The sequence below is a fragment of the Ruegeria sp. AB9 genome (genome assembly GCF_056542585.1).
Map to the genome: position 1 here is coordinate 1,021,056 of NZ_JBQGAA010000001.1, position 54,863 is coordinate 1,075,918.

Annotated in this window: 58 protein-coding genes (1 of these 58 only partly in view); 25 read left to right on the plus strand and 33 right to left on the minus strand. The window is 58.0% G+C overall.

The annotated features are described in order from the left end of the window. The 3 genes in view from ACR0K5_RS05160 to ACR0K5_RS05170 are tightly spaced (at most 15 nt apart) and all read left to right on the plus strand, a layout consistent with a single transcriptional unit that may run on beyond the window. A protein-coding gene (locus tag ACR0K5_RS05160) for a KpsE/RkpR family capsule polysaccharide export protein (RefSeq protein ID WP_480628637.1) crosses the window boundary here: on the plus strand, positions 1-1,498 show its 3' portion. The gene continues 80 nt to the left of window position 1, outside the view; 1,498 of the gene's 1,578 nt are visible here — the last part of the coding sequence; its start codon lies off the left edge, out of view; its stop codon occupies positions 1,496-1,498. 5 nt (positions 1,499-1,503) lie between these two features. Continuing rightward, the gene (gene kdsA / locus ACR0K5_RS05165) at positions 1,504-2,337 is read left to right on the plus strand and encodes a 3-deoxy-8-phosphooctulonate synthase (protein ID WP_480628638.1); all 834 of its coding nucleotides are present in this window, start codon (positions 1,504-1,506) and stop codon (positions 2,335-2,337) included. A 15-nt stretch (positions 2,338-2,352) separates the two neighbouring features. Next, the gene (locus tag ACR0K5_RS05170) at positions 2,353-3,849 is read left to right on the plus strand and encodes a phosphomannomutase/phosphoglucomutase (RefSeq protein ID WP_480628639.1); all 1,497 of its coding nucleotides are present in this window, start codon (positions 2,353-2,355) and stop codon (positions 3,847-3,849) included. A 47-nt stretch (positions 3,850-3,896) separates the two neighbouring features. Here ACR0K5_RS05170 and ACR0K5_RS05175 read toward each other — a convergent pair whose 3' ends face one another. Continuing rightward, positions 3,897-5,852, minus strand: a complete 1,956-nt coding sequence (locus tag ACR0K5_RS05175; protein ID WP_480628640.1) for an AsmA family protein — start codon at positions 5,850-5,852, stop codon at positions 3,897-3,899. A gap of 94 nt (positions 5,853-5,946) precedes the next feature. Here ACR0K5_RS05175 and rimO point away from each other — a divergent pair, with 94 nt between their 5' ends. Continuing rightward, the gene (gene rimO / locus ACR0K5_RS05180; RefSeq protein WP_480628641.1) at positions 5,947-7,335 is read left to right on the plus strand and encodes a 30S ribosomal protein S12 methylthiotransferase RimO; all 1,389 of its coding nucleotides are present in this window, start codon (positions 5,947-5,949) and stop codon (positions 7,333-7,335) included. A gap of 112 nt (positions 7,336-7,447) precedes the next feature. Further along, positions 7,448-7,807, plus strand: coding sequence for a hypothetical protein (locus ACR0K5_RS05185; protein WP_480628642.1), 360 nt, complete (start codon positions 7,448-7,450; stop codon positions 7,805-7,807). Between the two features lie 134 nt (positions 7,808-7,941). Here the strand turns inward: ACR0K5_RS05185 and ACR0K5_RS05190 are convergent, their stop codons facing one another. Continuing rightward, complete coding sequence (locus tag ACR0K5_RS05190) at positions 7,942-8,130, minus strand: hypothetical protein (RefSeq protein WP_170346096.1); 189 nt, start codon at positions 8,128-8,130, stop codon at positions 7,942-7,944. A 5-nt stretch (positions 8,131-8,135) separates the two neighbouring features. Beyond that, positions 8,136-8,291: a hypothetical protein gene (locus ACR0K5_RS05195; RefSeq protein ID WP_480628643.1), complete on the minus strand. Its 156-nt coding sequence runs from the start codon at positions 8,289-8,291 to the stop codon at positions 8,136-8,138. A 68-nt stretch (positions 8,292-8,359) separates the two neighbouring features. Here ACR0K5_RS05195 and ACR0K5_RS05200 point away from each other — a divergent pair, with 68 nt between their 5' ends. Then, complete coding sequence (locus ACR0K5_RS05200) at positions 8,360-8,602, plus strand: CDGSH iron-sulfur domain-containing protein (protein ID WP_480628644.1); 243 nt, start codon at positions 8,360-8,362, stop codon at positions 8,600-8,602. Here the strand turns inward: ACR0K5_RS05200 and ACR0K5_RS05205 are convergent, their stop codons facing one another. The 5 genes from ACR0K5_RS05205 to ACR0K5_RS05225 form a co-directional block, all read right to left on the minus strand. Further along, positions 8,603-8,863, minus strand: coding sequence for a DUF6455 family protein (locus ACR0K5_RS05205; RefSeq protein ID WP_480628645.1), 261 nt, complete (start codon positions 8,861-8,863; stop codon positions 8,603-8,605). Then, entirely contained in the window at positions 8,863-9,132 is a 270-nt protein-coding gene (locus tag ACR0K5_RS05210) for a DUF6455 family protein (protein ID WP_480628646.1), read from the minus strand. The genes ACR0K5_RS05205 and ACR0K5_RS05210 overlap by 1 nt, the downstream gene beginning before the upstream one ends. 14 nt (positions 9,133-9,146) lie before the next feature. Then, positions 9,147-9,398: a DUF6455 family protein gene (locus ACR0K5_RS05215; RefSeq protein WP_480628647.1), complete on the minus strand. Its 252-nt coding sequence runs from the start codon at positions 9,396-9,398 to the stop codon at positions 9,147-9,149. Positions 9,399-9,467: 69 nt separating this feature from the next. Beyond that, positions 9,468-9,836, minus strand: a complete 369-nt coding sequence (locus tag ACR0K5_RS05220; protein ID WP_480628648.1) for a YigZ family protein — start codon at positions 9,834-9,836, stop codon at positions 9,468-9,470. Then, on the minus strand, positions 9,833-10,540 hold the full coding sequence (locus ACR0K5_RS05225; RefSeq protein ID WP_480628649.1) for a M48 family metallopeptidase: 708 nt from the start codon (positions 10,538-10,540) through the stop codon (positions 9,833-9,835). Before ACR0K5_RS05225 ends, ACR0K5_RS05220 begins: the two co-directional genes overlap by 4 nt. A gap of 120 nt (positions 10,541-10,660) precedes the next feature. Here ACR0K5_RS05225 and ACR0K5_RS05230 point away from each other — a divergent pair, with 120 nt between their 5' ends. After that, positions 10,661-10,909, plus strand: a complete 249-nt coding sequence (locus tag ACR0K5_RS05230) for a hypothetical protein (RefSeq protein WP_299642146.1) — start codon at positions 10,661-10,663, stop codon at positions 10,907-10,909. On the opposite strand, the gene ACR0K5_RS05235 is transcribed toward ACR0K5_RS05230, so the two are convergent. Further along, entirely contained in the window at positions 10,897-11,172 is a 276-nt protein-coding gene (locus ACR0K5_RS05235; RefSeq protein WP_480628650.1) for a DUF167 domain-containing protein, read from the minus strand. The two genes, ACR0K5_RS05230 and ACR0K5_RS05235, sit on opposite strands and share 13 nt — an antisense overlap. A gap of 135 nt (positions 11,173-11,307) precedes the next feature. On the opposite strand from ACR0K5_RS05235, the gene ACR0K5_RS05240 reads away from it, so the two are divergent. After that, the gene (locus ACR0K5_RS05240) at positions 11,308-11,886 is read left to right on the plus strand and encodes a nitroreductase family protein (RefSeq protein WP_480628651.1); all 579 of its coding nucleotides are present in this window, start codon (positions 11,308-11,310) and stop codon (positions 11,884-11,886) included. Beyond that, positions 11,883-12,581, plus strand: coding sequence for an EI24 domain-containing protein (locus ACR0K5_RS05245; RefSeq protein WP_480628652.1), 699 nt, complete (start codon positions 11,883-11,885; stop codon positions 12,579-12,581). Before ACR0K5_RS05240 ends, ACR0K5_RS05245 begins: the two co-directional genes overlap by 4 nt. Before the next feature lie 6 nt (positions 12,582-12,587). Here ACR0K5_RS05245 and ACR0K5_RS05250 read toward each other — a convergent pair whose 3' ends face one another. Both ACR0K5_RS05250 and mce read right to left on the minus strand, forming a co-directional pair. Then, on the minus strand, positions 12,588-12,860 hold the full coding sequence (locus ACR0K5_RS05250) for a DUF1467 family protein (protein WP_117867937.1): 273 nt from the start codon (positions 12,858-12,860) through the stop codon (positions 12,588-12,590). Positions 12,861-12,884: 24 nt separating this feature from the next. After that, on the minus strand, positions 12,885-13,289 hold the full coding sequence (gene mce / locus ACR0K5_RS05255; RefSeq protein WP_109313240.1) for a methylmalonyl-CoA epimerase: 405 nt from the start codon (positions 13,287-13,289) through the stop codon (positions 12,885-12,887). Between the two features lie 135 nt (positions 13,290-13,424). On the opposite strand from mce, the gene ACR0K5_RS05260 reads away from it, so the two are divergent. Beyond that, positions 13,425-14,144: a response regulator gene (locus tag ACR0K5_RS05260; protein ID WP_480628653.1), complete on the plus strand. Its 720-nt coding sequence runs from the start codon at positions 13,425-13,427 to the stop codon at positions 14,142-14,144. Between the two features lie 178 nt (positions 14,145-14,322). Here ACR0K5_RS05260 and aspS read toward each other — a convergent pair whose 3' ends face one another. From aspS to ACR0K5_RS05280, 4 genes are all read right to left on the minus strand, one after another. Continuing rightward, positions 14,323-16,098, minus strand: coding sequence for an aspartate--tRNA ligase (gene aspS / locus ACR0K5_RS05265; protein WP_480628654.1), 1,776 nt, complete (start codon positions 16,096-16,098; stop codon positions 14,323-14,325). Between the two features lie 79 nt (positions 16,099-16,177). Further along, entirely contained in the window at positions 16,178-16,849 is a 672-nt protein-coding gene (locus ACR0K5_RS05270) for a CPBP family intramembrane glutamic endopeptidase (protein WP_480628655.1), read from the minus strand. Continuing rightward, complete coding sequence (locus ACR0K5_RS05275; RefSeq protein ID WP_480628656.1) at positions 16,846-17,493, minus strand: aminotransferase class IV family protein; 648 nt, start codon at positions 17,491-17,493, stop codon at positions 16,846-16,848. Before ACR0K5_RS05275 ends, ACR0K5_RS05270 begins: the two co-directional genes overlap by 4 nt. After that, positions 17,448-18,575, minus strand: coding sequence for an aminodeoxychorismate synthase component I (locus tag ACR0K5_RS05280; RefSeq protein WP_480628657.1), 1,128 nt, complete (start codon positions 18,573-18,575; stop codon positions 17,448-17,450). Before ACR0K5_RS05280 ends, ACR0K5_RS05275 begins: the two co-directional genes overlap by 46 nt. A gap of 177 nt (positions 18,576-18,752) precedes the next feature. On the opposite strand from ACR0K5_RS05280, the gene carB reads away from it, so the two are divergent. Then, positions 18,753-22,097: a carbamoyl-phosphate synthase large subunit gene (carB, locus tag ACR0K5_RS05285; RefSeq protein WP_480628658.1), complete on the plus strand. Its 3,345-nt coding sequence runs from the start codon at positions 18,753-18,755 to the stop codon at positions 22,095-22,097. 231 nt (positions 22,098-22,328) lie between these two features. Here the strand turns inward: carB and ACR0K5_RS05290 are convergent, their stop codons facing one another. Genes ACR0K5_RS05290 through ACR0K5_RS05300 form a run of 3 tightly spaced genes read right to left on the minus strand, consistent with a single transcriptional unit; the run spans position 22,329 to position 26,883 of the window. Next, the gene (locus tag ACR0K5_RS05290; protein WP_480628659.1) at positions 22,329-25,370 is read right to left on the minus strand and encodes an efflux RND transporter permease subunit; all 3,042 of its coding nucleotides are present in this window, start codon (positions 25,368-25,370) and stop codon (positions 22,329-22,331) included. Between the two features lie 11 nt (positions 25,371-25,381). After that, a complete protein-coding gene (locus ACR0K5_RS05295; RefSeq protein ID WP_480628660.1) occupies positions 25,382-26,419 on the minus strand; it encodes an efflux RND transporter periplasmic adaptor subunit in 1,038 nt (345 codons plus the stop codon). Next, on the minus strand, positions 26,416-26,883 hold the full coding sequence (locus ACR0K5_RS05300) for a MarR family winged helix-turn-helix transcriptional regulator (RefSeq protein WP_480628661.1): 468 nt from the start codon (positions 26,881-26,883) through the stop codon (positions 26,416-26,418). The genes ACR0K5_RS05295 and ACR0K5_RS05300 overlap by 4 nt, the downstream gene beginning before the upstream one ends. 160 nt (positions 26,884-27,043) lie before the next feature. Here ACR0K5_RS05300 and ACR0K5_RS05305 point away from each other — a divergent pair, with 160 nt between their 5' ends. Continuing rightward, positions 27,044-28,168: a beta-ketoacyl-ACP synthase III gene (locus ACR0K5_RS05305; RefSeq protein WP_480628662.1), complete on the plus strand. Its 1,125-nt coding sequence runs from the start codon at positions 27,044-27,046 to the stop codon at positions 28,166-28,168. Positions 28,169-28,205: 37 nt separating this feature from the next. Here ACR0K5_RS05305 and ACR0K5_RS05310 read toward each other — a convergent pair whose 3' ends face one another. Further along, positions 28,206-29,981 carry a hypothetical protein gene (locus tag ACR0K5_RS05310; RefSeq protein WP_480628663.1) on the minus strand — a complete coding sequence of 592 codons (1,776 nt, stop codon included), beginning with the start codon at positions 29,979-29,981 and terminating at the stop codon, positions 28,206-28,208. A gap of 193 nt (positions 29,982-30,174) precedes the next feature. Continuing rightward, positions 30,175-30,636 carry a hypothetical protein gene (locus tag ACR0K5_RS05315; RefSeq protein ID WP_480628664.1) on the minus strand — a complete coding sequence of 154 codons (462 nt, stop codon included), beginning with the start codon at positions 30,634-30,636 and terminating at the stop codon, positions 30,175-30,177. Between the two features lie 354 nt (positions 30,637-30,990). On the opposite strand from ACR0K5_RS05315, the gene ACR0K5_RS05320 reads away from it, so the two are divergent. Further along, on the plus strand, positions 30,991-31,569 hold the full coding sequence (locus ACR0K5_RS05320; RefSeq protein WP_480628665.1) for a thymidine kinase: 579 nt from the start codon (positions 30,991-30,993) through the stop codon (positions 31,567-31,569). Here ACR0K5_RS05320 and ACR0K5_RS05325 read toward each other — a convergent pair. The 5 genes from ACR0K5_RS05325 to ACR0K5_RS05345 all read right to left on the minus strand — a co-directional run bounded on the left by ACR0K5_RS05325 (position 31,566) and on the right by ACR0K5_RS05345 (position 34,773). Beyond that, positions 31,566-32,516, minus strand: a complete 951-nt coding sequence (locus tag ACR0K5_RS05325) for a 2-hydroxyacid dehydrogenase (protein WP_480628666.1) — start codon at positions 32,514-32,516, stop codon at positions 31,566-31,568. The genes ACR0K5_RS05320 and ACR0K5_RS05325 overlap by 4 nt on opposite strands. After that, positions 32,516-32,854 carry a tRNA-binding protein gene (locus tag ACR0K5_RS05330; RefSeq protein ID WP_480628667.1) on the minus strand — a complete coding sequence of 113 codons (339 nt, stop codon included), beginning with the start codon at positions 32,852-32,854 and terminating at the stop codon, positions 32,516-32,518. Before ACR0K5_RS05330 ends, ACR0K5_RS05325 begins: the two co-directional genes overlap by 1 nt. Beyond that, complete coding sequence (gene proC / locus ACR0K5_RS05335) at positions 32,847-33,662, minus strand: pyrroline-5-carboxylate reductase (protein WP_480628668.1); 816 nt, start codon at positions 33,660-33,662, stop codon at positions 32,847-32,849. Before proC ends, ACR0K5_RS05330 begins: the two co-directional genes overlap by 8 nt. 39 nt (positions 33,663-33,701) lie before the next feature. After that, positions 33,702-34,202, minus strand: coding sequence for a type III secretion system chaperone family protein (locus ACR0K5_RS05340; RefSeq protein ID WP_480628669.1), 501 nt, complete (start codon positions 34,200-34,202; stop codon positions 33,702-33,704). A gap of 322 nt (positions 34,203-34,524) precedes the next feature. After that, positions 34,525-34,773 carry an accessory factor UbiK family protein gene (locus ACR0K5_RS05345; protein ID WP_050604795.1) on the minus strand — a complete coding sequence of 83 codons (249 nt, stop codon included), beginning with the start codon at positions 34,771-34,773 and terminating at the stop codon, positions 34,525-34,527. Positions 34,774-34,870: 97 nt separating this feature from the next. On the opposite strand from ACR0K5_RS05345, the gene lgt reads away from it, so the two are divergent. From lgt to ACR0K5_RS05365, 4 genes are all read left to right on the plus strand, one after another. Further along, positions 34,871-35,758: a prolipoprotein diacylglyceryl transferase gene (lgt, locus tag ACR0K5_RS05350; protein WP_480628670.1), complete on the plus strand. Its 888-nt coding sequence runs from the start codon at positions 34,871-34,873 to the stop codon at positions 35,756-35,758. Next, entirely contained in the window at positions 35,755-36,822 is a 1,068-nt protein-coding gene (locus tag ACR0K5_RS05355; RefSeq protein ID WP_480628671.1) for a class I SAM-dependent methyltransferase, read from the plus strand. Before lgt ends, ACR0K5_RS05355 begins: the two co-directional genes overlap by 4 nt. After that, the gene (gene pgeF / locus ACR0K5_RS05360) at positions 36,819-37,577 is read left to right on the plus strand and encodes a peptidoglycan editing factor PgeF (RefSeq protein WP_480628672.1); all 759 of its coding nucleotides are present in this window, start codon (positions 36,819-36,821) and stop codon (positions 37,575-37,577) included. Before ACR0K5_RS05355 ends, pgeF begins: the two co-directional genes overlap by 4 nt. 732 nt (positions 37,578-38,309) lie before the next feature. Next, entirely contained in the window at positions 38,310-39,092 is a 783-nt protein-coding gene (locus ACR0K5_RS05365; protein ID WP_480628673.1) for a Hint domain-containing protein, read from the plus strand. A 119-nt stretch (positions 39,093-39,211) separates the two neighbouring features. Here the strand turns inward: ACR0K5_RS05365 and ACR0K5_RS05370 are convergent, their stop codons facing one another. After that, positions 39,212-39,712 (minus strand): Lrp/AsnC family transcriptional regulator, encoded by a 501-nt coding sequence (locus tag ACR0K5_RS05370; protein WP_152458979.1) that lies wholly within the window; start codon positions 39,710-39,712, stop codon positions 39,212-39,214. A gap of 227 nt (positions 39,713-39,939) precedes the next feature. Here ACR0K5_RS05370 and trxB point away from each other — a divergent pair, with 227 nt between their 5' ends. The 4 genes from trxB (at position 39,940) to ACR0K5_RS05390 (ending at position 45,664) form a co-directional block, all read left to right on the plus strand. Beyond that, positions 39,940-40,881 (plus strand): thioredoxin-disulfide reductase, encoded by a 942-nt coding sequence (gene trxB / locus ACR0K5_RS05375; protein ID WP_480628674.1) that lies wholly within the window; start codon positions 39,940-39,942, stop codon positions 40,879-40,881. Positions 40,882-41,092: 211 nt separating this feature from the next. Beyond that, positions 41,093-42,784, plus strand: a complete 1,692-nt coding sequence (locus ACR0K5_RS05380; RefSeq protein WP_480628675.1) for an adenylate/guanylate cyclase domain-containing protein — start codon at positions 41,093-41,095, stop codon at positions 42,782-42,784. A 196-nt stretch (positions 42,785-42,980) separates the two neighbouring features. Continuing rightward, the gene (locus ACR0K5_RS05385; protein ID WP_480628676.1) at positions 42,981-44,699 is read left to right on the plus strand and encodes a bifunctional sulfate adenylyltransferase/adenylylsulfate kinase; all 1,719 of its coding nucleotides are present in this window, start codon (positions 42,981-42,983) and stop codon (positions 44,697-44,699) included. Between the two features lie 128 nt (positions 44,700-44,827). After that, the gene (locus ACR0K5_RS05390) at positions 44,828-45,664 is read left to right on the plus strand and encodes a glycosyltransferase family 32 protein (RefSeq protein ID WP_480628677.1); all 837 of its coding nucleotides are present in this window, start codon (positions 44,828-44,830) and stop codon (positions 45,662-45,664) included. Positions 45,665-45,714: 50 nt separating this feature from the next. Here the strand turns inward: ACR0K5_RS05390 and ACR0K5_RS05395 are convergent, their stop codons facing one another. From ACR0K5_RS05395 to ACR0K5_RS05405, 3 genes are all read right to left on the minus strand, one after another. Next, positions 45,715-46,605, minus strand: a complete 891-nt coding sequence (locus ACR0K5_RS05395) for a PhzF family phenazine biosynthesis protein (RefSeq protein WP_480628678.1) — start codon at positions 46,603-46,605, stop codon at positions 45,715-45,717. An 85-nt stretch (positions 46,606-46,690) separates the two neighbouring features. Then, positions 46,691-46,915, minus strand: a complete 225-nt coding sequence (locus tag ACR0K5_RS05400) for a DUF1150 family protein (RefSeq protein WP_480628679.1) — start codon at positions 46,913-46,915, stop codon at positions 46,691-46,693. A 5-nt stretch (positions 46,916-46,920) separates the two neighbouring features. Beyond that, a complete protein-coding gene (locus tag ACR0K5_RS05405; RefSeq protein ID WP_480628680.1) occupies positions 46,921-47,334 on the minus strand; it encodes an Hsp20 family protein in 414 nt (137 codons plus the stop codon). Between the two features lie 163 nt (positions 47,335-47,497). Here ACR0K5_RS05405 and ACR0K5_RS05410 point away from each other — a divergent pair, with 163 nt between their 5' ends. The 4 genes from ACR0K5_RS05410 (at position 47,498) to ACR0K5_RS05425 (ending at position 50,106) form a co-directional block, all read left to right on the plus strand. Further along, complete coding sequence (locus ACR0K5_RS05410) at positions 47,498-47,722, plus strand: YdcH family protein (protein WP_117872544.1); 225 nt, start codon at positions 47,498-47,500, stop codon at positions 47,720-47,722. Between the two features lie 76 nt (positions 47,723-47,798). Beyond that, complete coding sequence (purE, locus tag ACR0K5_RS05415; protein ID WP_480628681.1) at positions 47,799-48,284, plus strand: 5-(carboxyamino)imidazole ribonucleotide mutase; 486 nt, start codon at positions 47,799-47,801, stop codon at positions 48,282-48,284. Continuing rightward, entirely contained in the window at positions 48,281-49,036 is a 756-nt protein-coding gene (locus tag ACR0K5_RS05420; protein ID WP_480628682.1) for an NAD(P)-binding domain-containing protein, read from the plus strand. The genes purE and ACR0K5_RS05420 overlap by 4 nt, the downstream gene beginning before the upstream one ends. Before the next feature lie 2 nt (positions 49,037-49,038). After that, a complete protein-coding gene (locus ACR0K5_RS05425; RefSeq protein ID WP_480628683.1) occupies positions 49,039-50,106 on the plus strand; it encodes a 5-(carboxyamino)imidazole ribonucleotide synthase in 1,068 nt (355 codons plus the stop codon). 66 nt (positions 50,107-50,172) lie between these two features. Here the strand turns inward: ACR0K5_RS05425 and ACR0K5_RS05430 are convergent, their stop codons facing one another. The 4 genes from ACR0K5_RS05430 to groL all read right to left on the minus strand — a co-directional run bounded on the left by ACR0K5_RS05430 (position 50,173) and on the right by groL (position 54,863). Continuing rightward, complete coding sequence (locus tag ACR0K5_RS05430) at positions 50,173-51,324, minus strand: alpha-D-ribose 1-methylphosphonate 5-triphosphate diphosphatase (protein WP_480628684.1); 1,152 nt, start codon at positions 51,322-51,324, stop codon at positions 50,173-50,175. Continuing rightward, positions 51,321-52,094 (minus strand): alpha/beta fold hydrolase, encoded by a 774-nt coding sequence (locus tag ACR0K5_RS05435; protein ID WP_480628685.1) that lies wholly within the window; start codon positions 52,092-52,094, stop codon positions 51,321-51,323. The genes ACR0K5_RS05430 and ACR0K5_RS05435 overlap by 4 nt, the downstream gene beginning before the upstream one ends. Positions 52,095-52,132: 38 nt before the next feature. Beyond that, a complete protein-coding gene (locus ACR0K5_RS05440) occupies positions 52,133-52,975 on the minus strand; it encodes a DMT family transporter (RefSeq protein WP_480628761.1) in 843 nt (280 codons plus the stop codon). A 247-nt stretch (positions 52,976-53,222) separates the two neighbouring features. Continuing rightward, positions 53,223-54,863: a chaperonin GroEL gene (groL, locus tag ACR0K5_RS05445; RefSeq protein ID WP_480530393.1), complete on the minus strand. Its 1,641-nt coding sequence runs from the start codon at positions 54,861-54,863 to the stop codon at positions 53,223-53,225.

Sequence of the window (54,863 nt, forward strand, 5' to 3'; positions counted from 1 at the left end):
CGCGATCTCGCGCATTCGCAACGCGACGCAGGGCCCTTCCGCCGCTGGCGAGGCACAGCCCGGGACGCAACTGGACGACATCAAGCGCGAAGGTCTGACCGGGCGCCAATTGCGTATCGCACGACGTCTGGCGCAGAAACACGGTCTGGCCGCCACATCGGACTATGACGCGGTGCGGTTGCTGCGCAAAAAGGGTGTCGACCCCTTCCAGCGGACCAATCTTCTGGACCTTGCCGCCGCAAAACCATCGGAACACAGTGACAAACCGAAGGACAAGATAAACGTTCAGCTGCCGCAGGCTATGGGTGCAGGGAAAACAAACCTGCCCGGGCCCGAGCTCAGCCCGTCCGAACGGCGCAATCTTGAAATCGGCCAGATCCAAAAAGACATCGCCCGCCGCCGCAGGCGCAAATTGTTTGGCTTGTTTGCCCGATTGGCAGCTTTTGTGTTCCTGCCAACCTTCGTTGTCGGGTTTTATTTCTACCGCATCGCCACCCCGATGTATGCCAGCGACTCCGAATTCTTGATCCTTCAAGCGGACGGCGGACCGGGCAATATCGGCGGTCTGCTCGCCGGTACGCAGTTTGCGACCACTCAGGACTCGATCTCGGTCCAGTCCTTTCTGGAATCGAAAGAGGCTTTGCTGTTGCTGGATCAGGACTCCGGGTTTTCTGATGTCTTCAAGCAGGAATGGATCGACCCGATCCAAAGGCTGGCCCCCGATGCCACGCTGGAAGACGCCTATAAACTATTCAAACGCATGATCACCATCGGTTATGACCCAACCGAAGGGGTCATTCGGATGGAAGTTGCCGCACCAGATGCGCAAACATCCACCGAATTTTCCGAACGTTTAATCTCGTATTCTGAAGACAGGGTGAACGCCTTGTCCGGCAAGAAGCGCGAAGACCAGATGCGCGACGCACTGCAAAGCTTTGAAGCGGCGCAGGAAGCGCGGCGACAGGCTCAGGAAGAGTTGATTGAGCTTCAGCTTCAAGGGGCGGTTCTGGACCCTGAAAACGTCATCGCCAGCTTGCGCGGCCGCATCAACGAAATCGAAATACTGGTGCAGGACAAAGAGCTTGAACTTGCCGCCCTGCAAGACAACCTGCGCCCGAACAAAGCAAAGGTCGATGGCGTCAAGGCGGATATCGCCCGTCTGGAAAAGGTGCTGGAGGAACTGAATGCCGAGATGCAGGATGCCTCTGCCGGCGAAAATTCGCTGGCGCGGCTGAGCGTGCGCATCCAGATCGCACAAGCGGATCTGGCGGCGCGGGATATGATGCTGCAAACAGCAATGCAGCAAATGGAATCGACCCGGTCCGAAGCCAACCGGCAGGTGCGCTATCTGACCGTCTCGGTGAATCCTATTCCCAGTCAGGAGCCCAGTTATCCGCGCAAGTTCGAAAATACGATTTTGGCATTCCTGTTGTTTGCTGGTATCTACCTCATGATCTCGCTTACCGCGTCGGTCCTTCGTGAACAGGTATCCTCATAAGACTCATGAAACATGTAAAAATCTCCGACCTGACAGTCGGCAACGACCTTCCGCTCACCATCATTGCAGGCCCTTGTCAGCTTGAAACCACCGACCACGCGCAAATGATTGCGGGCAAGATGAAAGAAGCCTGTGACGCAGCCGGGGCGCAATATGTCTTCAAGGCGTCTTATGACAAAGCGAACCGAACCTCTTTGTCGGGCAAGCGCGGCATGGGTCTTGATGCGGGGCTGCAGGTTCTGGACAGCATCCGCAAGACGATGGGTATCCCGGTTCTGACCGATGTTCATTCCGAGGCGCAGTGCGCCATCGCCGCCGAGGCGGTCGATGTGTTGCAAATCCCAGCGTTCTTGTGCCGTCAGACGGATATGCTGTTGGCTGCGGGCAAAACCGGTGCCGTCATCAATGTGAAAAAGGGCCAGTTTCTTGCTCCGTGGGAGATGCCCAATATCGTTTCCAAGATCGAAAGTACGGGAAATCAGAATATCCTGCTGACTGAACGAGGCACCTCGTTTGGGTATAATACGCTAGTGGCCGATATGCGGTCCCTGCCGCAAATGGCCCAGACAGGTTACCCGGTGGTGATGGACGCGACCCATTCCGTGCAACAGCCCGGTGGCCAGGGCGGATCTTCCGGTGGCCAGCGGGAATTCGCTCCGGTCATGGCTCGTGCTGCGGTTGCTGTAGGTGCCGCTGCGGTATTCATGGAAACCCATCAGGATCCGGACAACGCGCCCTGCGACGGACCCAATATGATCTACCTCGACCAGATGCCTCAACTTGTTGACACATTGATGCGCTTTGATGCGCTGGCTAAAGCAAACCCTATTCAAATCTAACGATTGAGACTTGTTATGACCAAACCCCTCCCCGAGGTGACGCCCAACACCTGGAGCTTTCTGCGCGACGCAATGATCAAGCCCACCGGGTTCCGCGAATATGACGCCCGCTGGAAATACCCTGAAGAGATCAACCTACCCGGAATGACTGCGCTGGGACTTGGGCTGGGTACTCAAATGCGCAAGCGCGGGATTGAACCCGTGATCGCAGTCGGCAACGACTATCGCGATTATTCTCTGGCGATCAAGAATGCCCTGATCCTTGGCCTGATGCAGGCTGGTATTCAGGTTAGGGATATTGGCCCGGCAGTCAGCCCCATGGCCTATTTCGCACAGTTTCATCTGGACGTGCCTGCCGTGGCAATGGTCACCGCCAGCCACAACCCGAACGGTTGGACCGGGGTCAAAATGGGCTTTGACCGCCCGCTGACCCACGGCCCGGATGAAATGTCCGAATTGCGCGACATCGTGCTGAATGGCGAAGGTCTTGTACACGAGGGTGGATCATACGAGTTCGTTGACGGCGTGAAAGAAGCGTATATCGACGATCTGGTCGGCGACTTCAAAATGTCCCGCCCGCTGAAAGTGGTTTGCGCAACCGGGAATGGCACCGCCTCGGCCTTCGCGCCCGAGATATTCGAACGGATCGGGGTCGAGGTCGTGCCAAGCCATAACCGGCTGGACTATACCTTCCCCAACTACAATCCGAATCCCGAAGCCATGGAAATGCTGCACGACATGGCCGCCGCGGTGAAAGCCAGCGGCGCTGATATGGCGCTGGGGTTTGACGGGGACGGCGACCGCTGCGGCGTTGTCGATGATGAGGGTGAAGAGATTTTTGCTGACAAGGTTGGCGTGATCATGGCCCGTGATCTGGCCAAGCTGTACCCCGGATCGACCTTTGTGGCAGATGTGAAATCCACCGGTCTGTTCGCCAGCGATCCCGAATTGCAGGCCTTGGGCGTTAAGGCGGATTACTGGAAAACCGGCCACAGCCACATGAAGCGGCGGGTCAAAGAAATTGGGGCACTGGCTGGTTTCGAAAAGTCAGGTCACTACTTTTTGGCCGAACCGGTCGGGCGCGGGTATGACTGCGGCATGCGTGTCGCGGTGGAGATCTGCAAGCTGATGGACCGCAATCCGGATCAGAGCATGTCGGACCTACGCAAGGCTCTGCCCAGGACATGGTCCACGCCCACGATGTCGCCCTATGCAGCCGACACCGAGAAATACGACATCCTGCAGCGACTGGTCGAAAAGCTGGTTGAAAAGGGCAATGCCGGCGAGAGCATTGCGGGCCGCGCAATCAAAGAGGTGGTCACTGTGAACGGCGCACGCGTCATACTGGACAACGGCAGCTGGGGTCTGGTTCGGGCATCGTCCAATACCCCCAATCTTGTGGTCGTCTGTGAAAGCAGCGAAAGCGAGGCTGAAATGCGCGCCATCTTCGCCGATATCGATGCCGTCATCCGAACTGAACCCGGTGTTGGCGATTACGACCAAACGATCTGAGGATAACCGCTTGGGGCATACCCTGATGCCCCAAGCACGCTAGTTGCTCAATCGCCGCCAAACAGTTTGAGCAGACCTTTCTTCGCCTCATCTTCAAGCTTGTTCTTGATCGCATCTTCGATCTGATCACTGTCGGTGATCGTCGTATCCAATTCGTCCCCGACCTTTTCAAAGACTTTCTGTTTGGCATCGTCTTCCAATTCCTTGACCTTCACATCCGCAGCCGCCTCAATGACTTTGGTCAGGTCCGGCTTGATTGACGGGCCACTCCAAGGACCAACGATGCGAACAGGCACCGAGATCCCCTGTCCGGAGTTGGCCCGCAACGCGACAGGCGTGAAAAGGTAATCGATATTGCGAGCGCCCAGATTCACAGTTCCGGCACCGTCTGCACGGAAGTTCTTCAGCGACATGAGCAGATCGTTGTTCGTCAAAACGCCCTGTTCGATGGTGAAACTGGCCGTAAGGCTGTTGAACACGGTTGTCCCACCTGACCCGGTGCCCTGACCCATCAGCCGATCCAGGTCGAAACCGGAAATCACGCCGGCCCCGACATCCAGACTTCCATTGCCGCTGAGGGACCGCATGATCTGATCTTCGGACTGACCAACGCCGAGAAATTCAAACGCTCCGGCAGCAGTTCCCGACAGGCGCTCGACCCCGGCCATTGTTGTCAGTGCCTGCTTCAGGTCGATCCCACTGGCCTTCACATTGCCGCCCACGGACAGGCCGTTACGGTTGTTAGCGACCACTTGCCCGTTCAACTGGCCGGAAAACAAGGTGGCTGGATGCATTTCCAGAACAGCCCGTGACCGGTCCAGCGACAGGGTCAGGTCGCTTTTGCCGAATGTCATTCCGGGCACGGCGATTGAGCTTGCTGTCAGGCGGATCTTGCCGTCTGCCAGCGCCAGAGCGGACGCGTCGATAGGGTCTTGCGACCATCCTTCCGGTGCAGGCGCGTTGGTCTGAGACGTTCCGACTGGAGCCGTACCTGTATCGGAAATCCTCGACAAATCCAGATCACCGGCATCCAAACGGGCCACAACCCTCGGCGGATCAGAGATTGTGATATCCACCTCACCTTCAAACCGGTTGTCATCCAGCCGCGCTGTCATATCTCGCAACGAAATTCGTCCGTCCTGAGTATAAGTCATATGCGCGGCAATATCGGCAGTTTTGCCCAGTCCGGGCGGGACAGCCGTGCCGGCCTGACCAAAGGCGGCAAGCATCGCTTCTGTGTCCCGCGTCACAACCTTGGTTGTTCCATCCATTTCACCATTAAGATTGACGCGCCCGTCAAAGCCGATCTCTCCACCCGGTGCCGTTAACGCCAGCTCCAGACCAGTTACGGACCCGGAGGCGAAGGCAGGCAGATCCGGGATTTTCAGGTCAACGCGAACCGAACCGCCGGGTACCGGCATGGCGGCTTCCATCACCATAGGTGCTGTGACGCGAGGCCAGCTTGCTGACAAGGTTACATCAGAAAAATCCATCTGAGAAACACCGTCTTCCAAATAGATCAGCCGCGCGTTTGTCAATTGCAACTCTTCCAAAGTAACGGTCGCCGACGCATCCGCAGGCACTGCCCCTTCGGATGACACTGTGGCCGCGGGGGCCGCCGATGCGCTCAACTCCCAATTTCCTCGATCTTGGGAACGTTCCAAACGCAGCACCGGGTTTTCCGCAAAAACCCGTTTTATCTGCAGATCACCCTTCAACAGCGCCGCCGCATCCACCCCCACGGCAAGACTATCAGCACTCAACATAGGCTCTGGTCCGGCCCAGCTGGCGTTCCCGAAACGCACCGGCCCGGATTCCATCCCCAGCACCGGCCAGAACGATATGCGCACATCGCCGGTAAGTGTCAGATCACGCCCAGTCTGCGCCTTCACCTGCTCGGCCAGGATCGCGGCCAGCTTATCCCCCGGCATCAGCAGCAGCGCGCCAATAATCAGCCCGACCACCGCCACAACAATAAACAGGATGCGCATCAGCCATTTCATATTCCGCTCTCCGCCTTTTGGCTTATCTTTGCCGTGATCATTCAAATCACACGTCACATTTGCAAGGGGAAGCTTTCCCCACTATATGCCGCGCATGACGACAAACCCGCCAAACCTCCGCCCCGACCTGGCGCCTGCCGCCCGGATCACCGAGACGCCCCTATCGAACCAGCCGACCATCGGTATGGTGTCGCTGGGCTGCCCGAAGGCGTTGGTCGACAGTGAGCGTATTCTGACCCGATTGCGGGCAGAAGGATACGGCATTTCACCCGATTATTCCGGGGCCGATGCCGTCATTGTGAACACCTGCGGGTTCCTTGACAGCGCCAAGGCGGAATCGCTGGACGCGATCGGAGAGGCGCTGGTGGAAAACGGCAAGGTCATCGTGACCGGCTGTCTGGGGGCCGAGCCGGAATACATCCGCGAGCACCATCCCCGCATTATGGCTGTCACCGGCCCGCACCAATACGAACAGGTTCTGGATGCGGTACACGCCGCTGTTCCGCCTGATCCTGATCCGTTTGTCGATCTGTTGCCCGCCAGCAGCGTCCAGCTAACACCCCGCCACTACAGCTATCTGAAAATCTCCGAGGGCTGTAACCACAAATGCAAGTTCTGCATTATCCCCGACATGCGCGGAAAGCTGGCCAGCCGCCCAGCCCATGCGGTTCTGCGCGAGGCGGAAAAGCTGGTCGACAATGGCGTGCGCGAGCTGCTTGTGATTTCGCAGGACACCTCGGCCTATGGGCTGGACCGGAAATACGATGTGAACCCCTGGAAAGACCGCGAAGTGCGCAGCCATATCACCGATCTGGCGCGTGAACTGGGGCAGCTCGATGCCTGGGTGCGGTTGCACTACGTGTATCCCTATCCACATGTAAGGGAACTGATTCCACTGATGGCAGATGCCGGATGCAACGTCCTGCCTTATCTGGATATTCCGTTCCAACACGCCCATTCAGACGTTCTGAAACGAATGGCCCGTCCGGCCGCGGCCGCCAAAACGCTGGACGAAATCCGGGCTTGGCGCGACATCTGCCCGGATATCACCCTGCGATCGACCTTTATCGTTGGCTACCCGGGCGAGACCGAAGCCGAATTCCAGACCTTGCTGGATTGGATGGACGAGGCGCAACTGGATCGCGTCGGTTGTTTCCAATACGAAAACGTGGATGGCGCACGCTCGAACGACCTGCCGGACCACGTTCCGGTCGAAGTCAAGCAAGAGCGCTGGGATCGCTTCATGGAAAAGGCACAGGCCATCTCAGAAGCCAAGTTGCAGGCGAAGGTCGGACAGACGCTTCAGGTGATCGTGGATGACGTGGACGACGAGGCCGCCACTTGCCGCACCAAAGCAGACGCGCCCGAGATTGACGGCAACCTGTTCATTGATGAAGGGTTCGAAAACCTCAAGCCCGGTGACATCGTCACAGTCGAAGTGGACGAGGCCGGAGAATATGATCTGTGGGGCAAGCCCGTCTAAGGTCTGACAAAGCCTCCGACACACGTCACATGGGCAAAGCGTGAAGCGAGTTTATTGGCAGAACACGCGGCCAGACCCGATCTTAGACTGAAAGCCAAACACGGAGGTTTTCATGTCTCGTATCTTAAAGCTTGGCCTGAACGGCGTGGTTTTCCTGATGGCTGCGCATTTCGTTGCCACCCCCGTTTACGCCCAGCCCACGCAGGTCGGTTCGGCTGGGTTCGTTGCGGTTGGCGGCAAACACTTCAGCTTTCATAAAAACGGCAACCATAAGATCAAAAGGTATTATGTGGCGCCGAAAGCCAAGTCACATGGTAAGCACCCCAGGGTGTATATTAAAAAGCCGGCTCCGGTTTATCGATACTACACCCCCAAACAGCGTGTGATCGGGCATATCCCCTACCGATCGGTCAAACGACACAATCTCAAGTCGTTCAAATTCAAGCATTCCTACGGCTTCAAGAGGCACTAAGGCGTGGGGTAACAGAAAAACCGATCATCAACCCGATGGTTCGAATGCAGCAGGCATAAAATAACCGCCATGGATGGCGGCTTTTATCCCTCAAATGGTGCAGGCGGTCCGCATCCGGACCGCCTGCGAAAAGCTTATTGAGTAACCGGGTTGCAGACAGTCTGGCCTGCTTCGGTTGTGGCCAGCTCATAGCCACCCGGGCAGCTTGGTGTGCCGGCTTTGTCATAGCTGGGCTGAACGTAAACAGGTGTCGGTTCTTCCTGCTGCGCACAGGCAGTCAGGATCAGAGCAAATGCGCCAACGGCAGCGAGTTTCAGTTTCATGTCCGTCAATCCTTTATTACTTTTCTGATATTGCCCAGCTTTTCGGGGCCGGGTTCAGAATACGGGCTGAACAACAATCTGGCAACTGAATCAATCACGTCTTTGTGAGACACAGCGAATCCATGCCAATTCAGGCTCGTTGCGATGATCTGTGCGGCCATATTGCTATCCTTTTGGTTATAGCGCCCTAAAGTGTTGCAGCGATATCAGCCAAAGACGGAGAAGCCACATGTCAGACGCACCCATCATTGCTCAGAAATCACCCTTTCCGGTCGAGGTAGTCGAAGGGAAAACCTATTTCTGGTGCGCCTGTGGAAAATCCAGCCGCCAGCCGTTTTGCGACGGGTCGCATAAAGGAACCGAATTTGAACCTGTGAAATACACCGCAGATACAACGAAAAAGGTTTTCTTTTGCGGATGTAAACACAGCTCGAAATCGCCATTGTGCGACGGAACGCACAGCGGGCTTTGATCAGGCTTTCAATCCGTTCAAAGTATCTGCATTCGCGCAAAAATCCGGAGCAGTGGTCACCGGGCCTTGCTGCCGGGCCAGCCAGTGTTCGCATTGCACGTCACAACCCGCAGCGCGACACCGCGTGACAAGCTCAGCGTATTGTTCCGGCGACAGACGCCCTTCGGCCATCGCCTCGGTCATTGAAACGCCCATACAGCGCGAAACAGAGCGTGTCAGCCAGAAGTGCCTTTCGATTTCCCCCAACGCGATCTGAGGCATCAAGCGTGCTCCACCTGCTGGGATTTGAGAGCTGCGAAGTACTTTCGATTCGGGCACGTACACGGGGCCATTTCAACCTGCTCGCGCCGTTCGAGCCATTCAGGACAGTCTTTGGCCCAAGCACAGCCACGACATTGCTGAACGATTTCCGCCCATTCTTCTTGATTCAGATGACCATCCCGATAGGCCGCGGCCAAATCGGTTCCGGTAGCCTGACCCATACGTAGTACAAGACGCAGATGGGTCATGATTTCGCCCAGATGTGGCATGGCAAACCTGTATGTTAAGGCATGAGATTGTGAAGCAAATCCTGGTTTCGGCAGTATTCGGGCGTACGCCGTGCAGATACCGCATTGTTCAGGAGATTCATGCAATGATCCGGGTTCGGACAGCCAGTACAGCGCAAAACAGCGTCAGAAATCTGATCCACGGAAACGGAACCATCAATGGCGGCTTCCTCAAGGTCAATGTCCAGCATTCTGGCCATATCGTCCACCAGTCCGGCATGCAGCCGCAGGGTCTCTTGGGTGGGCATGCTGTTTCCTTTCCCTTTCGCGCTTTGTCAAAAGGGTAGCGAATCCGCGGGATCAAACATTGACTCAGGTCAAGATTGGACGCCGATGTGGTCCAGATAGGCTCGGGTGGCGTCCTGAACCCTGCGAAAGCGATCCCCGCCCAGTTTCTTGCCGCCGTACCACCGGGTGACAATGATCACATGATTTTCCAACCCGGCACGTTCGATCATCCGCAGGATCACCATGCCCGCGCCGCTTTCCCCGTCATCAGCTTTCAAGGCACCCGTCGGCAAAATCGCGGCCCAGGTGTTATGGGTGGCTTTGGCGTAGCTCTTGTCCGATTTCAGATCGTCCAGCACCGCATCGATTTCAGTCCGCGAGGTGACACACGCCCCGGACACCGCATATTTCGACCCGCGATCCGACAGGATGACGCCCAGACGTGCAAGTTCGGTCATTGGGCCAGACCCAGTTGCCTGGAGGTTTCAAGCACGATCTGAACGCGCTGCGCGTTTGGTGGGTGAGTTCCCAAAAAACGGTCACCAGGGTCCGGGATACGATCAAAGAACTTTGCCCCGACCAGAGGGTTGTAGCCCGCGTTGTACGTGATGATGGTTCCCAACTGGTCCGCCTCCAGTTCAAAGTCTTTCACATAGGCCTGAACGCCCGTTGCTGCACCTACCTTTTGCGCCTCTTCTATGGCGGCTGCGTCGCCTCCACGCAACTGTTCTACCCTGCCAAATTCTGCTGCACTAGCGCTAGCGATTTCACTCTGCCGCGCGATATGCCCCAGCACGTGGTGGGCTGCTTCATGCCCCATGACAAAGGCCAACTCATCGGCGTTTTGTGTTGAACCAATCATCGAGCGGGTAAAAATAATCACCGGTTGCTGTTTATCATCAAGCGTCTGAAATGCATTTGCAGGCGCACGCGGGTTCAGATCGACAAAAATTCGAAAGTCGCAGTTCTGCCCGACCGTCTGTTTCAGGCACTGGTTGCGGGCTTCCGCTCCGATGGCCTGGCTGACTTCACGAAAGGCCTGCGCCATGGCGTCGGCCCCCGGCTCTTCCCCTTGCCAATCCTCGGCGGGCAACACACGCAGAGCTCCCTCTCCGCACGCTACAATCGGCGGGAACAGCAGTAAGATTAACCATCTGCGCATTTTACATCCTTCAGACTGAATGCCCCGAAATTCAAAATAGTGCCACCTTCCCTAAGGGGCCACACCTAGCAACGCAACGAACAGGTTGCATTGCGCGGCGACGGCTTGCACTCTGGTCATATGTTTTCGATTGAGCATGAATTCGACTCGACGGTCATTACGCTTGTGGACGAAGGTGAAAAGCCTTTGCAGGAAGACGTTGTGATCAACAATTTCGCTGAATGCGTTACCCTTGAGCAATTGGACCCGCGTACCGATCAGATTCAACGGATCACATTGTCACCGGAACAGGTGCGCGATCTGGCGGCTGCGCTGGACCTGCCCGAGGGCGTTTATCAGATTCGCGAAACCGGACCTCAGGGATCATAGACAAACACCTTGATCCGCGCGGATTGCCCCTGCTTCAGTGTCAGGGTTGAAGGTGCAACACCGAGGCATTTTGCAAGGATCAACTGAACAGCGCTATTGGCTTTGCCGTTTTCGGGCAGGACCGTAACGAAAACCCTGATCTGATCTTCTTCAACGATCACACGATCACGGGCCGCCTGAGGCGTGACCTTCAGTTTGAACATGGCCCCGACCTGCGCCAACGCGCTGAGATCCGGTAAATCGCGCAGTTTGGGTTTCGCCATAGTCATCCCCTTCTCTCAATAGTCTTGCATGAAGGACGTTGGAATGAAATTGATCCATGCAATCCGCCGGCGCACCCTTGAAACGGGCTGACCGCCGACCAAGATACAGAGTCGTGATGTAAAGGAAGTTAACATATGTCCCTGAAAAACCCAGCCGCCCTGGAGTTTTTACAGTCGCGCCGATCCCGGCCTGCCAAAACACTGGTTGCACCGGCTCCGACACAGGAAGAGTTGCTGCCTTTGTTGATCGCTGCCGCTCGCAGCCCGGATCACGGAAAACTGGAGCCATGGCGATTTATTGTTCTGGAAAAGGGCGCTATGCCGCGTCTCGCGACCTTGACTGAGGCCTGCGGGCAAAAGCTGGGTAAAAGTCCGGAAGACATTGTCAAAGCGCGCAGCCAATTCGATATGGGACATCTGGCGGTTGCGATCATCGAGGTCCAAAAACCGTCCGAGAAGGTTCCGGCGATCGAACAAACCTATTCAGCTGGCGCGGTCTGTCTGGCGCTGCTGAACGCCGCGCTGGCGGCGGGCTGGGGCGCAAATTGGCTGTCAGGCTGGCAAACGCATGATCGTGACTTCTGCGTCGACGCATTTGGACTTGCAGAAAACGAACGTGTGGCCGGGTTGATTCACATCGCCACCGAGGGAACAGCACCGCCGGAACGCCCGCGACCCGATGCGGCCGCTCTGACGGAATGGGTCACGGAATGATTATCCTGAACGCCTTTTTCAGCGCACTTGGCCAAATTGGAGACCCCAAGTTCCGCGCCGTTTTGCTGCGCGGTGTGGGGTTGACCATCCTCCTGCTGGCTTTCGCCTGCGCAGGTGCGATCTGGTTGATTAACTGGCTGTCGGGCAGTGAAATCTCTCTGCCGTTCGTCGGTGCCGTGCCTTGGCTGAATGACGTTCTGAATTATTCCGGTATCGTGCTCGTCCTGATCCTGCCTGTTTTTCTGATGGTGCCGGTCGCTTCGGCCATCACCTCGATCTTTCTGGATGAGGTTGCACAGGCGGTTGAGGACAAGCATTTTCCGGCATTGCCTCCCTCTCGGCGCATCCCTGTCTCAGAGGCGCTTCTGGACAGTCTCAGTTTCCTTGGAGTACTGATTGGAGCAAACCTGCTGGCGCTGATCCTCTATGCAATTTTCACCCCGCTTGCGCCCTTCATATTCTGGGCCATGAACGGATTCTTGCTGGGGCGGGAGTACTTCACTCTTGCTGCGATGCGAAGGATCGGGCGCGACGGCGCACGTAAGCTGCGGGCCAGGCATTCGACAACGATCTGGGTAGCGGGCACGTTGATGGCCATTCCATTGACGGTGCCACTGGTAAACCTGGTGATCCCAATCATTGGGGCCGCCACATTCACCCATATCTATCACGCTTTGTCAGGCCAAAAGGCCTGACAGAGTTTATCTTGGCTCCAACTGGTTCAGCCAGTCGAAATCCCGCACCGAGATCACACCCGAAAGGATGATCCCGGCAATGATCGCCCAAAGAACGACTGATATGCCGGTGGTGATCCACATCTTTCTTTTCATGTGATGCACTTCCGGCGCGCCCGCATGGGTGCCGGGCACGATGTCGCCCAGATCACCCTGAGTTTTTATGCGAATGGGCAACACCACCAGCAGCGTCATGAACCAGATGACGGCGAACAGTACCAATGCGGCAGTAATGGTCATATCAGGCCCTCCGAAGTTGGGGGATTATACCTGCTCCAGCTCGACCAGGCAGCCGTTGAAATCCTTGGGATGCAGGAACAGAACCGGCTTACCATGTGCACCTATCTTGGGCTCACCCGACCCCAGAACGCGAGCACCGGTTTCCTTCAGATGGTCGCGGGCCGCGATAATGTCTTCGACTTCGTAACACACGTGGTGGATACCGCCGGCCGGGTTCTTTTCCAGAAAACCATTGATCGGGCTGTCATCACCCAGCGGGTACAGCAGCTCGATCTTGGTGTTGGGCAGTTCAATGAACACAACTGTGACCCCGTGATCCGGCTCATCCTGTGGTGCGCCAACTTTGGCACCCAGTGCATTGCGGTATTGCTCGGAAGCCGCCTCAAGATCCGGCACGGCGATGGCAACGTGGTTCAAACGTCCAATCATAGTTCACTCCTCTGTCCTGCGTTGCACGGGTTATGGGGGCTGTTCCATGAAAGGACAAGTGCGCCAAAACGCGCGTTAACGTCGTGTTAGCCAGAACTTCCTAGCGTGAAGCATCTGCTGGATAGGAGAGCTGCCATGGACGATTCGGGTCTACTTGCCACCCCCACCGCCGCGCCCACCGCGACGCGCCCTTTGCTGGGTCAGACCATTCTGGTTGTCGAAGACAGCCGATACGCCTGCGACGCCATCCGCCTGATGTGCCTGCACAGCGGCGCGCGTATTCGCCGCGCGGATTGTCTGAAATCGGCCCGACGACACCTGCAGATCTATCGGCCTTCGGTCATTCTGGTCGATATGGGCCTGCCGGACGGATCCGGCGCCGACCTGATCGCTGAACTGGCGGAGACTACGCCCCGTATCAGCGTCATCATGGGCTTGTCCGGCGATGATACCAACGAAGACATGGCTCTTGTGGCCGGAGCGGATGGTTTTTTATCCAAGCCTTTAAAATCAATGTCTTATTTTCAGAAATCCCTTCTGGAACGTCTGCCGGAGGATCGGCGGCCCAGTGGTCTGCACGCGGTGCGGGATGAAATCATCCATCCAGACCCAATGGCCTATCAGGACGACATGGCCCATATCGCCGATGTGCTCGCAGGTCCAAACGATCATCGCACATTGGATTACGCCGCACAGTTCCTGCAAGGCGTCGCGCGCGAAGCAGATGACAGACCCTTGGCAGAAGCCGCGCGAAAGCTGGCATTGTCACGCGCAAACGGGGCACCGATCACGGCGCAGGCGGCGCAGGTTGCCGGGATGGTGCAGAACCGTCTGGAACAGCGAGAGGCAATTTGAAATGGTCACAGCCTACTTCATCACTGCGACCCTCTTATGCATTTGGGTTTACCGCCAGACACGGCATGCTGCGCACTCCATTCGGGTCAATCGGGACAATCTGGAAAACCCGCTGGACTGACGAGCGCAACGTATAGGGCCCAAAAGAAACCGCCCGCTAGCTGCGGGCGGTTAGTGTTTAGTCTTGCGGGATAATGCGAAGCCCCAGCTCCATCAACTGATCCGAGGTCGGATCTGAAGGTGCATCCATCATCAGGTCTTCGGCGCGCTGATTCATCGGGAACATCATGACTTCGCGGATATTAGCCTCATCCGCCAGCAACATCACGATCCGGTCGATACCAGCCGCGCATCCACCGTGTGGCGGCGCGCCGTAGTGGAACGCGTTGAACAGTGCGCCAAAGCGGGATTTCACTTCATCCTCGCCGTAACCTGCCAGTTCAAAGGCTTTCAGCATGATTTCCGGCTTGTGGTTCCGGATCGCGCCTGAAACCAGTTCGTAGCCATTGCAAGCCAGATCATACTGATACCCACGTACGTCCAGAGGGTTGCCCTGCAGCGCCTCCATACCGCCCTGCGGCATCGAGAACGGGTTATGTTCGAAATCGATCGCGCCGGTTTCTTCATCCTGCTCGTAGATCGGGAAATCCACGATCCAGGCAAAGGCAAAGCGATCTTTTTCGGTCAGCTTCAACTCCTCGCCGATCACGTCACGCGCTTTCCCAGCGACCTTTTCAAAAGCTTTTGGCTTACCACCCAGGAAAAACGCCGCATCACCGACACCCAAACCCAGTTGCTGACGGATAGCCTCGGTGCGCTCTGGGCCGATGTTCTTGGCCAACGGACCTGCGGCTTCCATCCCCTGGCCCTGATCGCGCCAGAAGATATAGCCCATGCCAGGCAGACCTTCTTTTTGGGCAAAGACGTTCATCCGGTCACAGAATTTCCGGCTGCCACCAGTTGGCGCTGGGATAGCGCGGATTTCGGTGCCTTCCTGCTCCAACAGCTTTGCGAAAATCGCAAAGCCAGACCCGCGGAAGTGGTCGGAGACCACTTGCATTTTAATAGGGTTCCGCAGGTCGGGCTTGTCGGTGCCGAACCACAAAGCCGAGTCCTTGTAGGAAATCTGCGGCCACTCCTGATCGACCTTGCGGCCACCGCCGAACTCTTCGAACACGCCGGTCAGAACGGGCTGGATGGTGTCGAATACGTCCTGCTGCTCGACAAACGACATCTCGAGGTCAAGCTGGTAGAAATCGGTGGGCGAGCGGTCGGCACGCGGGTCTTCGTCGCGGAAGCATGGCGCGATCTGGAAATATTTGTCAAAGCCCGACACCATGATCAGCTGTTTGAACAGCTGCGGTGCCTGCGGCAGAGCGTAGAACTTGCCCGGATGCAGGCGCGACGGCACGAGGAAGTCGCGTGCGCCTTCCGGCGAGGATGCGGTGATGATCGGTGTCTGATATTCGCGGAAGCCCTGATCCCACATCCGTTTGCGCATGGATGCGACAACGTCCGAGCGCAGGGTCATGTTCTGCTGCATCGCCTCGCGGCGCAGGTCCAGATAGCGATAGCGCAGGCGGGTTTCCTCGGGATATTCCTGATCGCCGAACACCATCAACGGCAGTTCATCGGCGGCACCCAGAACTTCCAGTTCACGCACGTAAACCTCGATCTCGCCGGTGGGTAGCTTTGCGTTCACTAGTTCCGGGTCACGCGCTTTGACCGTACCATCGATGCGGATGCACCATTCGGAACGCACCTTTTCCAGCTCGGCAAAAGCTGCGCTGTCGCCGTCACACAATACCTGTGTCACACCAAAATGGTCGCGCAGGTCGATGAACAGTACGCCACCGTGATCTCGGACCCGATGCACCCAACCGGACAGGCGAACAGTTTCGCCAACATTGGTGGCGGTCAAGGCGGCGCAGGTGTGGCTGCGATAGGCGTGCATGGATCATATCCCTTCGGGCGCAGAATTCGTCGCGCCGATACACCCTGTCAGGCTCGGAAAGTCAAGGCGGGTCGCCCCGTCAAAACGGCCTTTGCACATTGCCTGAGTAGAAATAGACACCAAGCCCCACAGCAAAGATGATATTGCCCGCAATCGCGTGTAACAGCACCGCGTAAAAGAACGAGCCACGCTGCCGGTAGGCCCATGTGAACAACAACCCGCCCGCGAATGTCATCAGGGCGACGATCCAGCTCCAGTACATCAGGTGAGCGAATGAGAATATGGCGGCGTTCAGCAGATAGGCCGTGCGCCCTTCGGGCAAGATCGCGTGATAGCGGCGGAAGAACAGGGGGCGAAATAGCAATTCTTGCGGCAGGGCTGACAGCAGCGGATAGCCGACCCAGATGAAGGCCAGCATCTCGGGGTGGTGTTTGAGCAGGAAGAACGCGGCATCCGGGCGCGTGATCTGTATCAATCCCACGCAAAACACGGCCATGATGGCGGTGAAAAGCGCCACCTCGCGCAAAGACCAGTTGGCCCAGTCGTAACGCAGCTCGGCCCATTGAAATCCGGGCGTCCTGTGCAAAAGGACGACACCCACCCCCGTCAGGGCAAACAACGCCGGAAACATCCAGTTCGCTGGAAAGAGAACAGCGATCACCAACGGCAGGCCGATAAAGAACAAGCCGAATTCCAGCCGTAGCCGCGGCAGTGCAACCGGCGGACCGATCATCGCGCAGTCTTTGGTCACGTGTCTATCAGCTCCACCCGGATCAGTCCGCGTAACGAATTGCCCATGTAAATAGTTTGCGCATTTTTCAGGTCGGTCAAGGTCAGTACAGCTTCTGCAACTGTTCCATTACCCAGCAGCTCTTCACGCAAAATCCCCGGTAACAGCCCACTGGACAGCGCGGGTGTCAGAACCCGGCCATCAGGCATTTCCAAAAACAGGTTTGTGATGGTGCCTTCACAAAGCTCGTCAAGTTCATTCATGAACAACCATTCATCAATTCCCTCCGGCAATGCAGCACGTGCGGAATCATAGAGAGCACGGTGGGTTGTCTTGTAACGCAACCAAAGATCATTTGAAGCCAGATACCGATCGGACAGGGCTACGCGCCAGATAGGTGGATTGTCTGCCAGCAGACCGGTTGTCAATTCGAACACGCCAGACGCGTCCAACGTCAGGCGGCAACGCAATGGGGTATCGCCGACCGCCGGGTTTAGTGCTGCGGTCGCATCGTCTTTAGTGAAGGAAACCCCAAGGGCCGCTGCCGTGCGGGCCATACGCGCAAGATGGCGATCCTGTCGGACAAACCCTTGCTCAGGCCGGAAGGCCAGTGTTTCGATCAGGCGGAAATCAGGCTCAGCTGATGGGCGAAGCGGGCTTTCCATAGCGCCTCCTCATATTCTGACGGGGCGGTGCTGTCCCATACGACTCCACCGCCTACGTTCAGAGTGGCGCGATCGTCTTCAAGCATCAAGGTGCGGATGGCCACGTTGAACTCGGACCGCCCATCAGGCGCGGCCCAGCCAATGGTGCCGCAATAGATGTCGCGCGCCCATGGCTCTAGCTCGGCCAGAATCTCCATTGCACGGATCTTTGGTGCGCCAGTGATCGACCCGCAGGGAAACAGCGCAGTCAGAATCTCGCCCAGACCGGCGCATTTATGCAGCTGCGCGCGGACCAGCGAGACCATCTGATGAACAGTTGCATAGGTTTCAACACGGAACAGCTCGGGCACATGAACCGATCCGGGCAACGCGACGCGGCTGATGTCGTTGCGCAAAAGATCAACGATCATCAGATTCTCGGCCCGGTTCTTTTCGTCGGTGGTCAGAAAGGCGCGACGTCGCGCATCCTCATCCGGGTCTTCACTGCGCGGTTGCGTGCCCTTCATCGGGCGAGTTTCGATCTTCCCATCCTCGTCCGTGCGGAAAAACAACTCCGGCGAGCGGCTAAGGAGATCGGGCAACCCATCCTGCTGCACCAGCGCACCATGGCCCACCGGCTGCCCTGCTACCAGCGCGGCATATAGCGTTTCGCTATCGCCCAAGACGCTCAGATCAATCGGAAAGGTCAGGTTGGCCTGATAAATATCTCCAGCGCCGATGGCATCATGCACGGTTTGAAAGGCTTGGGTGTAACGCGCCTCGTCCCAACGAGGCCGGAACGTGCCTACTTCGCCCGAAGGCGACGGCAAAGCGACCCGATCCGGTGCGCCATATACCCCAAAGCACAGCAAAGGCAGACGACGTTTTTCAGGCAAAAGGCCATTTAGCCGGGGCTCAAGAACATAGCCCAGTTCGTAACTGGCATATCCTGCCAGCCAGGCACCATCCGCGCGCGCCTCATCCAGTGCCGCCAGAGCCTGGGGCACCTCTTCCGCCAGATCCGCGCGGATAATCTGAGACGGACGCTGAAACCGGGTTCCTCGCCCGGCCGGTCCCTGATCGAAACGAATACGCACTTGCATCCTCAATTGCCGTGAGGGGCCATATAGAGAATACTCCGCCAAGTGAAAGAGGGGAAAGCGGCAATTTCGTCCCCGTTTCCGATACCTCTTGAACCTTTTCGCGCGGTCCCTATAACGCAGGACAATTTGGGCGCTTGGGCGGTGCCCTGACTCGCGGACAATCGAAGGAACAAGGCCATGCCGAGAAGAACCGACATCCAGTCGATCATGATCATCGGGGCGGGCCCCATTGTTATCGGTCAGGCCTGTGAATTCGACTATTCCGGTGCTCAGGCCTGCAAAGCGCTTCGCGAGGAAGGCTACCGGGTCATTCTGGTGAACTCGAACCCTGCGACGATCATGACCGACCCCGGATTGGCTGACGCAACTTATATCGAGCCGATCACGCCGGAAGTTGTCGCCAAGATCATCGAGAAAGAACGCCCCGACGCCCTGTTGCCCACGATGGGCGGACAGACCGGCCTGAACACCTCGCTGGCGCTGGAAGAGATGGGCGTGCTCGAGAAGTTCGGTGTCGAGATGATCGGCGCCAAGCGCGACGCCATCGAAATGGCCGAAGACCGCGCCCTGTTCCGCGAGGCGATGGATCGGCTGGGTCTGGAAAACCCAAAAGCAACCATCGTAACCGCGCCCAAGCGCGAAGACGGTTCCACCGATCTGGATGCCGGCGTGCAGATGGCACTGGATGAGCTGGAAGAAATCGGCCTGCCTGCCATCATCCGCCCTGCCTTTACACTGGGCGGCACCGGCGGAGGCGTGGCCTATAACCGTGAGGATTATATCCATTTTTGCCGCTCGGGCATGGATGCCTCGCCGGTGAACCAAATCCTCGTCGATGAAAGCCTGCTGGGCTGGAAAGAATACGAGATGGAGGTGGTGCGCGACACCGCCGACAACGCCATCATCGTCTGTTCGATCGAAAACGTCGATCCGATGGGCGTGCATACCGGTGACTCGATCACTGTGGCCCCTGCCCTGACGCTGACGGACAAAGAATACCAGATCATGCGCAACGGCTCGATTGCCGTTCTGCGCGAGATCGGCGTTGAGACCGGCGGATCGAACGTGCAATGGGCGATCAACCCCGATGATGGCCGTATGGTCGTGATCGAGATGAACCCGCGCGTGTCGCGGTCGTCCGCGCTGGCGTCCAAGGCGACCGGTTTCCCGATAGCCAAGATCGCGGCCAAGCTGGCCGTTGGTTATACGCTGGACGAGTTGGACAACGACATCACCAAGGTCACGCCCGCCTCGTTCGAGCCGACCATCGACTATGTCGTCACAAAGATCCCGAAATTCGCGTTTGAGAAATTCCCCGGCTCTGAACCCTACCTGACCACCGCCATGAAGTCGGTGGGTGAGGCCATGTCCATCGGTCGCACGATCCACGAATCGATGCAGAAAGCTCTGGCGTCAATGGAATCGGGTCTGACCGGCTTTGATGAGGTCGAAATCCCCGGCCTGAACGTGGGCGTCTGGGACGAGGCCGACGACAAGGCCGCCGTGATCAAGGCGATCAGCCAACAGACGCCCGACCGTCTTCGCACAATCGCGCAGGCCATGCGTCACGGCCTGACCGATGACGAGATTTTCGGCGTTACCAAGTTCGACCCGTGGTTCCTGGCCCGCATTCGCGAGATCATCGAGGCCGAGCGTCAGGTGCGCAAAGACGGCCTGCCTGTCACCGAGGACGGTATCCGCAAGCTGAAAATGTTGGGCTTCACTGACGCGCGTCTGGGCAACCTGACCGGCCGTGAGGAAGATAACGTCCGCCGGGCGCGTCGCAATCTGGGCGTCTCAGCGGTGTTCAAACGCATCGACACCTGTGCCGCCGAGTTCGAAGCGCAGACGCCCTACATGTATTCGACCTACGAAGCCCCGATGATGGGCGAAGTCGAATGCGAAGCGCGACCGTCCGATCGCAAGAAGGTCGTCATTCTGGGCGGCGGTCCGAACCGGATCGGTCAGGGGATCGAGTTCGACTACTGCTGCTGTCACGCCTGTTTCGCGCTGACCGAGGCGGGGTATGAGACCATCATGGTCAACTGCAACCCCGAGACCGTTTCGACCGACTATGACACCTCGGACCGTCTGTATTTCGAGCCGCTGACCTTTGAACACGTGATGGAAATCCTGACGAAGGAACAGGAAAACGGCACGCTGCACGGCGTCATCGTTCAGTTCGGCGGCCAGACCCCGCTGAAACTGGCCAACGCGCTGGAGGCGGAAGGTATTCCAATCCTCGGCACCACGCCGGATGCCATCGATCTGGCCGAAGACCGCGAGCGGTTCCAGGCGCTGGTGAATGAACTGGGCCTGAAGCAGCCAAAAAACGGCATCGCCTCGACCGACGAACAGGCGCTGGAGATTGCCGAAGAGATTGGCTTCCCGCTGGTGATCCGCCCCTCTTATGTGCTGGGCGGTCGTGCGATGGAAATCGTCCGCGATATGGATCAGCTGCGGCGCTACATCAACGAGGCGGTTGTGGTCTCGGGCGACAGCCCCGTTCTGCTGGACAGCTATCTGGCGGGCGCGGTGGAACTGGACGTGGACGCGCTGTGCGATGGCACCGACGTTCACGTCGCGGGCATCATGCAGCATATCGAAGAGGCCGGCGTGCATTCGGGTGACTCGGCCTGTTCGCTGCCGCCTTACTCGCTGTCGAAAGACATCATCCAACAGATCAAGGATCAGGCGTTCAAACTGGCCAAAGCGTTGAACGTTGTCGGCCTGATGAACGTCCAGTTTGCAATCAAGGATGATGAGATTTACCTGATCGAAGTAAACCCGCGCGCCTCGCGCACCGTGCCGTTTGTGGCCAAGGCCACCGACAGTGCGATTGCATCCATTGCCGCGCGTGTCATGGCAGGTGAAAAGCTGGTCAGCTTCCCGCAGCGCCCGCCCTACAAGGCCGTGGACGATACCAAGATTGCAGATCAGATGACACTGGCCGACCCTGATATGCCGTGGTTCTCGGTGAAAGAAGCCGTTCTGCCCTTCGCGCGTTTCCCTGGCGTCGATACGATCCTCGGCCCGGAAATGCGCTCGACTGGCGAGGTCATGGGTTGGGACCGCGATTTCCCGCGCGCCTTCCTCAAGGCACAGATGGGCGCGGGTATGGTCCTGCCGACCTCGGGCCGGGCCTTCATTTCGATCAAGGATGCGGATAAAGGCAAAGCGATGCTGGAGGCCGCGCAGGTGCTGGTCGAACAGGGTTTCACACTGGTCGCGACACGAGGCACGCAAGGCTGGCTGGCCGATCAAGGCGTGCCCTGTGACGTGGTCAACAAGGTCTATGAGGGCCGACCGGACGTGGTCGACATGCTGAAAGACGGTCAGGTTCAACTGCTGATGAATACGACCGAAGGCGCCCAGGCGGTTGAGGACAGCAAAGCCATTCGCTCGATCGCGCTGTACGACAAGATCCCATATTTCACCACAGCCGCCGCCAGCCACGCTGCTGCTCTGGCGATCAAGGCGCAGGCCGAAGGCGATGTCGAGGTGAAATCGCTACAGGGGTAACCCGCCCGGCCTGAGCCACAAATGGCTCATCGATGAACAAACAGATGCGCGCCCGTTGACCTTGTATCAACGGGCGCGCATCTGTTTTCAGGTATAAGGAGTACAAATCAATGCGCACATTTCTGGTTCTCACAATCTTCACCATTCTGGCTGCATGTGATGTGCCGTTTGTTCCATTGATCTGACTGAACCGGGTCCAGCCTTTCAACCAGACCCGGGCAAAACCTGTTTTCAGGCGGCCTGTGCCTCGCGTTTCTCGTCCCGCCTAAAGAAAAGCAGGTAGAACACCGGTGCGGCGACCATTGTCAGGACGGTTGCAAATGCCAACCCTCCCATGATCGTCACCGCCATCGAGACGAAGAACGCATCGGTCAGCAACGGCGCCATGCCAAGAATGGTCGTAATCGCAGCCAGCATAACAGGGCGCAAACGGGAAACCGAGGCTTCCACGATGGACTCGCGCAAAGGTTTACCTGTGGCGCGGACAAGGTCGATCTCTTCCACCAGAACAATGCCGTTCTTGATCAGCATGCCTGACAGGCTGAGCAGACCAAGAAGGGCTGTAAAGGTGAAGGGCAGCCCTGTTCCCAGCAGGCCGATCACCACGCCGTTCACCGACATCGGCACCAGCAGCCAGATAATGATCGGCTGGCGGATCGCATTGAACAACAGGACCGAGATCAGCACCATGATCAGCAGGCTCAGCGGCAATTGTTTGCCCAGACTTTCCTGCGCATCGCGCGAGTTCTCGAATTCGCCACCCCACTCCATCTTGTAGCCCTGTGGCAGTTCGATCGCCTCGATGGCGTCCCGCACTTCGGCATGGATCTGTGCCGCTGTCAGGTCGGGTGGGATATCTGCACCAACCGTGATGGTCAGAACACGGTCGCGACGATGAACCAGCGTATTGAGCGATTTGTACTCGAATCCGTCGACCATCTGTTCGATTGGTACAAACTTCTCTGACTGGTCCGAATACACTACCTGATCGACGATTGAGTAGTCCCCGTCCGCCGGTCGGCGCAGTATGATCGGGATCAGTCGGTCGCGCTCACGCAGCACCCCGCCTGTGAGGCCATCGGTCGAGAATTGCAGTGTGGCGGCAATATCCTCGCGCGTAACCCCTGCCGTCTGTGCCCGTTCGGTGGCATAGATCGGCTGAACCGCCAGTTCCTGTTCGCGCCAGTCGTGGTGGACGAGCAGCGCGTTGGGCGAAGCCGAAGCCATGCGCTGCACGGCCTCGTCGGCAAGCTGACGCAGCACAACTGGATCGCTGCCTGAGAACCGGGCCTGGATCGGGTCACCTCCGCCTGGGCCAAAGACCAGACGTTTGGTGCCGAACTCACCTTCGGGGAACTGGACGGACCCGAACGCTTCCAGATCCGCCTGCAGGGCCGGTATGTCATCCAGACTTTCGGTGCGGATGATCATGTGACCATAGCTCGGATTCGGTTTTTCCGCCGAATAGGTCAGCATGAACCGGGTTGCGCCCTGCCCCACGAAGGTTGTGACGGACACCACATCATCGCGATCGGCCAGCCAGTTTTCGAACACCGCCATATCCTGAGCAGTGCGCGCAATCGGTGTGCCCTGCGGCAGCTTGTAGTGGACAAAGAAAAGGGGCGTGTTCGAGTTGGGGAAGAACTGCTGTTTCATCAGCCCGAACCCGGCGTAGCAGACAACCGTCACACCGATGAGCCCGGCAACAACCAGCCAGCGGAAGCGCAGCGCAAAACGCAGGATCGCGCCGTAGATGCGGAACAGGATACCGCCGTAAGCGTCGATCTCACCTTCCTTGCCCTGCTTGAAAAAGTAGTGACCCAGCAACGGTGTGACCGTGATGGCCAGTATCCAGCTGAGCAACAGCGAAATGCCGATCACTGCAAACAGTGAGAACAGAAACTCACCCGTCGCATCCGGGCTGAGACCGATCCCCGCAAAGGCCATGATGCCGATCACGGTTGCGCCCAGCAGAGGGATCTGGGTTTTCGACGCCACATCTTCAGCCGCTTCGCGCGAGGGCCTGCCGCGCAGCATCGCAATCTGCATCCCTTCGGCCACCACGATGGCGTTGTCCACCAGCATCCCCATGGCGATGATCAGGGCACCAAGCGAAATCCGCTCCATCTCGATGGAAAACAGCGACATGAACAGAAGCGTGCCGACCACGGTCAACAACAGGGTCGAGCCCACAACAATAGCCGCACGCCAACCCATGAAGATACCCAGCACGGCGACCACGATGGCCACCGACATGGCAAGGTTCACAAGAAAGTCGTTCGAGGCCTGCTCGACCACCACATGTTGCTGGTAGATAGGCAGGATTTCGACACCAAAGGGAATGTCTGTATTCAGTTCCGCGAACTTCGCATCCGCTCGCTTGCCAACTTCGACGATGTTTTCCGTGGCCAGACCCGCAATGCCGAGGGTGAAGGCTTCGGTCCCGTTATAACGGATCATAATATCCGGATCGTTCTGCCGCGCGCGGTAGACATCGGACATGTCGAACAGGTTGATCACCTGCCCTTGCGAACCGACGGACAGCCCCGCAATGGCCGATACACTGTCGGACCCTTCAGCCGTCAGAATCGTAGTGCGGTCGTTTTCCGAACGCAGAGACCCCGAGGAATTCACTGAATCCGCATTGGCGATGGCTTCGTTGATCGCTTGCAGCGGTACGTTTTGGTTCACCGAAATCGCCAGATCGGGTTCCACAAAGATCGCCTCATCCGGCAGGCCCTGAACTTCGACATCGGCGACGCCGTCAACAGTCAGCAATTCCCGCCGCAGGAACGTTGCCAGTTCATGCTTTTCGGCGTCGGAAAACCCTTCGGCGGTCACGGCATAGAACAGTCCGAACACATCGCCAAACCCGTCATTCACATAAGGTTGGCTGACCCCGGACGGTAAACCTCGCGCGGCGTCGCGCACCTTGGCCCTCAGCCGAGTCCAGATGGCAGGCAGTTCGTTACCGTCATAGGTCGACTTGATCTCAACTTCGATCAGTGATTGTCCGGGTTGGTTGACCGAGGTGATAGCGTCCACCTCGCCCATTTGCTGAATAGCCGATTCAAGCGGCTCGGACACCTCCAGCGCCACCTGTTCCGCCGTGGCACCAGGGTATTGCGTGGCAATAACCGCGTTTTTGATCGTAAAGGCCGGGTCTTCCAACCGACCAAGCGACATGAATCCCCAGATGCCCCCAAACAGGGCAATGAGGATGATCAGCCATGTGTAAAGCGGCCGATCAATTGAGGCGCGAGCGATGTTCATGCGTCAGCACCTCAGTTCGCGAAGCCGGTGAACCGGCGCACAGACTGACCGTCTGTCAGCACAGCGCCGCCGGCAACAACAATCTCGTCTCCGTCGGACAAGCCCGACAGCACCCGAACGTCGCCGGTTTGCGTGGGTTCAATTGTCACCGGAACGCGGCGGATGGTGCCTTCATTCGCACCAGCCGGAGAGAATACCATAACGCTCAGTTCGCCAGTTGCGTCAGAGACAACGGCCGTCGCTGGCACGACGATGCCTGTGTGCCCATCCCGAACCTGAACGTTGACGGTGACGGACGAGCCTGGGAGGATTTGCAGCCCCTCGGGCGGGGTCAGGCCGAACTGAATGCGGAAGGTCTGCCCGACGCTGGAAGTTTCAGCGTCGAATTCACGGATTTCAAGCGGAAAGACCTCATCACTGACGGGAAATTTCGCGGTGATCGTAATGTCGTCATTCTGGCCAGAGCGCTGAAACAAGATCTCGGGCACATCCACTTCGATGCGCAATTCGGACATGTCGTGGATGCGGACGATGGGAGCGCCTGCCGAGACGGTGGTGAAAGCCTCGACCGCGCGGCTGGAGACCAGCGCGTCAAATGGTGCAGTCAGCGTTGCATGTTCCAGCTCGTATTCCGCGTCGCGCAGAGCGATTGCTGCTAGTTGCGCCTCGGTTTCTGCGTCATCCACGGCCACCTGACTGGCCGTTGTACCCCGCAGGCGCGACAGGCGCGCGACGGTGCGGTCAGCCTGTTCCTTTTGCAACTGCGCCCGGTCCAGGCGCAGCTCAAACGGCTCCTGATCCAGCCGCGCGATCAGGCCGTCCTTGGGGATCACGAAGCCCTCGTTGATGGGCATCTCAACGATCTGACCTGCCACTTGAAAAGCCAGGTCGACAGTCTGGCGCGCGGCAACACGGCCGAAAAACTGCCGGGTGAAGCCGGGCGCCGTTTCGCGCACCTGCACTAGTTTCACCGGTTTCGGGGTTTCTTGAGCGGCAATTGGGGTTGCCAGAACGGCCAGCGCAAGGCCGACAGAGGTCAGGAGTTTCATTTATTCAGTCCCTCGGGAATTCCCGTTTTCAAAACGTTGTCACGGATTTTGCGCGCCAGTCGTGCGAATTCGGCAGTTTCTTCTTCGTTCAGACCCGAGGCCCTGTGAAACAGGTCTCCGGCTTCGGCCACCAGCATGTTGCGGGCCTCTTCGCCTTGCTCAGTCAACACCAGCAACCATGCACGGCGGTCTTCGGGGTCACGCTCGCGCGTCAGATAACCTGCTGTTTCGAGGGAATCTGCTGTGGCCGTGATCGTAGAGGGGACACTCAGCATGTCCGCGGCCAGCACCCCCATGCGCTTTGGCTGATCCAGCTTGATCAGCATGTGGCATTCGGGGTGACTCAGGTCGGTTTCGATACAGTCAAATGTCTCTTCCAGTTTCCAGTACAGGGCATACACCCCCATGATCGCCTGAATCTCGGGGCTGAGGCGGCCAAGTCTGGTACTGATATCATCGGGCATTGGGGATCTCCGCGCGCATTGGGGAGGGCATATATTTCAATTTCTGAACTATTCAAGATATGAAACTGCGCTTTCGCTTACATTCCCTTGGGTCAACATACCTTGATCAAATCACACCATGACTGCATTTTGAGCAAATCCGAAACATTCAGGGCCCGCCATGTATACCCCCGCCATCACCGGTACCGGTGTCTTCACGCCTCAGAACGTCATCACCAATGCCGAGCTTGTCGAAGCATTCAACGCTTATGCGGACAAACAGAACGCAGAGAATGCCGAAGCTATCGCCGCGGGGCGCATGGAAGCGATGCAGCATTCATCCGAAGAGTTCATCATCAAGGCATCGGGGATCGAGAACCGTTACGTGATGGACAAGGCTGGTGTGCTGGACCCTGACGTGATGCACCCGTCGCTGCGCCAGCGCAGCGACGAGGAGCCCGGCATCATGACCGAGATGGCAGTCGATGCCTGCAAGAAGGCGCTGGCGCAAGCGGGGCGCACAGCGGCGGATGTTGATCTGGTGGTCTGCGCGGCGTCGAACCACGAACGCGCATACCCGGCGATTGCGATCGAAATTCAGCAGGAATTGGGGATCAACGGGTTCGGCTTTGACATGAACGTCGCCTGTTCCTCGGCCACATTCGGCATTCAGGCCGCCGCGGATATGGTGCGCTCTGGGTCGGTCCGCGCTGCCTTGGTCGTGAATCCTGAAATCTGCTCGGGCCATCTGGAGTGGCGCGACCGGGATTGTCACTTCATCTTTGGCGATGTGGCGACGGCGACCCTGATCGAACGGATCGAAGACGCGCAAGGCCCGCATTTCGAGATCTTGTCAACGCGCTGTGCCACCACTTTTTCCAACAACATCCGCAACAACAACGGGTTCCTGCGCCGCTCCCGCCCGGACGGGTTGATCGACCGGCGTGACATGCAGTTCATGCAGAATGGGCGGAAAGTGTTCAAGGAAGTACTGCCCATGGTCAGCAGGCACATCAGCGACCATATGGATGCCGAAGGGGTCGGCAACACCGACCTGAAACGCCTGTGGCTGCATCAGGCCAACAAGACGATGAACGACTTCATCGGCAAGAAGGTTCTGGGCCGCGAACCTGCGGCGGGCGAGCAACCGAACATCCTGCAGGATTACGCCAACACCTCATCCGCCGGGTCGATCATTGCCTTTTCAAAATACTCCGATGACATGCAGGAAGGCGATCTGGGCCTGATCTGTTCTTTTGGAGCCGGTTATTCGGTTGGGTCGGTGATCGTGAAACGCCACGCCTGATTGCCGCCGCACGCCCTGCCAATCGGCCCAGAGGCCTCTATTGAGTGCCAGTCACCTTGAAGATCTGAAAGGGAGCCTCTGCGGCGCCCTGAATCCGAGTGAGATATGCTGGTTTCTCGCCCTCGGCCAATCGTGCTTGCAAACCGCGACCCTGTGATGCCCAGGACCAGAAGTCGGCCCGCGGCGCCGGTGCGCAAAGCAGGACGTAATCCACGCCCAGCTCGGCCAAACGTGGTCCGACCTGAGACGCATCTGCACGGAACAAGTCGATCTGCGCCAGAATCCCTGCCTGATTCCGATGATAATTCCCCGCCAGAACAGAGTGATCCGTATAGTGCAGTGCATTGGCCGCATAATCGAAATCAACCAATATCAGTCCGGAGGGAAGATCACGCAAATCGGCATAGGCCTCCTGCGTTTGGCAGGAAGCACCGGGGCGTTCCGACGCCTTTCCAGCTGATATGGCCGGCGCTGCCAGAGATGGCCCTGCAATACGTCCCAGCTGTTCCTCGATGCTGGTGCCGATTTTCGGCGAGATGCAGAGGATAAAAGCAACCATCGCAAGCCCAGATAGCGTACGTCTGTTGTTCGCATAAGTGGTGTACAGGACACGCAGGATCTGCGCCTGAACGGCCACCAGCGAAATGCCCAGAAACGTCATCATTCTAGACTGATAGAGGAAAACGACCAGGCTGGTTACGATTAGCGCCAGAAACAGAGTGTAGTCCAGTCTGAAGGGTGACCTGACCGCAAAGATCAGGGCGGCTGCCATCGTGACGATTGCCATCGCGAGCAAGGCCAGAACTTCGCCCCGGTGCAACTCCAAAACAACGTTGATTTTCTGCGCTTCTGCCACCTGGCTCAGCCAGTAATCCCGCATGTCCCGAGGCAAAGCTTCGATTGGGTTGCTAAGGCAGTGCGGGGCAAAGGCATAAGCGCAAGCCAGTGTCACCACACCAACCGCAAGGCACCCGCCGACGCGGACCCGAAGCGACCAACCGGACCCGACCCAGGCCACAGCGCAAAGACCCAGCGCGGCGATACTTGCCGGTAAGGCTACACTGAGTGTCAGGGCGTCACAGCTTGGGAACAGAAAAGCCTCTTGTCCTGTCGTCGCGAGGCTGGTCAGCACAAGCGTCGCGGTCAGTCCGGCACCAAATGCCATGGTCGGGCGCCGGGTCAGTTCGCCATTTATGATCCAGTCAATGGCAAAAAACACTGCGATAAGCGCGATCTGCAATATCGATTCGGTGCCAATAGATACCGAAAGCGCCAGACAGGCACCCAGCAACCACCCGGCATATGGCTTGTCCCTGCGCAGGGCAAAGAACATCAGGGCCGTTGCGAACAGAAGAATCTGAGCGTTGTGGTGATCAAACGAAAAATAGTCGAACTTCCGGGAATGTTGGAGCGCTAGCACACCGACAACCAGCGCCGAAACTGCCCCTTCACGCGCACCCAGTACACTTCCGGTCACTGCAAAGACCCACAAGGTCAGACCCGCCAGTATTGAGGGCCAGGCAAAAGCCGTCACCTGAAGGGCGATATCTGGGGGCAAAACCAACCCGAGTGTTCCGTAAAGTGCAGCAATCGGGGCGTCGATCAGTCGGGACCAATGCATCAGTGTGCCGCCTTCGGGCCCCAGCCGGTGTTGATAGCCGTCGAACCAGCCCTGCCCCTGCAACAGGTCCTGGACGACCACCCAGCGCATCACATCGTCAGACCCTTCCTGATGACCGCTGAAGGCCACCAGAGCAAGAAGTGCGGCGTAGGCGCATACAAAAACTCGCAGAACAAACCGGTCTGCGAACATACTGTATGGTCCCTGCGAATTCTGCATGGCGCTCTGCCCTTGACGATATTGCCCGCAACGACCCCTACAGGGCAGACGTGACTGAATTGAGGCAATAGCCTCAGTCAGCGCTCCTGCCTTTCTGCGCATAAAAACAGGCAATCGCCATAGGCGGAGTTTGGCCGGTCATGGGCGCAAAGGGTCAGGAACGGGCCTAGCTGACGCTTTCTTCTTCCAGGTGCAACTTCATCTCAATCAGAACCTGTTGCAGCAAACTGGTTTCTTTCAGCAGCCGTTTGGCTTCGTTGACTGTGATAATTCCATCTTCGATGGCGGCCTGATATTCGGTCATCAGCATCGCAAACCGCTGACTGAGCGCAATGACGTCCGAATTTACACCACCGGTGCGCGGTGTGGTTGTGTTGCGGTCGCTGTAGGATAACGTGATGTTTTTCAGATCCGCCAAAGCCGACGTCACGTGCGGGTAAGTCGCCGCGTTTTCAAGGCGGGCAACTGCATCCACAGGCATAAACCTGTCCCCATGTTCAGCATTGTCGGAATAGTATCGTCCTAAAGTTGCCTTGGATTTCCCTGTAATTTCACATGCGGCTTCGATTCCAACATCTTTAACCAGCGCTTCTGTGTGTTTTTTCAGATAGGCCCCGATATCTGCCATTGTATTACCTTTGTTACCTGCAAACGCCTGCCCGATGTCCAGACGGGGGAAAGCGTGGGGAAATTTCCCATAACCGAGTCATAATTGAAATGTCATACATTGGCTATCCCTCAGATATGCGGGGGATTTTGTGAGTGAGTGGCGGCAGTTCTTGCCGGTAACGAGTAATTGCAGGGTGAATTTGTTGTGCCTTGCTCCGTTTTGGCCACATGTTGGCCGACGGCGTCGCTGTTGCAGATGTGGGGGTTCCATCCCCTAGAGCGTAGCTCGGCCTCTGCAAACGCAACGGCGACGTCGCTCCACCAAAACGATTGATATCTTGTTCCTTTTCCCCAAGCGTTTTAGACCCGCCTCATGGCAAAACTGTATTTCAACTATTCGACCATGAACGCGGGAAAATCGACCGTGTTGCTGCAAGCCTCGCACAACTATCGCGAGCGTGGGATGCAGACATACCTGATGACCGCCGCCGTTGACGGGCGTGCGGGAGCCGGGCGGATTGCATCGCGCATTGGCATCTCGGAACAGGCCGATACGTTCAAACCAACGGACGATGTATTCGCCATGATCCGCAACCGCCTGAACGAAGGTTCTGTCACCTGCGTGTTCATAGACGAAGCCCAGTTTCTGTCCGAAAAACAGGTCTGGCAGCTGGCGCGTGCGGTCGATGATCTGAAGGTGCCCGTTCTGGCCTACGGGTTGCGGGTGGATTTTCAGGGCAAGCTGTTCCCGGGATCAGCCGCCTTGCTGGCCCTTGCCGATGAAATGCGCGAGGTGCGCACCATCTGCAAATGCGGGCGAAAAGCAACAATGGTGATTCGCCAGGACGAAAGCGGCAAAGCCATCACCGAAGGTGCCCAGGTGCAGATTGGCGGGAACGAGACCTATGTCTCGCTCTGCCGCAAACATTGGCGCGAAGCGGTGGGCGACTAAACCGGGTTGGGCAGTGCCCTGCCCGCCACCAAGGCCGCGACGTTGTCCAGCGCTATATGGCCCATATTGCTGCGCACCTCTTCGGTGGCTGTTCCCAGATGGGGCAGCAAGGTAACGTTTTCCATATCACAAAGGGTCTGGGGCACTTTGGGTTCGAACTCGTAGACGTCCAGCCCTGCCCCCGCAATCTGACCTGTTTGCAGCGCCGTGATCAGGGCGGATTCGTCCACGACCTCGCCTCGTGCGATATTGACCAGAATGGCCGACGGGTTCATTGCCTCAAGAACCCGCGCATCGATCAGATGGCGCGTTTCAGCGCCCCCGGGAACCGCAAGCACAAGGAAATCAACCGAAGACGCCAGCTCCTGCAGCTCGGGTGTGAACTCTGCCGGGAAATCCAAATCTTTCGCACTGCGGGACTGATAGGCCACCTGCATTCCAAAGCCGAAATGGCACCGGCGCGCGATAGCCTGTCCAATGCGGCCCATCCCCACAATGCCGACGCGTTTGCCTGTAACATGATGCCCCAGCATCTGCGTCGGGTGCCAACCTTGCCATTGACCCGAACGAACCAGCCGCTCGCCTTCGCCCGCTCGGCGGGCCGTGGTCAACAGCAGGGTCATTGCGATATCAGCCGTCGCATCAGTAACCGCGCCGGGTGTGTTGGTCACCTCGACGCCCGCTGCGCGCGCGGACTGAACGTCAATATGATTGTAGCCGACGCCGAAATTGGCCAACAGTTTGCACCGCGGCGTGCCTGCGCCTGCAAAGATCTGAGCTGAGAACTGATCCCCAAGCGTCGGAATGACCACGTCGAATTCTGCCAGAGCGGACAGCATGTCCTGCGGCGACATGGGCAAAGTGCTGGCGCGAAACTCCACGTCAAACTCGGCGCGGGCGCGGGCCTCGACAGCTGGTGTCATCGGGCGGGAGATCAGCAGTTTCATCAGTGCATCCGCCCGCCGGTTGGAACTTTGCCATCGGGGCCGATCAGAACGATCTCGCCGCTTTCGTCGGGCAGGCCCAGCACCAGAACCTCGGACATGAACCTGCCGATTTGGCGCGGAGGAAAATTGACCACGGCCATGACCTGTTTGCCCACCAGTGTGGACGGATCGTAATGCGCGGTAATCTGGGCCGAGGTCTTGCGCTTGCCTATTTCTTCACCGAAGTCGATCCACATCTTGATCGCGGGTTTGCGGGCCTCGGGATAGGGCTCGGCGCGGATCACTTCGCCCACGCGGATATCGACCTTGAGAAAGTCGTCAAAAGAAATCTCACTCACGCGACAGCTCCTTGGATCGGTCGGTTGCGGCCTTGACGGCACGGTGCAAAAGATCGGGGAAGCCACGCTCTTCATGCATAAGCACCTCAAGTGCGGCCTGGGTCGTGCCGTTCGGAGACGTCACATTGATCCGCAGTTGTGACGGATCCTCGTCTGCGGCCATTGCTAATGCTCCGGCCCCGGCCACTGTCGACTTGGCCAGCTTCATTGCAAGTTCATGCGGCAGGCCGTGTGCCTCGCCCGCTTTGGCAAGCGTTTCGATAAGATGAAACACATAGGCAGGGCCGGAACCGCTGAGCCCGGTGACCGCATCCATCTGCGTTTCATCAGAAAGACGAACCGTTTCCCCAATAGCTGAGAGCAGGTTTTCGGCAAGCGCGAGATCATCGGCCGATGCGTTGGCATTTCCGATCAGCGCAGTAATGCCCTGACGAATAGCGGCAGGCGTGTTGGGCATTGCTCGAACAATCGGTGTGCCCTTACCTAAAACGCCTTCAAATGTTGCCAACGAAGTGCCGGCTGCGACCGAGATGAAAAGACTGTTTCCACCGCCCAGCGCCTGTATTGAAGGCAGAGCCTCACCCATCATCTGCGGTTTGACCGCGACCAACACCACGGCGGGGGCTTCGGGCAAGGGTGTGTTGATGTTGACGCCCTGGGCTTTCAGCCAGTTGGACGGGTGCGGATCGATCACCCAAACGGATGCTGGCGGGAGGCCGTGTTCCAGCCATCCCGCCAGCATTGCGGATCCCATCTTTCCGCACCCCAGAAGCACAAGCCCCTGTTCGGCCACACGCGTCATGTCCATTTGCCCCTCCCGCGTTACATGTCGGTTTGGGGCAAAGCTTTACGCCCGGCCGTAGGCCTCTGCAATGGCCACTTGCATGGCTTCTTCTGGTCCACGATTGCCCCAGGTGACCAGCTGGATCGCCGGATAATACCGCTCGGCGCTCATGACGGCCGCAGTAATCATCGTGTCGATCTGGTCCGCGCTGGCTGTTTGCCCCCCTGCAAGGACCAGCCCATAGCGATAGACCATCAGCTTCTGGTTTGCCCAATAGGTGAAGGCCCCAGCCCAGCATTGATCATTCATCTTGTTGAGCAGCTCATAAAGCTGCATTTCTCGCTCGGCCGGAGGCTCCATTTCGAACGAGCACACCATGCGAAGCGTTTCGTCATAGTTGGACCAGGCCAGAGTGATCGAATAGGTGCGCCACTGACCTTCGACGGCCATGGCAATCTGATCGTCCCCAATGCGATCAAAATCCCAGTCGTGATGTTCGGCCAGATGTTCAACAATGTCGATCGGATGAATGTCTTCTTCGAGATACTGCTCGGAAAGGGCCATAATGCCACCTCACTAATCTCTAGCGTTTCGGGGCTGGCAGCGCCCCAGCGCTAGTTGCCTGCTCTACAAGCCGGGCTTCCCCCGTAGGCCTGTACTAAATATGGTGCGATGTAGCACAGGTTCTGGCAACCCTATTTGTTGGGGATAACAGCAATAAGTTGTGGACAGAAGGCAACGGCGATCAAAATATTGGCGTCAGAGTCAGCTTTACCTTGATTTAATCCTGCAAGGCGTCAGAATACACGACACCGCACAATCCTGATTGGATTGCGCGACGGTATAGTTTGTCCAAAAATCTCCGGAAACCAAAAACGCCCGAGCGTTACTTGTCCAGTTTCGCCTCAAGCGCGGCGATGCGCGCCTCAAGTGCGGCGTTTTCTTCGCGCGCTTTCTGGGCCATCGCGCGCACGGCGTCGAACTCTTCGCGTGTAACGAAATCACGGTCGGCAAGCCAGCGGTCGATCATCGACTTCATCGCATTTTCGGCCTCTTCCCGCGCGCCCTGCGCCACACCCATGGCGTTGGTCATCAGTTGGGACACGTCGTCCAGGATCTTGTTGCGGGTTTGCATATCTCTACTCCGGTATCGCGGTTGATCTCTATATGGGCAAAGAATGCCGCAGGCTCAAGGTTGACTTGACCTGCAAACCCCGGGCAATGAGACGCACATGCAGGCTGTTCTGAATTTCCCCGATCTGTCCCCCGAATTGTTCTCGATCTCGCTGTTCGGGATGGAGTTCGCGTTAAGGTGGTATGCGCTGGCCTATATCGCGGGCATCCTGATTGCGTGGCGGCTGGCAGTTGTGGCGCTGCGTCGCCCTGCCCTGTGGCCTGCGGACGGCCCGCCGATAAAGCCGGAACAGCTTGAAGATCTGGTCACCTGGATCATTCTGGGCGTGATTCTGGGCGGACGTCTGGGTTTCGTGTTGTTTTATCAGCCCGGCTATTACCTGTCGCATCCGCTGGAGATTTTGAAAGTCTGGCAGGGTGGCATGGCGTTTCATGGCGGCCTGCTGGGTGTGATCCTTGCATCCTATCTGTTTGCTCGCCGCCATCAGATCCCTGCCCTGTCGCTGGGCGATCTGGTCGCCTACACTGTTCCACCCGGCTTGTTGCTGGGGCGGCTGGCAAATTTCGTCAATGCCGAGCTGTGGGGCCGACCAAGTGAGATGCCCTGGGCCGTCATCTTTCCCGGCTTTGCTGCGCAGGATTGCCCCGGCGTGGTTGCGGGCATGTGTGCCCGGCACCCGTCGCAGCTGTATGAAGCGGCACTGGAAGGTGTACTGCTGGGCGCACTGTTGCTGTGGCTGGTCTATCGTCGGGGGGCGTTTCAGAAACCGGGCTTTGTCATGGGTTTGTTTCTGGCGGGATATGGCGCGTCGCGCTTTATTGTTGAATTCTTCCGGCAACCTGATGCGCAGTTCGTGTCGCCCGGCAACCCGCTGGGACTGGCCTGGCAAGTGGGCGGGTATGGTCTGACCATGGGGCAGATCCTGTCGCTGCCGATGATCGCGCTTGGCCTGTGGTTTGCCCTTCGCGCGCGGCGGGCGACATGAGCCTGACCGATCATCTGATCGCCCGCATCCGGCAGGATGGGCCAATGAGTGTGGCCAATTACATGGCCGAGTGTCTGCTTCATCCGACACTGGGTTATTATACAACGCGCGATCCGTTGGGTGCTGCCGGGGATTTCACTACAGCGCCGGAAATCAGCCAGATGTTCGGGGAACTGATCGGGCTGTCTCTGGCGCAAAGCTGGATAGATCAGGGAAAACCCGCCCCATTCACCCTGTGCGAGTTGGGACCGGGCCGCGGCACCTTGATGGCCGATATCATGCGCGCCACGCGGGTTGTGCCCGGGTTTCACGATGCGGCGCAGATGGTGCTGGTCGAGGCGTCACCTGTGTTGAAGCAGGCACAGGCGGATACTCTGAAAGAGTATCAACCCGACTGGATCGACAGCATCGCTGACCTGCCGGATCAACCGTTGCTGCTGGTCGCCAATGAGTTCTTTGACGCCCTTCCCATTCGCCAATTCTTACGCGAGCGCGACGGATGGTGTGAACGACTGGTGGGAGAGCGTGCTGGCTCTTTAGTGTTTGGAAAAGGTCCGAACGCGCCGCAGGTGGCATTGACTGACAGGTTGGCTGATACCAGAGACGGCGATCTGGTCGAGCTATGTGCAGCAGCGATTCCGATATTGACTGTCATCGCGGGTCGGATCGCGAGCCACGGTGGTGCGGCCCTGATCGTGGATTATGGCGACTGGCACTCGCTGGGCGATACCTTGCAGGCCCTGCAAAATCACGAAAGCGTCGATCCTCTGACCGCACCCGGTCAGGCCGATCTGACCGCGCATGTGGATTTTGAACCCCTGGCCGTTGCAACCCGTGCCTGTGGCTGCCGCCATACGCGGGTGACTGCGCAGGGCGTGTTTCTGGAAAGGCTGGGCATAACCGCCCGCACGCAGGCGTTGTCCAGAGCGCTGAGCGGTTCTGAGCTGGAAGCGTTGATTGCCGCGCATCGCCGGTTGACGCACCCGGACGAAATGGGAAATCTGTTCAAAGTAATGGGCCTTTTTCCGGCCTATGCCGCCCCACCGCCAGGACTTGAGCCATGACACTGGAAATTCTGACCTCAGACCTGCTTTCCCCGTTTCGTCATGGGTTCTTCACCCGTCGCGGCGGGGCGTCATCCGGTATCTTCGACGGGTTGAATTGCGGCTATGGGTCGTCAGACCAGACCGAAATTGTTGCGCTGAACCGGCGAAGGGTTGCGGATGCGATGGGTGTAGCGCCCGAGGCGATGATCGGCGTTCATCAGGTGCATTCTCCAACCGTTCTGACAGTTGAGCAGCCCATTGAGGGTGAAAAACCGCGCGCGGATGCCGTCGTGACGGCGACACCGGGTTTGGCCCTGACGATTCTGACAGCAGATTGCCAACCGGTCCTGTTTGCCGATCCTGAGGCCAATGTGATCGGAGCGGCCCACGCAGGCTGGCGCGGGGCGCTGGACGGCGTGCTGGAGGCCACGCTGGACGCCATGGAAACGCTGGGCGCCAATCGCCGGAATATCAGCGCCGTCATCGGCCCCAGCATTTCGCAACGCGCGTATGAGGTGGGTCCCGAGTTTCTGGACGCCTTCATGACGGAAACACCAGACAACACCCGGTTCTTTGCCAATGGACAGGACGACCGCCTGCAGTTTGACCTGCCCGCCTTTGGCTTGCACCGATTGCGGCAAGCTGGTGTCGGACAGGCGGAATGGACCCGGCATTGCACCTATTCCGACCCGGATCGGTTCTATTCTTACCGTCGTACAACACACGCGAACGAGGCCGATTACGGGCGGCTGATCTCGGTCATAAGATTGTGATTTTGGTCCAGATTTAGGCACTCCGCCACTTTTCCGCCACATTTGTTGTGTTTACCGGACTCAAGAATCGTAATGAGTATTGCCAGCCATCAGATGGTTATCTGACGTCCATGTTTCGGGCGCTGGCGTGTTGAGTGGAAGGATGGACCGACTGTAAATTTCTTGTCTGCAAAACATCCCGGATAAGCCTTATCCATGCCGCAAACGCGCGTCACAAAAGGTTCACAGAGGATGCTGGGGTCAGGTCCCCGGTCAGAGCAGGACCAGAAAAATGAAAACCAAATCTCGCTTTCTTAAAGCCATGGTTGCCGTCACGCGTGACCAGAAACTGGAAATGCCGTGGAAGCGGGTATCAAGTCATTCTGTCAGGGTCGCCAGTCGCATCGCGGCACGACGCTGAGGCAGAAACACCCTGAGGCCATGCTGCCGGTCTCAATTGGGTGAACGCACTACGGGCTTGCTCCTGCCCGATGTGTGGTGTGTCGCGATCTGAGGGGGTCGTGACGAGTTCGGGAGTTGTGTGTGCGGGCAATTTTCGCCCGTAAAGTACGAGTTTGTCTGGGGGGTCAATGTGTTGACCATTGGAAAGCGAGATTTTGTCGCCGTGCGGGGCCTTACCGGCTGCCGCCCAGGGGTCACCCATTTGTTTCAAGACAAAGAACCAGTTCGCCAGGTTGGCCTGTACGAGGGTACGCCGCGCCTGATCGGACATTTTGAGGGGAAGGAATATTTATGACTATTCCTAGTTCACTGGCCCGCGCGGCCAGAAATGCAATCGAAACGACGGCTATGCTACGGGAAGCACCGCGGCCGGTTGCAAAACCAAAAGCCCAGCTGCGCCGATATGAAGTCAGCAGCCTGCTGGAAAATGGAAATGTAGTTCAGACCCGGCACATCGCGCCAGCTCTACCCATGTTCGAAGACGCCTTTTGCGCCTTTTCGCGCGGATCGCTGGTTGAAACCGAGCACGGCCCGATAGCGATTGAAGATCTGATGCCGGGCGATACAGTGCTGACCCAGGATGGCGCATCGGAGACCGTGCTGTGGAAGGGGTCTGTCACCCTGATCCCAGGACGTCCGGACTCGCGGGGCCGTACGCGGCCACTAACGCGCGTCATGGCGGATACATTCGGAATGCAAAAGCCGATGTCAGGCGTAATTGCCGGACCTGCAGCGCGGATCGTAGGAACGCCCGGGCATTTGCGGCATCTGCATGGCGGCGAACCGATTCTGACACCTGTGTCCGAATTTCAGGATGGAATGGGCGTAGTTGAAACAATGCCGCCGACGCCAGTTGAACTGTTTCACATTTGCCTAAAACGGCATTCCGTTATCCGTATTGATGGTTTACAGTTCGAGACATATCACCCAGGTGTGAACGCGGTTCGGATGATCAGCCACTCGCTACGGTCGGTTTATCTGAATCTGTTTGCGCACATCGAGTCGCTTAACGATTTTGGTCCGCTGCTGATGCCGCGTGCCGGAGACGGAGAGATCGACGCGATGACAGCCTGAGTACGATAGCGATTACTGCATTATGGGGGGCATCATGCAGCTGGTACTAAGTTGGATTCTATCCTTGGCGGTGGCTGCGATGCTGCCACCGAACACCGCACAGCCAAAACGAATAGGCGTCACGCCGTCCGGTTCATTCGTTCTTCCAGAACGTCGAACGGCACGCCTGGCTCGTCTTTTGCGCCGCGGATAACAAGCGATGTCTTGACGCTGGCCACATTTGGCGTGGTCAGCAACTCACCTGTCAGGAACTGTTGAAAGCTGCTCAGGTCAGGTGCGACGCATTTCAGTATGAAGTCCACTTCGCCGTTCAACATGTGGCATTCGCGGACCAGCGGCCATTCGCGGCAGCGTTCTTCGAACGCGCGCAGTTCGGTTTCGGCCTGACTGTCGAGCCCGACCATGGCGAATACCTGCACCTCGAACCCTAACTCGCGCGAATTGACCTCGGCGTGATAGCCGGTGATGTAGCCGGATTCTTCGAGCGTGCGCACCCGACGCAGACAGGGCGGCGCCGAGATACCGACCCGTTTGGCCAGTTCGACATTGGTCATGCGACCGTCTGCCTGCAGTTCCGCCAGAATCTTGCGATCAATATCATCCAGCCGAGTCGTGACCATCAAATGCTCCTGATTTTTGCGGTTCTTATATCAGCCCCCCACACGCGCGCAATAATGTTTCGCACATGCGCAATTTTCTTTGTTTTCAAATCTCTCTTTTCGCCCGCACCCTGCACAGGGTCGCTTGGGCAGCCATAAACAGTAAAGGGCTTTAAGCCGGGTCGGTCGGTCGCTATATCGGGGCGACGGGCCAAAGGCCCAATTCAGGCAATTCGAGCGGGGATACCATGGCCGACACACGACACACCAAGGTTCTGATCATCGGGTCAGGGCCCGCAGGATACACTGCGGGCGTTTACGCAAGCCGCGCCATGCTGGAACCCATTCTGGTGCAGGGGATCGAGCCCGGCGGCCAACTGACGACAACAACCGAGGTCGAGAACTGGCCCGGCGACACCGAGGTACAGGGCCCGGACCTGATGGTGCGGATGCAGGATCACGTCAAAGCCATGGGCTGTGAGGTGATCGGCGACATCATCAGTGATCTGGACGTCAGCAAGCGCCCGTTCACCGCCAAGGGCGACAACGGCACGACCTATACCGCAGACGCGGTCATTCTGGCGACCGGCGCGCGCGCCAAGTGGCTGGGCCTGCCGTCGGAAGAGAAATTCAAAGGCTTTGGCGTCTCTGCCTGTGCCACCTGTGACGGGTTCTTCTATCGCGGGCAGGAAATCGTGGTGATCGGCGGTGGTAACACGGCTGTGGAAGAGGCTCTGTTCCTGACCAACTTCGCCAGCAAGGTGACTCTGATCCATCGCCGCGACGAACTGCGGGCGGAAAAGATCCTGCAGGACCGGCTGATGAAGAACGAAAAAATCGAACCGCTGTGGTTCCATCAGTTGGAAGAGGTGATTGGCACCGACGCGCCGTTGGGCGTTGAGGGCGTTCGCGTCAAACATGTCAAAACAGGAGAGATCACAGAAATCCCCTGCAAAGGTGTCTTTGTCGCCATCGGCCACGCCCCGGCGAACGAGTTGGTCAAGGACACGCTTGAGACGCATATGGGCGGCTATGTCGTCACCAAACCGGGCACCACCGAAACCTCGGTTCCGGGCGTGTTTGCGGCAGGCGATCTGACGGACCACGTTTACCGTCAGGCGGTCACAAGCGCCGGTATGGGCTGCATGGCGGCACTGGATGCCGAGCGGTTCCTGGCGGAAAACGAATAACACGGGCTCGGAATATTCCGGGCTGATCCGGAAAATCAGATCCGTCGGCGATCAGAGCTTCAACAACAGTGCCCCAAGGTTTCGTGGGGCACTGTACGAATTCAGCTGCAACACGATCATTGTACGACAACAGCGACAACTGCCAATCCCTTGACCGCCAGCCAGCAGCGTATCAGGATTATCCCGGGAAAAGCGAAGAACAGGTGAGCATTTGAACAACGCTCTTTGGCGCGGCGGGTGGTCAACCCGACTCAGGATCGGCAGTGGTCTTGTGTTGTTTGTCTTCGCGTTCTTCCATTTCATAAACATTGGCTTAGGCCTGTTTCATACCGATTATCTGCACGGGATGCAGGATGGTCGAAAGGCCGTGACACGCCACGATGTCATGAGTGTGCTGCTCTATGCTGCCCTTTTCACGCATGCTAGCCTGGCCCTGACATCAATCGCTCAGCGCAGAACGCTGCGTATGCCCCTCAGCACGGCCCTGCAGGTTGTTCTGGGGTTGCTGATACCGTTGCAACTGATCTCGCACATCGTTCAAACGCGGGTCGCGCACGAGGTCTATGACGTAAATGACGAGATGGGGTACATCATCATTCTGATGTGGCCCAGTATCGCAGTATGGATGCAAAGCGCCTTGCTGCTGATCGTCTGGGTGCATGGATGCATCGGCTTGCATATGTGGCTGCGACTGACCCGGTGGTGGTCGAAGACCGTGCCATACCTGATCGGTGTCGCTGTGTTCGTCCCCATGTTCGCGCTGGCCGGGTTGCTGACCGAAGGTCGCCGCATATGGGTCGACTTCGCCGATGAGTTCCTGCGCGAGCAGTATATCGAGCACTACAATTGGCCATCGCCCGAGACCTTCCAGACCCTGTTCAGTGTAAAAGACTATAGTCTTCTGATATTCTGGCTGGCTTTGGGGGCAACAGGTCTTATTTACATTGGGCGCAAACTGTGGCGCCGCAGGCATTCGGTGCGCGTGAGTTACGCCAAAGGGCCCGAGGTTGTCGCGGAAAAAGGCATGACCTTGCTTGAGATTTCACAGGCAAACGGCGTGCCGCACACCGCTTTGTGCGGCGGAAAGGGGCGCTGCACCACATGCCGGGTGATCGTGGAGGATGGCGGCGACGCCCTGCCCCCACCCGGCGATGTCGAGGCGCGCAGCCTTGCTGCTGTGGGTGCTTCGTCGCAGACGCGACTGGCCTGCCAGATACGCCCGACGGAACCCACCACCGTTTTCCGTGTCTTCCGGCCGGATGGCGGACGCATTCGCGGACATGCCAGCCAGGGCCAGGAACGCCAGTTGGCTGTTCTGTTTCTGGACATGCGCAGTTTTACCGCGCGCACGACCGGTCAATTGCCCTATGACATCGTTTTCCTGCTGAACCGGTTTTTCGACGCGGTCGTGCCCGCCATCACCAAAGAAGGCGGCGTTGTCGATAAATATATGGGAGACGGGCTGCTGGCCGTTTTCGAGAAGCCCGATGCGGAAGGGTCCGCCCGAGCGGGTCTGAAGGCCGCCATCGATATCAGCCACGCCCTCGATATGTTCAACGAGCAGCTCGAGGCCGAAGGCAGCCCCGGCATTCGCATTGGAATGGGATTGCATCTTGGCGATCTGGTGGTGGGTGAAATTGGCGCGGCGGGACACGCGTCGAAAACTATAATCGGCGATGCCGTTAACGTTGCCAGCCGACTGGAAAGTGAAACCAAGGCGCTGAAGGTCGAACTGCTGGTTTCGGACGAGTTACTGAAGGCTGCAGGTGTGGACATACCCCAGGACGACATCAGATTGTTCCAGTTGCGCGGTGTTTCAGAGCTGATTCCCGCCCTGCCCGTCACCCGAGCCTCCGAGCTAGGACAAAACGCTTTAAAACAGGAACAGTCATACTCCGCATGACCGAATTATCTCTGTTCGCGGGGGCCAGATCATCTATTTGATTTGAGATTTAGAAATTCCTTCCAATTCAAGGCAAATCAGCGCATATCGTCCTTTGTTTCATTGACGCCGGTGGACTTCACGCGACAGTCGGTGCAAATGCCCGGCAAACGACCAAGAACCACTGGCAAATCAACACTGCGATAAGAGTATTCCGATGACGATGTTAAGTAATCTGACACCTATCCCCGAACTGTATGTGTCTTATGATTCGGCGCAAAAGCTGAAAGTGGAAGCCGCTGACCTGACCAGTTGGGACCTGAGCCCGCGTCAGATATGCGATCTGGAACTTCTGATGAATGGCGGGTTCAACCCGCTCAAAGGCTTCCTGAGTGAAGCGGATTACGACAATGTCGTTGAAAACATGCGTCTGGCCGACGGTACGTTGTGGCCGATGCCGATCACGCTGGACGTCAGCGAAGATTTCGCCGAAACCATCGAACTTGGTCAGGACATCGCCCTGCGCGATCAGGAAGGCGTCATTCTCGGCACCATGACCGTGACCGATCGCTGGACACCGGACAAGGCGCGCGAGGCCGAGAAGGTGTTTGGCGCCGACGACGATACCCACCCGGCGGTCAACTATCTGCATAACGTGGCGGGCAAGGTTTATCTGGGCGGACCAGTGGTCGGCATCCAACAGCCTGTGCACTATGACTTTCGTGGACGCCGCGACACCCCGAATGAGATGCGCGCATACTTCCGCAAGCTGGGCTGGCGCCGCATCGTTGCCTTCCAGACCCGCAACCCGCTGCACCGCGCGCATCAGGAACTGACCTTCCGCGCTGCAAAAGAGGCGCAGGCCAACCTGCTGATCCACCCGGTTGTCGGCATGACAAAACCAGGCGACGTGGATCACTTTACACGCGTGCGTTGCTATGAGGCGGTGTTGGACAAATACCCGGCCTCGACCACCTCGATGAGCCTGCTGAATCTGGCCATGCGTATGGCTGGCCCGCGCGAGGCCGTGTGGCACGGTTTGATCCGCGCCAACCACGGATGCACCCATTTTATCGTGGGCCGTGACCACGCAGGTCCGGGCAAGAACTCGGCTGGTGAAGATTTCTATGGCCCCTACGACGCGCAGGACCTGTTCCGACAGTTTCAGGATGAAATCGGCGTCGAAATGGTCGACTTCAAGCACATGGTCTACGTGCAGGAGCGCGCCCAGTACGAGCCGAATGACGAGATTCTCGACAAGGATGACGTCACGATCCTGAACATCTCGGGCACCGAATTGCGCCGCCGTCTGGCCGAAGGTCTGGAAATCCCCGAGTGGTTCAGCTTCCCCGAAGTGGTGGCCGAACTGCGCAAAACCAAGCCACCACGCAGCCAACAGGGCTTTACTGTGTTCTTCACCGGTTTCTCAGGTTCGGGAAAATCCACCATTGCCAACGCGCTGATGGTCAAGCTGATGGAAATGGGCGGTCGCCCGGTGACGCTGCTGGATGGGGATATTGTTCGTAAGAACCTGTCGTCAGAATTGGGCTTTTCGAAAGAGCACCGTGACCTGAACATCCGCCGTATCGGTTATGTGGCGTCCGAGATCACCAAGAACGGTGGCATCGCCATATGTGCCCCGATCGCGCCCTATGCCACGACACGCCGTGCCGTTCGCGAAGAGATCGAACAATTCGGTGCCTTCTGCGAGGTCCATGTCGCGACCACCATTGAGGAATGCGAACGCCGCGACCGCAAGGGCCTGTACAAGCTCGCGCGCGAGGGCAAGATCAAGGAGTTCACTGGTATCTCGGACCCCTACGATGTTCCTCAGAGCCCGGAGCTGCGCGTCGAGACCGAGAATGTCGAGGTCGACAATTGCGCCCATCAGGTTCTGCTGAAACTGGAAAGCATGGGGCTGATCGCCGCGAGCTGATCACAATCTCGATTGACTTCAAGGAACGGCCTCTGGTTTCACCGGGGGCCGTTCTTTTTTGCTTCCCGATTGACAATTGCCGGTGGTCTTGATGGTTTTCTGGGATTCAAAGCAGGTGCGCAGCTGAGATGACGAGCAAATTTCCAACGATTGCCAGTTTCTGGTTTGGATCCGACCTGAGCTGGCTGGAGCAACTGTGTATCCAGTCCTTTCTGGATCAAGGACATCCTTTTATCCTGTACCTTGCGCAAGAGGTCAAAGGCATCCCCGCCGGTGTCGAAATACGTCCTGCGAGCGATGTTTTCTGGCCACCGCCTTATGCGATGAAAGCCGAAGACCGGCAGGGCGTTGCCGTCTTCTCGGACATCTTCCGGCTGCACCTGATGCGGCAAAGCGATGCAATCTGGGTCGATCTGGATGCATATTGCGTACGGGCGTTCGACTTTTCGACAGATTTTGTGTTTGGCCGCTCAAAGCGGGGCGATTTCCCGACAGGTGTTCTGCGCCTGCCAGCGAGATCGGCGGTCTTAGAGCAGATGCTGGGTTTTGTGATGTCCGCGAACCCGACGCAACCCTGGCGCGGGCGCAAGTTGCACCGGCACAATCGGGAGCGTGTCGCCAATGGGGAAAGCTGGGGCATTGAAAACTTGCCCTGGGCAAGCTCAGGCCCCAAGGCCTTTGGACATTTTTTGCGGCAGACCGGAGAAGACAGCAACGCAATGACTGCCGAAACTTTTTACCCGTTAGCTCCGGAAGAGTTGTGGAAACTGCACGACCCGCGCGTCGCGACAAACGAAATCGAAACCGAAGCGGTGCATTCGGTTCATATCTATGGTCATCAGAAAAAACTGATGGCCAATAGGATGGCCGGTCTGCCGAGTTCGGGATCATATCTGGACAGGTTGTGTGGTCGACACAGGATTGATCCGAGAGCAGCCCCGATCCTGCGGTTGGATTGGATGTAGCTTGGCGCGTCCGGCCAGGATTTGTCGGGTTGCCCTCGGCTAACACCTGCTCATTTGATGGGCGCCTCAGGCAGATCGACTTGCCCGCGCATCAGGATATGTCCCTGACCAGAAACTCTGATGCCCGTCATTGCGTCAGACGGGCCGACACGCGTGACGATGGCCTGTCCGGGGCGGCCCATATCGTGGCCCTGCTCAGCGATGAAGCTGTCTTTGGCCATCAACCCGTGCTTCCACAAATAGGCCGCCATCGCGCCTGTGGCAGACCCGGTAAACGGATCCTCGGGCGGGCTGGGTGGAGCCAGCAGCAGGCGTGAAAACGTATCCCCCTCACCGGTGGCCCCTTGCAGTGTAACCAGAAACGGCTCGGCCATGTCCGAGCCGGAATAACCCGCGGTTTCAGCCACTTTGCGCAACGGGCCTTCGACCAATTGCGCTGCCCGCAAAGCCGCATGATCGCGTAGAACAGTGATACAGAATGGCAGGCCGGTCGAAACCATCTGAGGCGGTGAGATAATCGCCTCTTGCGGCAGGCTGACCGCCTCGGCCACCAACTTGGCGGGCACATGCGCCCCGAATTGCGGTGCGACCTGGGTCATTTCGATCTGATCGCCCCGCAACCTGATCGAAACAAGACCGGCACCGGTTTCCAGCGTCAGGCTATCACCCGGAATCACACCGCGGGATCGCATCGCCGCGACTGTGGCGATGGTCGGGTGCCCGGCAAAGGGAATTTCACGGCTCGCCAGAAAATAGCGAACACGGATATCGGCCACATCGGACGGGCCGGTAAAGGTGCATTCGACCAGAGAGGTTTCGCGCACATAGGCCATGCAGACGTCTTCCGAAAGATGTGCACCCCCGTGGACCACAGCACATCCGTTGCCACCAAACGCGCGATCACTGAAAGCGTCTACCCAGTCAAAGTCATACCAGTCCATGATGCACACTCCTGCTTCACCATCTGCGGCACGATCACCGCACAAGCAGCAAATGTCGCGTCATTTCAGCAGAGTTATGGGTGGTCTAGTGAACAGCCACAGGAGACAGGTCATGTTCGCGGGCCAGCACAAAGGCCAGCTTGCGGTCGGCGACCAGCGCCAGTTGCTGCCCATCGGAATCGTGCACAGCATAGAGTTGCTCAAGATCGCCAGCCTGATCGCGCAGGTCGCGCGGCAGATCGGCTACTTCGACCGTTTTGACATAAACAATACGGTCGCCTTCGGCGTTGATTTCAATCGGTGTATTCATTGCTCTTACCCCTTCCGTATGTTGATTGTCTGAACCACGGTTTCCGGCACGGCGCGGGTCAGATCCACATGCAGCAGACCGTTTTCCATGATCGCCTCGCCCACCTCGACGCCGTCGGCCAGCACGAACATGCGCTGAAACTGACGCGCAGCGATGCCGCGGTGCAGGAATATGCGCCCCTCGCTGTCGTCACGTTGACGGCCCCGGATCACCAGTTGGCGGTCCTCGATTGTAATCGACAGATCATCTTCCGCGAACCCGGCCACCGCAAGAGTGATGCGATAGGAAAAGTCCGAGGTCTGTTCGATGTTATAGGGCGGGTATCCTTCATTTCCGGCCTTTGCAGACCGTTCCAGAAGGCGTTCCAACTGCTCGAACCCCAAAAGATGCGGGTAGGAGCCAAGAGTAAGTTTCGACACGTATTATCGTCCTTCATTGTCAAAGCGACGTGGTGTGCGGCCCCGTTTCGGCAACCGTCTGTAATAGAATATGGGAAGAAACCAGGATGTCCACAAGGTCTGGCGCGATAACGTCTGACACACTATCTTGTTGGGTAAGCACCACAACAAACCCGAGTCGCCAATGAACGCGCCCACCGATCTTTCGATGAAAACAGATGAAGTTTTGCGGGTTGAGCTTGAGGTTTTCCGACGTCAGCACCGCGATCTGGACGAGGCGATCGAAGCGCTGCATGAAAAAGGAACAGCCGATCAGCTGACCTTGCGGCGTCTGAAAAAAGAGAAACTGCGCCTGAAAGACATCATCCGCCTGATCGAAGACCGCCTGACCCCCGATATCATTGCCTGAACGCCCTGTACCGCATTGCCAGACAACCGGATTTGGCTATAGTGCGCGCTCTTTCTGAGCGCAGGGACGGAAGCGGATGAGCGATGTGAAAGTGGGGATCATCATGGGCAGCCAGTCGGACTGGCCCACGATGAAAGAAGCCGCAGATATTTTGGACGAACTGGGTGTCGCTTACGAGGCGCGCATCGTGTCGGCCCACCGCACACCGGACCGGTTGTGGGATTATGGCAAGACAGCTGTGTCGCGTGGATTGCAGGTGATCATCGCAGGTGCAGGCGGCGCGGCGCACCTTCCCGGTATGATGGCCTCGAAAACACGGGTTCCGGTGATCGGTGTTCCGGTACAGACACGGGCCCTGTCGGGTGTGGATTCGCTTTACTCCATCGTACAGATGCCCAAGGGTTTTCCAGTTGCGACTATGGCGATCGGGTCCGCAGGCGGAGCCAACGCTGGCCTGATGGCAGCGGGCATTCTGGCATTGCAGGATCGCGCTTTGGCCGAACGGCTGGACAATTGGCGTGAGGCCCTGTCTGCGTCGATCCCCGAGGAACCGCAGGGATGAGCCGGATCGGCTTTATCGGCACCGGCCATATCGCCGCGCCGATTGCGCGGCTGATGGCGGCCAAAGGACATGAGATCAGCGTGACCGAGCGCAACACCGAGGTCTCAGCCGTCTTGAAGGCGGAGTTGGGCGTGACCGTCACATCACCTCAAGCGGTAATTGACGCCTCGGACATCGTGTTTCTGTGCCTGCGCCCGCATATCGCAGCCGAAGTTCTCGCCCCTCTGACATTCCGTGTAGATCAGAAAATCATTTCGGTTATGGCGGCTGTTTCAACCGAGCAACTTGCCGCGCTTTGCGCCCCGGCATCGGATTTCGTGCAGACCATCCCGCTAGGCTTTCTGGAGACCGGTGGCTGCCCATTGGCTGCCTATGGCAATGATCGCCAGCTGGCGGCTCTGTTTGAGCCTGAGAACCCGGTGGTCAAGGTTGCCGATGAAACCGCGCTGAACGCGCATTTCGCCATTTGTGCCATGGTTCCCGGCATTCTCGACCTGATGGCGACCGGCGCCAAATGGCTAGGTGACGTGACCGGCGATGCCGACCGGGCAGAATTCTACACCACACAGTTAATGGCCGGCTTTCTGGCCTCGATGGAAAAAGGCGCTGCCGGACGTTTGGCGCTGGAGCGTGACGCACTGGCGACAGAAGGCACGTTGAGCATGCAGATGACAGACACCCTGAAAGATCAGGGCGCGCATGAAGCGCTGCGTTTGGCGCTTGGCGCGATTGGCAAACGTTTGGAGAGTTGAAGATGGCGGAAATGCTCGCCCAAGGCGCAGTGATCGGAATTCTTGGGGGCGGTCAGTTGGGCCGGATGCTGTCTGTGGCGGCCTCGCGGCTGGGATTTGTCAGCCATATCTACGAGCCGGGTGCGAACCCGCCCGCCGGGCAGGTTGCGAACCGGGTCACGACAGCGGCTTATGACGATGTCGAGGCGCTGAAAGCTTTTGCTGACGCGGTGGATGTCATCACCTATGAGTTCGAAAACATCCCGACCGAGGCGCTGGATATTCTTGAAGCCCACCGTCCAATCCGCCCCGGGCGCGAGGCGCTGCGGGTCAGTCAGGATCGTCTGACCGAGAAAACCTTTCTGCAAGAGCTGGGTCTGCAGACGGCCCCGTTTGCGGATGTCACCGACCTGAACGGCCTGAATGCGGCGATCGAACAGATCGGGGCGCCTGCCATCCTGAAAACCCGCCGCTTTGGCTATGACGGCAAGGGGCAGGCCCGGCTGCGCAGCCCTGAGGATGCCAAGGTTGCTCTGGCCGATATGGCGGGAGCGCCTGCCATTCTGGAAGGGTTCGTGGATTTTTCGCACGAAGTGTCGATTATCGCAGCACGAGGGCTGGATGGTCAGGTGGCCTGTTTCGATCCGGGTGAGAATGTGCACCGCGATGGTATCCTGCACACCACCACGATCCCTGCCCGCCTATCCCCTGCCCAGCGCACTGATGCGATCCTGCTGGCGGCCAATATCCTGAATAAGTTGGAATATGTCGGCGTCATGGGGGTCGAACTGTTCGTGACACCTGGCGGGTTGATCGTGAACGAGATCGCGCCTCGCGTACATAATTCGGGCCATTGGACTCAGAACGGTTGCGCCGTGGACCAGTTCGAACAGCATATCCGGGCTGTCGCTGGTTGGCCCTTGGGTGACGGCCAGCGTCATTCGGACGTGGTGATGGAAAACCTGATCGGCGACGACATGAACCGCGTGCCCGAACTTGCGCGCGAGCGGGACGTGGCACTGCATCTTTACGGCAAGGCCGAGGTCAAAGCCGGACGCAAGATGGGGCATTTCAACCGGATCAAACGTTAAGGGTGTCGCGCCTGCGCGCGACGCCTTCGGCGAGAGTATTTGGGAAAAGATGAAGATTTTGCGTGTCTACCCCACGAACCGGGCGGCGATATCACCCGACATATAGCTGACGCGCCCAGCGGCCATGGTTGCCGACACACGATAGATATCCGCGTCCAGGATGACCAGATCTGCACGGTTACCGGGGGCGAGTGTGCCCCGGTCCTGCAAGTCCAGCACCCGCGCAGGCCCGGACGAGATCAACGCCCAGGCTCCAGCCAAGTCCAGCAGGCCGGTTTTGGCCAGCATCAGCGCCGCGCGGCGCGGGCTGGGATAGTGGTAATCCGAAGCCAGCGCATCACAGAGCCCCATGGCGATCAGTTCAACCGCGCTGGCGTTCCCTTTGTGGGATCCGCCCCGCACCACATTGGGCGAACCGAGGATTATGTGGTCCCCGGCAGAACGCGCGGCCTCTGCCGCTTCCAGTGTTTCGGGGAATTCGGCGATGCGCACGCCTCGATCACGCCACCACGACCTTGTCTCTTTGGTTGCGTCATCGTGGCTGCCCAGACGCACATCCAATTCGGTGAGTTCGGCGCAAAGTGCTTCGACCGCGTTCGGAACTTCGTTCTTGCGGGCGTGCATGTTTAGAAGCATCTCAAAATGCGCATCCGGATTGCGTCCGGCTTTCAACGCCTGCCCGGTCAGGCGCGGTGGTTTCTTGCCTTGCGCCAAACGATCATGTGGCAGGTGATCATTGAATACCACATACGGCACCTGCCAATCGGCGATCCGGTGGGCCAGACCGTCGTAATCCTCGAGCATGTTAGTTTCAAACCGCAATTGCGGAACCAGATCCGTGACGGAGCTGTGTTTGACAGCCGCGATTGCATTGAACACCTGCGCGGCAAACTCCGGGCCACGCACGCCGCCTTCCCAACTGTAGAACTGAGCCAGAACTGCTGTGGTAATGCCATTGGCGGCCAGCTCGGCCTCGACCGACAGAATTCCCTCATTCATCTGCTTCATCGCACCACGGCGTGGGGCGATATGGCGTTCGAACCCATCCCCATGCAAGTCGATGATACCGGGCAGGACAAGATAGCCCGACAGATCAATCCTGCGCCCGGTCGGGACTTGTTGCACCACGCCATCAGCTATGGCGAGATCGGCGCGCGACAGGCCATCCCCCGGCAGCAGAACCTCTGCGCCGGTCAAAGTCAGGTCCAGTGCTGTCATTGTGTGGGCTCCGAGTCAGGTTCCGAGCAATCCTGCCCGATACAGATCTCGGCTATTATGTCCATCACACCGTCCAGCCAAGTGATCTGCGGATCGAACTGGCCAAACTCGATGAAATGCAGCGCCTGAGCCATAACGCGCGGGTTGTTCATCATGAAGGTGTGAGTCACAGGCAGGACAATATGATCGGTCATCCCGTCGACCTTGGTGGTTTCAACCGAGACCTTGCCGTCGTCCCTCCCGTCGATCAGCGAAGAAAACAGCGGGTTGAGAGAGTTCTCACCCGCAATCACACCCAGCTCAAAATCGACCGGCGGCAGGCGGCGCGGGATGCCCTCAGGACCAGTACCCAACTGCAGTCCAGCTGGGCCGTTCAGATACCCGAACGCCTCCCATGCGCTCAGCTCATCGACCAATTGACTGCCCTGATTGGGCGGGCCGAGCATGACGACACGGCCCAGATTTTCGGGGCGATGGTCCTGCAGCCAATAGCGCAACAGGATACCCCCCATGGAATGCGCGACGACGTTGGCTTTGTCTTCTCCACACTCTGCGAAAGCGTTCGGGATGGTTTGTTCTGCCAGTTCGGGGATGCCGATTTCGGTCGATGGATAACCGTGGCGCACAACGGTGTAGTCGTGCGCCTTGAACAACTGCTCCATCACGGTAAACGAGGCCTCGGTACGGGCAAGACCATGCAGAAGAATCACGCATTTCGCGCTGGTTGCAGCAGGAACAAGGCAAAAGAGCAGGGCAATTAGAAATCTCATAACCGCCAAATAAAGCCTATGAGCCCTTGATTAAAGCCCTAGCCCCGGTGACGTCGCAGCACAGCCAGCGCGATACCGCCCAAAACAAGCGCCGAGCCAATGACCAACCGTATCCCAACGCCCTCACCCAAGAACGCGACACCGCCGAGAATTGCGATCACCGGCACGCTGAGCTGTACAACAGCTGCTGCAGACGGGGCCAGTTGAGGCAAGACACGATACCATAGTGCATATCCGAGCCCGGATGTTGCCCCGCCAGACACTGCAGCCAGAAAGTACCCCATTCCAGTCATTTGCCAGGTGTCGCCCCTGGCCAGCAAGGCAAGCGCTGTTACCGGTAAGGCGACAACGAAATTTGCGGCCGTCCCTTCCAGAGCATCCGGCTCGGATCGTCCCGCTATCGAGTAAACAGCCCACCCAAGGCCAGCGGCGACCATCAAGGATGCACCAAGCAGATCAACCTGAACCGGACCGGAGGGCCACAGAACAAAGGCCAGACCGGCAAGCGCTACGCCGGCCCCGGCCATTTGCCGGGGTGTCGGAACGGTCCCGAACAAAGCGGTGATCGAGAACATGGTGATCTGCACCACGCCGAACAGGATCAACGCCCCAAGGCCCGCATCCAGCGTCAGGTAGGCAAGCGAGAACCCAATCATGTATAGCGACAGCGACCCGGCCCCGACGATCCGCCGTCTGTTTCGCAAAGGTAGATGCCCTTTGCGTGCCAGCACCAGCGCGGAGAGAACCAATGCCCCGGTCAGCACTCGCACGATCGCGAACCCGGCAGGGTCACTGGCCCCGCTGTCAATTGCCAGCCGGTTCAGGATGGAATTCGCCGCAAAGGCGCACATGGTCAGGGCAGTCAGAAAGAACAGTCGCATAAAACCCGCATATCCGGTTGTGGGCGATATGGACACTCACATTGCGCGCAAACGTGACCTACTCTTTGTGTTTTTCAAAATGCTCTGCTCGGACGTATGGTCAGGCACTGGTATTCAAACGAAACAGGGCCGCCCAATGGCGACCCCGAATTTCTATATATTCTGCGGCTTTCCCTCTCGGCAGCTTGGCCTTGCGGCCAAGCGCCTGTCGGGGTCGTCAGAATTCGCCAGGGCGAATTCGACGTGCTTACATCATTCCGCCCATGCCGCCCATGTCGGGCATGCCGCCTGCCGCAGGCGCGTCTTTCTGCGGCTTGTCGGCAACCATCGCTTCGGTGGTGACCAGAAGGCCGGCAACCGATGCCGCATCTTCCAGAGCGGTACGGACAACCTTGGCCGGGTCGATCACGCCGAACGAGAACATGTCGCCATATTCTTCGGTCTGAGCGTTGAAGCCGAATGCTGCGTCAGCGGATTCACGAACTTTGCCCGCAACAACCGCACCGTCGACACCCGCGTTCTCAGCGATCTGGCGCAGCGGCGCTTCGATTGCTTTGCGAACGATGTTGATGCCTGCGTTCTGGTCAGCGTTTGCGCCTTCCAGAGTTTCCAGTGCTTTACCGGCCTGAACCAGAGCAACACCACCGCCCACAACAACGCCTTCCTGAACAGCAGCGCGTGTTGCGTTCAGAGCATCGTCCACACGGTCCTTACGCTCTTTCACTTCAACTTCGGTCATGCCGCCGACGCGGATCACAGCAACACCGCCTGCCAGTTTGGCAACGCGCTCTTGCAGCTTCTCACGGTCGTAGTCCGACGAGGTTTCTTCGATCTGAGTGCGGATCTGAGCAACACGTGCTTCGATCTCGGCTTTCTCGCCAGCACCGTCGACGATGGTGGTTTCGTCTTTGGTGATTTCGATTTTCTTGGCGGTGCCCAGCATGTCCATGGTGACGGATTCGAGCTTCATGCCCAGATCTTCGCTGATGACCTGACCGCCGGTCAGGATTGCGATGTCCTGCAGCATGGCTTTGCGGCGATCGCCGAAGCCCGGTGCTTTGACAGCAGCAATTTTCAGGCCGCCGCGCAGTTTGTTGACAACCAGAGTTGCCAGCGCTTCGCCTTCAACGTCTTCAGCAATGATCAGCAGCGGCTTTTGCGACTGGATCACTTGTTCCAGCAGCGGAACCATCGGCTGCAGCGAGGACAGTTTCTTTTCGTGCAGCAGGATCATGCAGTCATCAAGCTCTGCGATCATCTTGTCTGCGTTGGTGACGAAGTAAGGCGACAGGTAGCCACGGTCGAACTGCATACCTTCGACAACATCGGTCTCGGTTTCCAGACCTTTGTTTTCTTCGACGGTGATAACGCCTTCGTTGCCGACCTTCTGCATCGCGTCTGCGATCTGCTGGCCGATTTCGGCTTCGCCGTTGGCCGAGATGGTACCAACCTGAGCAACTTCTGCCGAGTCTTTGACTTCACGCGAGGCCGACTTGATGCCTTCTACAACCTTGGCAGTTGCCAGGTCGATGCCGCGCTTCAGGTCCATCGGGTTCAGGCCCGCTGCAACCTGCTTCAGACCTTCGCGAACGATTGCCTGTGCCAGAACGGTTGCGGTGGTGGTGCCGTCGCCGGCCTCGTCATTGGTGCGGCTGGCGACTTCTTTCACCATTTGCGCGCCCATGTTTTCGAACTTGTCTTCCAGTTCGATTTCCTTGGCAACCGAAACACCGTCTTTGGTGATGCGCGGTGCGCCGAAGGATTTGTCCAGAACCACGTTGCGGCCTTTGGGGCCCAGGGTCACTTTAACAGCATCGGCCAGGATGTTCACACCTGCCAGCATGCGGTTACGGGCATCGGTGTCGAACTTGACGTCCTTTGCAGCCAT

Bases quoted from the DNA above. Each gene is read 5' to 3' on its own strand.
- kdsA (WP_480628638.1), top strand. From the start codon at position 1,504: ATGAAACATGTAAAAATCTCCGACCTGACAGTCGGCAACGACCTTCCG.
- ACR0K5_RS05170 (WP_480628639.1), top strand. From the start codon at position 2,353: ATGACCAAACCCCTCCCCGAGGTGACGCCCAACACCTGGAGCTTTCTG.
- ACR0K5_RS05175 (WP_480628640.1), bottom strand. From the start codon at position 5,852: ATGAAATGGCTGATGCGCATCCTGTTTATTGTTGTGGCGGTGGTCGGG.
- rimO (WP_480628641.1), top strand. From the start codon at position 5,947: ATGACGACAAACCCGCCAAACCTCCGCCCCGACCTGGCGCCTGCCGCC.
- ACR0K5_RS05185 (WP_480628642.1), top strand. From the start codon at position 7,448: ATGTCTCGTATCTTAAAGCTTGGCCTGAACGGCGTGGTTTTCCTGATG.
- ACR0K5_RS05190 (WP_170346096.1), bottom strand. From the start codon at position 8,130: ATGAAACTGAAACTCGCTGCCGTTGGCGCATTTGCTCTGATCCTGACT.
- ACR0K5_RS05195 (WP_480628643.1), bottom strand. From the start codon at position 8,291: ATGGCCGCACAGATCATCGCAACGAGCCTGAATTGGCATGGATTCGCT.
- ACR0K5_RS05200 (WP_480628644.1), top strand. From the start codon at position 8,360: ATGTCAGACGCACCCATCATTGCTCAGAAATCACCCTTTCCGGTCGAG.
- ACR0K5_RS05205 (WP_480628645.1), bottom strand. From the start codon at position 8,863: ATGCCTCAGATCGCGTTGGGGGAAATCGAAAGGCACTTCTGGCTGACA.
- ACR0K5_RS05210 (WP_480628646.1), bottom strand. From the start codon at position 9,132: ATGCCACATCTGGGCGAAATCATGACCCATCTGCGTCTTGTACTACGT.
- ACR0K5_RS05215 (WP_480628647.1), bottom strand. From the start codon at position 9,398: ATGCCCACCCAAGAGACCCTGCGGCTGCATGCCGGACTGGTGGACGAT.
- ACR0K5_RS05220 (WP_480628648.1), bottom strand. From the start codon at position 9,836: ATGACCGAACTTGCACGTCTGGGCGTCATCCTGTCGGATCGCGGGTCG.
- ACR0K5_RS05225 (WP_480628649.1), bottom strand. From the start codon at position 10,540: ATGCGCAGATGGTTAATCTTACTGCTGTTCCCGCCGATTGTAGCGTGC.
- ACR0K5_RS05230 (WP_299642146.1), top strand. From the start codon at position 10,661: ATGTTTTCGATTGAGCATGAATTCGACTCGACGGTCATTACGCTTGTG.
- ACR0K5_RS05235 (WP_480628650.1), bottom strand. From the start codon at position 11,172: ATGGCGAAACCCAAACTGCGCGATTTACCGGATCTCAGCGCGTTGGCG.
- ACR0K5_RS05240 (WP_480628651.1), top strand. From the start codon at position 11,308: ATGTCCCTGAAAAACCCAGCCGCCCTGGAGTTTTTACAGTCGCGCCGA.
- ACR0K5_RS05245 (WP_480628652.1), top strand. From the start codon at position 11,883: ATGATTATCCTGAACGCCTTTTTCAGCGCACTTGGCCAAATTGGAGAC.
- ACR0K5_RS05250 (WP_117867937.1), bottom strand. From the start codon at position 12,860: ATGACCATTACTGCCGCATTGGTACTGTTCGCCGTCATCTGGTTCATG.
- mce (WP_109313240.1), bottom strand. From the start codon at position 13,289: ATGATTGGACGTTTGAACCACGTTGCCATCGCCGTGCCGGATCTTGAG.
- ACR0K5_RS05260 (WP_480628653.1), top strand. From the start codon at position 13,425: ATGGACGATTCGGGTCTACTTGCCACCCCCACCGCCGCGCCCACCGCG.
- aspS (WP_480628654.1), bottom strand. From the start codon at position 16,098: ATGCACGCCTATCGCAGCCACACCTGCGCCGCCTTGACCGCCACCAAT.
- ACR0K5_RS05275 (WP_480628656.1), bottom strand. From the start codon at position 17,493: ATGGAAAGCCCGCTTCGCCCATCAGCTGAGCCTGATTTCCGCCTGATC.
- ACR0K5_RS05280 (WP_480628657.1), bottom strand. From the start codon at position 18,575: ATGCAAGTGCGTATTCGTTTCGATCAGGGACCGGCCGGGCGAGGAACC.
- carB (WP_480628658.1), top strand. From the start codon at position 18,753: ATGCCGAGAAGAACCGACATCCAGTCGATCATGATCATCGGGGCGGGC.
- ACR0K5_RS05290 (WP_480628659.1), bottom strand. From the start codon at position 25,370: ATGAACATCGCTCGCGCCTCAATTGATCGGCCGCTTTACACATGGCTG.
- ACR0K5_RS05295 (WP_480628660.1), bottom strand. From the start codon at position 26,419: ATGAAACTCCTGACCTCTGTCGGCCTTGCGCTGGCCGTTCTGGCAACC.
- ACR0K5_RS05300 (WP_480628661.1), bottom strand. From the start codon at position 26,883: ATGCCCGATGATATCAGTACCAGACTTGGCCGCCTCAGCCCCGAGATT.
- ACR0K5_RS05305 (WP_480628662.1), top strand. From the start codon at position 27,044: ATGTATACCCCCGCCATCACCGGTACCGGTGTCTTCACGCCTCAGAAC.
- ACR0K5_RS05310 (WP_480628663.1), bottom strand. From the start codon at position 29,981: ATGTTCGCAGACCGGTTTGTTCTGCGAGTTTTTGTATGCGCCTACGCC.
- ACR0K5_RS05315 (WP_480628664.1), bottom strand. From the start codon at position 30,636: ATGGCAGATATCGGGGCCTATCTGAAAAAACACACAGAAGCGCTGGTT.
- ACR0K5_RS05320 (WP_480628665.1), top strand. From the start codon at position 30,991: ATGGCAAAACTGTATTTCAACTATTCGACCATGAACGCGGGAAAATCG.
- ACR0K5_RS05325 (WP_480628666.1), bottom strand. From the start codon at position 32,516: ATGAAACTGCTGATCTCCCGCCCGATGACACCAGCTGTCGAGGCCCGC.
- proC (WP_480628668.1), bottom strand. From the start codon at position 33,662: ATGGACATGACGCGTGTGGCCGAACAGGGGCTTGTGCTTCTGGGGTGC.
- ACR0K5_RS05340 (WP_480628669.1), bottom strand. From the start codon at position 34,202: ATGGCCCTTTCCGAGCAGTATCTCGAAGAAGACATTCATCCGATCGAC.
- ACR0K5_RS05345 (WP_050604795.1), bottom strand. From the start codon at position 34,773: ATGCAAACCCGCAACAAGATCCTGGACGACGTGTCCCAACTGATGACC.
- lgt (WP_480628670.1), top strand. From the start codon at position 34,871: ATGCAGGCTGTTCTGAATTTCCCCGATCTGTCCCCCGAATTGTTCTCG.
- ACR0K5_RS05355 (WP_480628671.1), top strand. From the start codon at position 35,755: ATGAGCCTGACCGATCATCTGATCGCCCGCATCCGGCAGGATGGGCCA.
- pgeF (WP_480628672.1), top strand. From the start codon at position 36,819: ATGACACTGGAAATTCTGACCTCAGACCTGCTTTCCCCGTTTCGTCAT.
- ACR0K5_RS05365 (WP_480628673.1), top strand. From the start codon at position 38,310: ATGACTATTCCTAGTTCACTGGCCCGCGCGGCCAGAAATGCAATCGAA.
- ACR0K5_RS05370 (WP_152458979.1), bottom strand. From the start codon at position 39,712: ATGGTCACGACTCGGCTGGATGATATTGATCGCAAGATTCTGGCGGAA.
- trxB (WP_480628674.1), top strand. From the start codon at position 39,940: ATGGCCGACACACGACACACCAAGGTTCTGATCATCGGGTCAGGGCCC.
- ACR0K5_RS05385 (WP_480628676.1), top strand. From the start codon at position 42,981: ATGACGATGTTAAGTAATCTGACACCTATCCCCGAACTGTATGTGTCT.
- ACR0K5_RS05390 (WP_480628677.1), top strand. From the start codon at position 44,828: ATGACGAGCAAATTTCCAACGATTGCCAGTTTCTGGTTTGGATCCGAC.
- ACR0K5_RS05395 (WP_480628678.1), bottom strand. From the start codon at position 46,605: ATGGACTGGTATGACTTTGACTGGGTAGACGCTTTCAGTGATCGCGCG.
- ACR0K5_RS05400 (WP_480628679.1), bottom strand. From the start codon at position 46,915: ATGAATACACCGATTGAAATCAACGCCGAAGGCGACCGTATTGTTTAT.
- ACR0K5_RS05410 (WP_117872544.1), top strand. From the start codon at position 47,498: ATGAACGCGCCCACCGATCTTTCGATGAAAACAGATGAAGTTTTGCGG.
- purE (WP_480628681.1), top strand. From the start codon at position 47,799: ATGAGCGATGTGAAAGTGGGGATCATCATGGGCAGCCAGTCGGACTGG.
- ACR0K5_RS05420 (WP_480628682.1), top strand. From the start codon at position 48,281: ATGAGCCGGATCGGCTTTATCGGCACCGGCCATATCGCCGCGCCGATT.
- ACR0K5_RS05425 (WP_480628683.1), top strand. From the start codon at position 49,039: ATGGCGGAAATGCTCGCCCAAGGCGCAGTGATCGGAATTCTTGGGGGC.
- ACR0K5_RS05430 (WP_480628684.1), bottom strand. From the start codon at position 51,324: ATGACAGCACTGGACCTGACTTTGACCGGCGCAGAGGTTCTGCTGCCG.
- ACR0K5_RS05435 (WP_480628685.1), bottom strand. From the start codon at position 52,094: ATGAGATTTCTAATTGCCCTGCTCTTTTGCCTTGTTCCTGCTGCAACC.
- ACR0K5_RS05440 (WP_480628761.1), bottom strand. From the start codon at position 52,975: ATGCGACTGTTCTTTCTGACTGCCCTGACCATGTGCGCCTTTGCGGCG.
- groL (WP_480530393.1), bottom strand. From the start codon at position 54,863: ATGGCTGCAAAGGACGTCAAGTTCGACACCGATGCCCGTAACCGCATG.